This is a genomic window from Micromonospora sp. CPCC 205546 (assembly GCF_036902715.1).
In the GTDB taxonomy this organism is placed as follows: Bacteria; Actinomycetota; Actinomycetes; order Mycobacteriales; family Micromonosporaceae; genus Micromonospora.
Genome location: NZ_JBAKHL010000004.1, coordinates 227288 through 284241, shown reverse-complemented (window position 1 = coordinate 284241; position 56954 = coordinate 227288). Strand labels below are relative to the sequence as shown.

The window sequence follows — 56954 nt, the reverse complement described above, 5'->3', positions numbered from 1 at the left end:
ACAACTGGGCGTACGCCTTCGAGGCGCTGGAGACCGTCCGACAGCGGATGTCCGGCGCGTCAGTCGTCGGCCGTCAGCCCGCGAGCGAAGCGCAGCCCGGGACGCCCGTCGAGTGACACCTCACCGATCGGCGTGAACCCGGTGCGCCGGAGCACCGCACGCGAGCCCGCGTTGTCCAGGGTGGTCGCGGCGGTGAGCCGGCGCAGCCCGTACGCCTGCCGGGCCAGTGCGACGACGCGGCGGACGCCGTCGGTCGCCACCCCGCGCCCGGCGGCCCGCTCGGCCACCCGGTAGCCCAGCTCGGCCTCCCCGTCGGCGACGTCGACCAGGTTGAACCGGCCCAGCACGCCCCCGTCCGGCTCGACCAGGAGGTGGAAGTGGCAGCCGCCGCTCTCCTGCTCGGCGAGCAGTCCCGCGTGCCGGGCGGCGAAGTCGGCGAAGTACGCGTCACCCCGGTCCGGCACCGAGCGCGCGAACCACTCCCGGTTCTCGCGCTCGAAGCGCAGCAGCGCGTCGGCGTGGTGGGCGGCGAGCCGCTGGAGTTCGGACACCACGCCACCCTCGCACCTCAGCGTTCGCCGGCGGAGCGCCGGGTGGAGCGGCGACCGGGCGGGGAGGGCGGCTCCGGCCCCGGGTCGGGCACCTCGGGCATCGGCCGGGTGACCGGCCCGGCCCCGGTGACCCGGAGCGGCTCGCCGTGGTGCCACACCTCGACGCCGGTCTCCGGGTCGGCGTCGGGCAGCTCGTAGCGGGCCTCGTCGCCGGTCAGGGTGACCCGCAGCCGGTGGCCGTGCCAGCGCAGGCAGAAGGAGAGCCGGTCGATCGCCGCCGGCAGGCGGGGGTCGAAGGAGAGCACCCCCCGGTCGTCGCGCATCCCGCCGAAGCCCTGCACGAGCGCCAGCCACGCCCCGGCCAGCGACGCCAGGTGCAGCCCGTCGCCGGTCTTGTCGCCCAGGTCCGCCAGGTCCTGCAGCACCGACTCGGCGAACAGGTCGTACGCGAGGTCGAGGTGCCCGGCCTCGGCGGCGAGCACGGCCTGCGGGGAGGCCGACAGCGACGAGTCCCGCACCGTGCGCGCCTCGTAGTAGGCGAAGTTGCGGGCCTTCTCGTCCGCCGTGAACTCCCCCGGGCAGCGCTGCATGGCGAGCACCAGGTCGGCCTGCTTGACCACCTGCTTGCGGTACAACTCCAGGTAGGGGAAGTGCAGCAGCAGCGGGTAGTCGTCGTCGGAGGTGTGCGCGAAGTCCCACTCCGGCTGCTCGGTGAAGCCGGCCGACTGCTGGTGCACACCGCGCTTGCGGTCGTACGGGATGAACATCGCGTCGGCCGCGGCGCGCCAGGCCGACACCTCGGCCGGGTCGACCCCGAGCCGGGCCGCCGCCTCCGGGTGCCGCTCGGCGGCGTCGGCGGCGCCGCGCAGGTTGCGCCGGGCCATCAGGTTGGTGAAGAGGTTGTCGTCGGCCAGGGCGCTGTACTCGTCGGGGCCGGTCACGCCGTGCAGGTGGAAGGTGCCGGTGTCGGACCAGTGGCCGAAGCCGTGCCAGAGCCGGGCCGTCTCGACCAGCAGTTCCAGCCCCGCCCCGGCGAGGAACTCCTCGTCACCCGTGGCGGCGACGTAGCGCAGCACCGCGTCGGCGATGTCGGCGTTGAGGTGCAGCCCGGCGGTGCCGGCCGGCCAGTAGCCGGAGCACTCCTGCCCGCCGATGGTCCGCCACGGGAAGCTCGCCCCGGTCAGCCGCAGCTCCGCCGCGCGCTCGCGGGCCTCCGGCAGGTGGGCGTGCCGCCAGCGCAGCGCCGAGCGGGCCAGCGGCGGGTCGAGGTAGGTCAGCACGGGCAGCACGTAGCCCTCGGTGTCCCAGAGCACGTGCCCGTCGTAGCCGTTGCCGGTCAGGCCCTTGGCGGGAATGGTCCGGTCGCCGTCGGCCCGGCCCGCCTGGAGCAGGTGGAACACCGAGAACCGGATGGCCTGCTGGAGTTCGTCGTCGCCGTCGAGCTGCACGTCGGCGGTCCGCCAGGCGACGTCCAGCGCCGCGCGCTGGCCGGCGAGCAGGGCGTCGAAGCCCTCCGCGCGGGCCGCGTCGGCCTCCGCGACGACCAGGCGGGCCAGCTCCGCCGGGGGCATGGCGTCCACCGGGGTGCACTCGTACGCGGCGAACTTGGTCAGCTCGATCCGTTCGCCGGGACGCAGGGTCCCGGACAGCGTGAGGCGCAGCCGGTCCGGGGTGCAGTCGACGCCGGAGGCGAAGCCGTCCGGGGCCGCCACCTCGTGCGCGACGGCGACGGCGACGCGCTGCCCACTGTGCCCGGTGCGGTGGACGAGGACGCCGTCGTGCCCGTCGTGGTGGCGGTACTCGGCCGTCAGCGGGTCGGTGAGCACGGAGGCGGCGCGGGGGTCGTCGGCGCGCTCGGGCACCCGCTCGTTGGCGAGCAGGTCGGCGCAGACCCGCACCTCGACCGCCCCGTCCAGCGGCTCGACGGACCACCGGACGGCGGCCACCGGACGGCGGGGCAGGGAGACCAGCCGCACGCTACGGACGCGTACGCCGTGCCCGCCCGGCGACGTCCACTCGGTGTGCCGCTCGACCACCCCGGCGCGCAGGTCGAGCACCCGCTCGTGGGTGCGCAGGGTGCCGGTGCGCACGTCGAGCGGCTCGCCGTCGACCCAGAGCCGGATCAGGGCCGCGTTCGGCGCGCTGATCACCGTGTCGCTGAACTGCGGGAAGGCGTACCCGTCCTCGGGGTAGTCGACCTCACGCCGCTCGTGGAAGCCGTTGAGGTAGGTGCCCGGCATCCCGTAGGGCCTGCCCTCGTCCAGGGTGCCGCGCCAGCCGACCCAGCCGTTGCCCAACGCGAAGATCGACTCGGTCTCGGCGAGGCGGTCCATGTCCGCCTGCGTACGCCGGATCCGCCACGCCTCGTCGTCCCCCGAGGCCTGCGCGGTCGGCGGTCGATCGGCGGTGGGGGTGTCGTGCACTGCGCCTCCAGGGAGTCCGACGTACCGGTTGATCGAAGCAGAGCGGGCTGAGAGGCCGCTGAGACGAAGGTCGGGGTCACCACCCGACCAACGCACACTGCGCCCGGCTTCCAGGTGTTCCATGGTTGTCCGCGTGGTAAACGAGGTATGAACGATAGGTGAGGTGAGTCATGATTGATGCGGACCCGCCGGGCGTCCCGGAGATCAGCGTCGAGTGGTACCAGGACATCGTCGACTTCGCCGCCGACACCCCGCAACCGGTGCAGTGGTTCGCCGAGCACTTCACCGAGGGCGCGATCCTGCTGCTCGGGGCACTGTGGCTGGTCGCGGCCGTCTCCCGGCTGCGGGGCGGGCCGCGCGACCGGGCGTACGCCCTGGTGTCGCCGGCGCCGGTCGTGCTCGCGTACGGGTGCAGCGAACTATTGAAGATCGTGGTGGACCAGGAGCGCCCCTGCCGAGCGCTCGCCACCGAGCTGGCCATCGTCGCCGGCGAGTGCCCGCCGACGGGCGACTGGTCGTTCCCCAGCAACCACTCCACGATCGCGGGCGGCCTGGCGGTGGCGACGCTGCTGCTGTCCCGCCGGGTCGGCCTGGTGGCGCTGCCGCTGGCGGCGCTGGCCGCGTTCTCCCGCACCTTCGTCGGCGTGCACTACCCGCACGACGTGCTCGCCGGTGTCCTGCTCGGCGCCCTGTTCGCGGCGCTGCTCACGCCACTGTTCGCCCGCCCCGCCGCCGGGCTGCTGCACCGCCGCGCCCGCCAGGCCGAGCGCCCCGTCCGCGACCCGGCCACCCCGACGTCCCGCCGCTGACCGCCCACGGGAACGGCGGAACCCGCCCGGGTGTGGAGTTTGCCTGGACCAAGGCCGACCGGGTCAGGTGAGGAGGGCGGCCAGGGCGGCGAGGGTGCCGAGGACGAGGAACGGGCCGAAGGGGAGGTGGTTGCGCCAGCCGACCCGGCGGGCGGCCAGCAGCGCGACGCCGACCAGCCCGGCCAGCAGCAGGGCGAACACCAGCCCGGCGACCAGCGCCGCCCAGCCGTACCAGCCCAGCAGCGCGCCGACGCCGAGCGCCAGCTTGGCGTCGCCGAGACCGAAGCCGCGCCGGCCGAGCAGCAGCGTGGTGGTGGCGAAGAAGAGGGCCAACGCCGTGCCGGCGGCCGTGGCACGCACCCAGGGCTCCGGGCCGGGTCCCGCGACGCCGGCCAGCCCCAGCAGCAGCCAGGTGCCGGCCGCTGCGGGCAGGGTGAGCCGGTCCGGCAGCCGGCGCACGGCCGCGTCGACGAAGACCAGCGGGATCGCCCAGCCCAGCCACCAGGCCGTGGCGGCCAGCACGACGCCGGGCGGCCCGAGCAGCACCAGCGCCCCGACGGCCGCCGCGAGGGCGAGTTCCACCGTGCCGGGCGGCGGGCCGACGCGCGTCCCGCACCGCCCGCACCGTGCGGCCGGGCCGAGCGCGGGCCAGGGTCGGGCCAGCCCGATCGGGGCGCCGCAGGCGTCGCAGCCGGTCCGGGTCGCCGCCCCCGGCGGTACGGCGTGCCGGATCACGGCGAGCCGGAGCGTCGGAGCGAGCGCGAGTACGGCCAGCAGCCGCGCCCCGCGCGCGGCGGCCTTCGGCGCGGCCGGCTCCGCCACCGCGGGCGGCCCGGTCAGCGTCACGATCGCCCCCGGGGGCCGGCGCCGGCGACGACCACGCTGGGTAGTGCGTCCAGTGTCGACCGGTAACGGGCGGAACGGCCCGCACCCCTGCCCCACAAAGCGCGGTATCGCGCGCGGAAATGGCGCATACGCATAGGCGGGAATCCCATTCTGGCGAAATACCGATGCGTCGGCGCGGGGGACGGATCGGACCAGACGCCACGTCCGGGACAACCGCCCGCCACCGCGACGACGCCCTGCCCACCTTGCGCGCTTCCCACGCCGCCGACCCACCGATCCCCGCCGCCCGACCCGTCCGCACCAGCCGACGACACCCGCCACCACCACCTGTCATCACTCATCGTGTTTGCGCGAATTGCCTCTGTTGCATCGGCGAACGTCAGCCTATGCTCGCCCCTTGGGTGTGGTGCAACCCACAGCGAAAAGACGGGACGACGCGGGACATCGCCTTTGTAGAGATCAGCAACGACAAATGCACCGGCGCTTTCCGACAGGTCCGGATGACCCCATTCGGTCGCGCCGTCGCATGCCCGGAGGCCGCCAGACCGGCCCCGGACGGCCACCGAGGAGGCACGACGTGCGCGGACGGCGGTTCAGCCGATGGGCAACCTGCCTGCTCGCCATCGCGGCGCTCGGCGCGGCCCCGGCCTGCGGCGCCGAGCCCACGACGGCCCCCCGGGCGGCGACTGCCCGGGACGCTCCCGCCCCCACCCCGCGGGCCGTCGACGAGCAGGCGGCGAAGAAGGCGGCGCTGGCCGCGTACGCCGGCTATCTCGCCGCCTCCCGCAAGGCGAGCGGGCGCGGCGATCCCCACCATCCGGAGTTGTCCCGGTTCCTCGCCGACCCGCTGCTGACCCGGGTCCGGCTGACCATCCGCGAGGCGAAGGAGCACGGCGCGATGCGTACCGGCACGTTGGTCTCCGACCCGACCGTGACCTCGGTGAGCCTGGATTCGAGCCCGCCAACCGTGGAGATCCAGGACTGCCTGGACGCCACCGGCTACCGGCTGGTCTACGCCCGGGACAAGCGGGTCGTGCCCGGCACCGGCGGTACGCGGCACCTGGCCACCGCCACCGCCACCCGCTACCCGGACGGCCGCTGGCTGATCAGCGCCGGCGCCGCCCACGAGGACCTGCCGTGCTGACGCGGGCGGGACGGGGCACCGGGACGGAACGCGTCCGTACCGCCGACGGTGGCGGCCGGAGCGGGACGGCCCGCCGGTCGCTCGCAGGCGTCGGCCTGGCCCTGCTGCTGACGCTCGCGGCGGCCGTGCCCGCGATCGCCGCGAAACGCGCGGACCCCGGCGCGGAGTGCCCGCCGGGGCAGAGCGACTGCAGCGTCTGGGACGACGATCCCGGCGCCCCGGGCGATCCCGGCGGCGGCGGGGACGACGGCGGGGGTGGCGACCCGGGCGGCGGGGGCGGCGGCGGCAAGTGCCAGTGGAACGGCCGCACCATCAAGTGCTACGACGACGTGCTCGGCTGGTTCAACAACGGCGACGGCTGCTACTACAAGCTCGCCCAACCTCAGCCCGAGGCCCCCGAGGGCCAGCAGTGGTACGTGCGCACCTGCAACGGCGGGGACCTCGGCTCCCAGACCACGGTCCTGCGCGACGCCCCGCCGCCCGGCTTCGGCGCGCCGCCCGACCCGGAGGAACTCGCCCGACGGGCGCTGGCGAAGATCACCATCGCGGCGCCCCGGATCGCGGTCGCCCCCCGCCGCAGCAACGGGCCCGGCCTGGTCGGACTGCCCGTCTGGATGTGGGGCCGCGACGACGACCCCAAGTACTTCGGGCCGACCCAGCGGGCGTCGGAGAGCGAGCGGGGCCTGACCGTGGAGATCACGGCGAGGTTCGACCGGATCGTCTGGAACATGGGCAACGGCAGCACTGTCACCTGCTCCGACGCCGGCACCCCGTACCGGGCCGACGGCCCGCTCGCCGGCCGCCGGTCCCCCGACTGCGGCTACCACAGCGGCTACCCGAAGGCCGGCGACTACCGGGTGCGCGCCACGACGTACTGGACGGTGACCTGGCAGGGCGGCGGGCAGAGCGGCGTCATCCCGGTCAACCGGAGCACGGGGACGGTCCCGGTCCGGATCAACGAACTACAGGTGGTGGCCCAGTGAGCGCGAGGAGTGAGCCGGTCTTGCGAGCCCCGCAGTCGCGAACGGAGATGGCCCGGTGAGTGTGGCGACCCGGAACGGGACCGGCCCGGTGGACGCGCCGGTCGCCCCGCCCAGGGTGGTCCGGCAGCGCCGGATGCGCCCCGGGTTGCTCGGCCTGGCCGTGCTGCTGATCGCCCTCGGTGGCCTCGGGGCCGCGTTCGCGGTCACCTCCGTACGCGCCACCGGCAGCTACCTGGCGGTGGCCCGGCCGGTCGAGGTCGGCCGGCAGGTCAGCGCCGACGACCTGGTCCCGGTGCAGGTGGCCGGCGGTCGGGGGCTGTCCCCCGTGCCGGCGGGCCGGCTCGACGAGGTGATCGGCAAGCGGGCCGCCGTGTCCCTGACCCCCGGCACGCTACTGACGATGGCCCAGCTCACCGACGACCCGCTGCTCGGCCCCGGCCAGCAGCAGCTCGCGCTGGGCCTGGGTCCCGCCGAGGTGCCCGCCCGCAGGCTCCACCCCGGCGACAAGGTCCTGCTGGTGAGCACGCCGGACGACAACGACGACCGTCCCGTCGGCGCCGCCACCCGGTTCGCGGCGACGGTCATCGACGCCGTCACCTCCGACAACGACGACGAGGTGGTGCTCTACCTGGCGCTCGCCGTGCGGGACGTGCCGGCCGTCGTCGCGTTGTCCAGCCAGGAGCGGCTCGCCGTCGTCCTGACCGAGGCGGCCTGAGGATGGCGATCATCGCGCTGGTGTCGGCGAAGGGCTCCCCGGGCGTCACCACCTCCGCCCTGGCCTGCGCCCTGACCTGGCACCGGCGGCTGGTGCTCGCCGAGTGCGACCCGGCCGGCGGGTCGATCCTCGCCGGCTACCTGGGCGGCGCGCTCGACGGACCCCGGGGCATCGGCGAACTGGCGGTCGGCGAGTTGCGCGACGGCAACCTGGATTCGGCGTTCTGGTCGCAGCTGGTCGACCTGGACGCGCCCAGGCGGGAGCGGCTGCTGCTGCCCGGCGTCGTCGACCCCGCCCAGGCCGGCAGCGTCACCCCGCTCTGGCAGCGGTTCGCCGACTTCTTCGGCGGCCTGGAGGGCGGCGACCCGCCGTACGACGTGGTGGTGGACTGCGGGCGGCTGCACGTCGTCGGTCCGCCGTGGCCCATCCTGCGCGCCGCCTCGGTGGTACTGCTGGTCAGCGGCGCCCGGCTGCCCGACCTCTCCGGCACCCGGGCCATGGTCAGGACGATCGAACGGGACTTCGCCGAGCACCGGGTGCCGCCGGGCACCCTGCGGCTGCTGCTGGTCGGCGACGGCCACGGCAGCGGGGAGGTCAGCAGGGCGCTGCGGCTGCCGGTCATCGCCCGGTTGCCGCACGACCCGCGTACGGCCGAGGTGCTCTGCCTGGGCGGCACCGTGCGGGCCGGTCGGCCCCTGATGCGCGCGGCCGGGGCCCTGGAGGTGCCGGTCGGGGCGCTGCTGGAACGCCGGCGCGCCCGGCTGGCCTGGCCCGTGTCGCAGGGGGTGCCGGATGCGGTTTGAGCCGGTCTCCGGCGACCCGCGCCGGCAGCCGTCCGGCGCCACCTCCATCGCGCCGCCGCTGGTCCCGCCCACCGGCCGGCAGCACCCCGTCCCGCTGCCGGTGCCGGTCACCGCGCCGCGCCCGGAGCAGCCGCCGCCTCGGCCCCGCGTCGACTTCCAGGTGGTCCGCGAACTGCGCCGGGAACTCAGTGAACGGCTCGCCCTGTGGCAGCGCGGCCGGGAGTTCACCGTCGACGAGGAGGACACCGAGCGCGCCCGGCTCGCGGTGGCGGTGGTGGCCGAGTACGCCGACGCGGTGCGCCGGGCCGGCACGCCGATGGCCGCCGGCGAGGAGCGCGTCCTGCTCGACCAGGTGACCGCCGAGCTGGCCGGGCTCGGCCGCCTCCAGACGCTGCTGGTCGACGACACCATCGAGGAGGTGCACATCCTCGGCTGCGACCAGGTGCGCGTCACCCGGCACGGCGGCGGGGTCGACTGGGTGGAGCCGATCGCCGACAGCGACGACGAGCTGGTCGAGATCCTCCAGGCGGCGGCACGCCGGGCCGGGGCCACCGAGCGCTCGCTGTCGACCTCCAAGCCCACCCTCGACCTGCAACTGCCCGACGGCAGCCGGCTCGCCGCGGTGTTCCTGGTCAGCCACCGCCCGTACGCGGTGATCCGCAAGCACAACACGCTGGACGTGAGCCTCGACGACCTCGCCGGGAGCCGCGACGACCTGGACGAGATGATCGACCCGCTGGTGCGCGACTTCCTGCGCGCGTCCATGCGCGCCGGGCTGAACATCATGGTGGCCGGCCTCGCGGGCGCCGGGAAGACCACCGTGATCCGGGCGCTGATGGACGAGATCCCAGCCGACGAGCCGTACGTGCTGCTGGAGGAGAGCCGCGAGCTGCTGCCGGCCCGCCGCCGGCTCAAGCACCGGGCGGTGATGAGCTTCGAGGCACGGGAGGGCCACGGCGAACGCGGGGCGGACGGCCGCCCGGCCGGTGAGGTGAGCATCGCCGACCTGATCCCGGTCTCGCTGCGGATGGGCGTGCTGCGGATCATCGTCGGCGAGGTCCGGTCCCGGGAGATCGTCCCGATGCTCCAGGCCATGACGACCAGCCGCGGCTCGATGTGCACCATCCACGCGCGTACGCCCGCCGGGGTGAGCGAGCGGATCATCGAGTTGGCGCTCGCGCACGGCCGGGAGATGACCGTCGACCAGGCGCGCCGGATGGCCGGCAACGCGCTCGACCTGATCGTCTACGTCACCGTCGAGGACGAGACCGCGATCGGCGGGCGCAAGCACCGCTTCGTCTCGCACGTCGAGGAGGTCATCGGGGTCGGCGACGGCAACCGGATCACCACCACCCAGGTGTTCGGGCCCGGACCGGACGGGCGGGCCGTGCCCCGGCACCTGCCCGAGCGGGTACGCGCCCAACTGCTCCGCGTCGGCTACGACGCCCGGTTGCTCAGCCGCTGGATCGAGGCCGGCACGGGCGCGTGGCGCCGCCCCCGGCACACCCGGCTCGGACGGCGGTGACGTCGGTGCCGGACAACGTCGAACTCGTCGCGGTGGTCTCCGGGGCCTCCTGCGTCGCCGGGCTGCTGCTGGCGGTCGTCGCGCTGGTCGGCACCCGCCAGCCGCCGGGCCGGCCCGGCGCGGGCCGGGGCCTGGACCGGCCGTGGAAGGGCCCCAGCGCCAACCCGCGCGAGCAGCGGGCGCACCAGGCGCTGCTGGTCGGCGCCGTGGTCGCGGGCGCGCTGGCCTTCCTGGTCACCGGCCTGCCGGTGGTCGGCCTGCTGGTTGCCGTGGCCGTACCGGGTATCCCGTGGCTCTTCTCCGTCGGCAAGGCCGAGCAACGGGCCATCGCCCGCATCGAGGCCGTCGGCGAGTGGACCCGCCGGCTCAAGGACGTCTCCGCCACCGGCCAGGGGCTCCAGCAGAGCGTCATCGGCACCGTCGGCACCGCACCCGAGGAGATCCAGGAGGAGGTACGGCTGCTCGCCGCCCGCCTCCAGGCCGGCTGGCTGGCCCGCTCCGCGCTGCTCGCGTTCGCCGACGAGATCGGCGACCCGGTCTGCGACCAGGTGGTCGCGGCGCTGATCCTGCACGTGACCGACCGGGGCGAGCGCCTGGGCGACGTGCTCGGCTCGATCGCGCAGGCGGCGGCGGCCGAGGTCGCCACCCGCCGGGAGATCGAGGCGAAGCGTACGCAGCCCCGCTTCGCGGTCCGCTTCCTCACCGGGATGACCGTGGCCACCGTCGCGTACGGGCTGCTCAACAGCGAGTACATCCGCCCGTACGGCACGCCCTTCGGGCAGCTCGTGATGGCGGCGCTCGGCGCAGCCTTCGTCGGCCTGCTGGCCTGGGTGCGGTCGATGAGCCAGCCCCGCCGGCCGGCGCGCTTCCTGCCGGCCCCGGACCCGGAGGAGGTGCTCGCGTGAGCGCGAGGAGTGAGCTTGCGAGCCCCGCAGTCGCGAACGAAAGGCCAGCCCCGTGAGCGCGAGGAGTGAGCTTGCGAGCCCCGCAGTCGCAAACGAAAGGCCGGCCCCGTGAGCGTCGTCATCAACTGGCAGCTCGCGGTGGCCGTCTGCGGCGGGTCGGCGGTCGGGCTGGGCGCCTTCCTGGTGGTCCGCGAGCTGGTGCCGGCCACCCCCGCGCTCGGGCCCGCGCTGCGCCGGCTGCACCAGCCGGGCGGCGTCGGGCAGCTCGGCACGCCGGCCGACCGGCGCCTGGAGTGGCTCACCGAGCTGTCCCGCTGGCTGCGGCCACCGCACCGGCAGCTCGCCCTGATCGACCGGACACCCGAGCAGTACGCCCTGTCGATGCTGCTCTCCGCGCTGATCGGGCTCGCCGCGCCGACGCTTCTCGGCGCCACCCTGTTCGCCGTCGGCGTCCGGCTGCCGGTGGTCGTACCCGTGCTCGGCAGCCTCGGGCTGGCGCTGCTCTGCGCCCTGGTCGCGCACCGGTCGGTGCTGGACCGGGCGGACAGGGCGCGCGACGAGTTCCGCCAGGCGGTCTGCACCTACCTGGACCTGGTCGCCCTGCAGCTCTCCGCCGCGCACGGGCCGGTGCAGTCGCTGGAGCGGGCGGCGGCGGTCTGCGACGGCTGGGTCTTCGACCGCATCTCCGAGTCCCTGCGGATCGCCCAGATGCAGATGCACTCGCCGTGGGACGAGCTGCGCGACCTCGCCGAGCGCATCGGCATCCCGGAGCTGGGCGACGTCGGGGCGATCATGCGGGCCTCCGGCAGCGAGGGCGCGCAGGTGCACGAGACCCTGCGCAGCCGCGCCGACTCGCTGCGCGACCAGATCCGCACCGACAACCTGGCCCGGGCGGAGGGAGTGACGAGCCGGCTCGACATCCCCGGGGCGCTGCTCGTCTTCGTCCTGCTGGGCTTCGCCGTCTATCCGTTCATCGCCCGTCTGTGATCCGACCCGAGAGAAGGAGCACGTCATGTCCGTCATCACCCGCCTGCACGTCGCGATGGCCACACGCCTGGCCGAGCTGCGCGAGGACGGCGAGCGGGGCGACAGCCCCGTACCCACCGCCGTGATCATCTTCGGCCTGGTCGCCGTGGCGATGGCGGTCACCGCCGCCGCCCTCGGCGCCGCCAACGACTGGATGAGCAACATCCCGAAGGCCCCGAAGTAGCACCGGGCCGTGCGCCGAGCAGACTCCGTACCGAGACGCCGGGCGGCCACCACCGCCCGGCGTCCCGTCGTGCCCGCCACCCGGTGCCCCGTCCGGTCAGCAGCCCGATGCGGCCTTCCGGTTGCCGCCCGACGGCTCGTCCCGGCCGCCGCCCGGCGGCTCACGGCCGGCGGGGTCGACCGGGGAGCCAACCCGGTCGAGTTGGCGGTGGCCATGCCGGCGATCCTGCTGCTGCTCTTCGCCTCGATCCAGACCGCGGCCTGGTTCGTCGCCCGTTCCACCGCGCTCAACGCCGCGCAGAGCGGGGTCAACGCGCAGCGGCTGCACCAGGCGCCGTCAGGGGCCGGCGAGGCCCGCGCCGTCCGGTTCCTGCGGGCCTCGGGCGGTTGGCTCGTCGGCTGGGACGATCCGGCACCGAGCTGTCAGAGCACCACGACCGAGGTGACCTGCACCGTGCGCGGGCGGTCCCTGTCGGTCGTGCCCGGGGTCAGCTTCCCGGTGCGCCAGACGGCGCACGGGACCGTGGAACGGTGGACCACGCCGTGAGCCGTACCGCCGAGCGGGGCTCGGTCTCGATCGAGGTGGCGGTGCTCGCCCCGGCGTTCATCGCGCTGATCGTGCTGGCCGGCGTCGCCGGGCGTACCGCCGTGGCGGCCGAGGCGATCGACGCCGCCGCCCATGACGCCGCCCGCGCCGCCTCGATCTCGCGGGACGCCCGCACCGCCCGCGCCGCGGCCCGGGACGCGGCCCGCCGGCAGCTCGACTGGCGCGGCCTGAACTGCGCCGGCACCCCCGAGGTGACGTTCAGCGGCGCGGTACGCGGCGCCCCCACCAGCTTCGACGCGGCGTTCCGCAGCCCGGCCGGGCAGGACGCCTCGGTCACCGTCCGCATCGCGTGCACCGTCTCCTACGGGGACCTGCACCTTTCCGTCCTGCCGTCGATGCCGGCCGGCGACCGCGTGTCGGCGAGCTTCACGTCGCCGCTGGACCGCTACCGGAGCCGGGGATGACCGCCCTCGCCGGCCGGCACGACCACGGCCGGGTGAGCATCTTCCTGGCGGTGGCGATGGTCGGCATCCTCGCCGTCATCGGCATGGCCGTCGACGGTGCGGGTCAGCTGCGCACCCTGCAGCGGGCCGACAACCTCGCCGCCGAGGCCGCCCGCACCGGCGGCCAGGCCATCGACCGGGCCACCGCCATCGCCGGCGGGCCGCCCCGGATCAACCGTCCCCAGGCCCGCCGGGCCGTCGCCGACTACCTGGCCGCCGCCGGCGCCGCCAGCCACACCGTCAGCTTCCCGGTCGTCAACGGGGAGACCCGGGTCCGGGTACGCGTCACCGTCACGCACCGCAGATCGCTGCTCGGCCTGTTCGGCTTCGACGGGACCGTCACCGTCTCCGGCGAGGCGACCGCGCGGCCGCTCACCGGGGCACCGTAGGAAGGGAAGGCAGCCATGGCCGCATCGGGTCGTTCCGCCGTACGGCGGACCGGACGCATCCTGACCGGGTCCGGCGCGCTCGTCGTGCTCTGCGCGGTGCTGGTCGGCGCGCCGGTGGCGCTGCTCGCCCTCGCCGGCAACCCGTTGCCCGACCACCTGCCCACCGTCGCGGAGATTGGCTCGACGCTGACCAGCCGCGACGACGGGCGGCTCTTCCTGCGGGCGCTGGCGCTGGCCGGCTGGTTCGGCTGGGCCACCTTCGCCTTCTCGGTGCTGGTCGAGCTCTGCGCGCAGGCGCTGCGCCGGCCCGCGCCCCGGCTGCCGGGGATCAGTCGCCAGCAGCGGGCCGCCGCCGCGCTGATCGGTTCGGTCGCGCTGATCCTCGCGGCCAGCCCGGCGGCGAGCGCGGCGACGGCGATGACCGGCCCGTACGCCCTGCCGGCCGCAGCGACCACGGCCACGCAGCCGGCTGTCGCGGAGGCCGCCTGGCCGGGCCCGACCGACCCGGGCGACGGCGTGGCCGTCTACCGGGTGGTCCGGGGCGACCACCTGGGCGCCGTCGCCCAGCGCTACCTGGACGGGTTCGCCGACTACCGGGACCTGGCCGAACTGAACCGGCTCGGCGACCCCGACCGGATCCACCCGGGTCAACTGCTGAAGCTTCCCGGGGACGCCGAGGACCGGGGTGCCCGCCGGCACGCCAACGGTCGCCTCGTCGCCCGCCCGACCCCGCCCGCGCCCGCCCGGCCGGCCCCGCAGCCGGTGCCCGGGAAGGTCGCTCCCGAGCGGGCGACGCCGCCACCGGCCGCCGAGGCCCCGGTGCCGCCACCGGCGCAGAAGGGCGCCGGTCAGGCCCCGACGCTGACGGTGGGAGCCGCCCGGGCCGGCGAGCCCGACCGGGTGAACCGGCCCCTCGCGGTCTCCGCGGTCCTGGCGGTGGCGAGCATCGTCGGCGCGCAGATCGGCGCGGTCCTGGGCCTACGCCGCCGACCGGGTTACGTACCGGCCGGGGCGGCACGGGCCACGGCCGCCGCGCGCCGTGGCACCACCGCGCGCCGTGGCACCACGACCGGGCGCGGCGCGGGTCGCCGGGACACCGGCACCACCCCGCGCGGCAGCGCGATCGGAGCCGACCGGAGCGGTACTGACACCGACGACCGGGAACCCGCACACCCGACCGGTCACGGCTCCGCGTCCCCGGGCGGCAACGAGCGCGCGGGCGCGCCCCTCCCCGGCACGGCCCCCGGCACCCACGACGGCGGGCTGGCCGGCCACGACCGGTCACACCCGCACCCGACCCGCGACACCCCGATCGGCCGTCACCGCCGCCTCTGACCACACCCCCGCTCGGGTGATCAAGAGGTTCGGGCACGGCAGGAGATCGAACCCGACCCGAACCTCTTGATCGACAGCGGAAGCCGGGACCGGAGAGCGCCGGGTCGGGGAACGTTGGGTTGGAGCGCGCCCGTCAGGGGAGGCGGGTCTCCAGGACGCCGTCGACGACGCGGGTCGGCAGGACCTGCTGGTCGTTGCCGGACGGGCCGTGCACGACCTCGCCCCCGTTGAGGCGGAACGCGCTGCCGTGCCACGGGCACACCACGCACGCGTGCCCGTCGATCTCCTGCACCTCGCCCTCGCCCAGCGGGCCGCTCTGGTGCGGACAGCGCTCCAGCATGACGGTGACCTCGTCGCCGTGCCGGTAGAGGATCACCGAGACGTCGTCGACCTCCCGCGTGATCAGCTGCCGCTCCGGCAGGGCGGACATGTCGGCGATGGAGTGCCAGCCGTCGCTCATCCGGTGCAGCTCGGAGATGCTCTGGTTGACCTGCGCGCCCTGCTTGTACGCCAGGTGCCCGCCGATGTAGGCCCCCATGCTCGCGGCGCCCAGCCCGAGGAAGCCGAGCGTCCGGCCGAGGTTGTGCCGGCCGGCCATCCGGGCGGCCACCGAGCCGGCGTAGAACGCCAGGCCGACGCTGTTGGACGCGGCGTGCACCAGGCCGACGCGGCGCTGGTCACGGGCCAGGGCCGCCCAGTCGTTGAGGCCGGCGACCGCGGCCGGGAGGGCGCTGACGGTGCCCACCGCGCACAGGGTGGTGGCGGCCCGGCGCTGCCCCGGCATGAGGTCCAGCACCGCCGTGCTGATCCACGCGCCGACCGGCACCTGCACCATCGCCGGATGCAGCGGATGGCCCAGCCAGACGCCGTGCAGCAGGTCGCGGACCCGCTGCGGTCGGAGGGTGGCCTGGACGGCGCGCTGCAACCGGTCGCCGACCCGGTCCAGACCGGATGCCTGCTCGATCTTCGTCAAGAGTGCTCGCACCCGTACCGACTTCCCGGCAGGAGCCGTCGCAAACCGGGCGGCGGTGACGGATCCGCAGCGGTACGTGATCAGGGCCCCGCCGGCCCGTAACGGGACGCCCCGCCGGTCAGCGTGCCGACCAGCGGTCGTGGTGGATCGCGTCGGCCAGTGGGCGTTTCTGCCGCCAGCCGTGCCGGGCCAGGTCCGGTACGGACTCGAAGTGGGTGACCGGCCCGAGGCAGAGCCACGCCACCGGTCGGATCCCGTCGGGGATGCCGAGCAGCTCGGCGAGCCACGGCTCCCGGTAGAACGACACCCAGCCCACCCCGAGCCCCTCGGCGGTCGCGGCGAGCCAGAGGTTCTCGATGGCGAGGCAGGTCGAGTAGAGCCCGGTGTCGGCGATGGCGTGCCGGCCGAGTACGGCGGGGCCGCCCCGGGCCTGGTCGTGGGTGACCACCACCGACAGGGTCGACTCCAGGACCCCGTCGATCTTGATGCGGGCGAACCGCTCGGCCGCCTCCCCGTCGAGCGTCGCCGCGAAGGCGTCCCGCTCGGTGTGGACGTGCTCGTGGAACCGGCGACGCAGCTCCGGGTCGCGCACCACGACGAAGTCCCAGGGCTGCGAGTAGCCGACGCTCGGCGCGGCGTGCGCCGCCGACAGCACCCGGTGCAGCGTCTCCTCCGGCACCGGCGCGCCGGTGAACTGGGCGCGTACGTCCCGGCGGCGGTGGATGACGTCGTACAGATCCAAGGCAGGCTCCCGCTGCGCTCGGCCCACGCCACACCGGACGCGGGCACCGGACGCGAGGCCGGTCTTCGGACTCCCGGATCGACGCCTGGCCGTCCGCCTTCCCGGCCCGGGCGGGCCAGTGGCTGCGCGTACGCGTGGACGGTGGCTCCCCGGTCACCGCGGCGGGCCCGTGCCGGATTCGCACCGGCTTCCCGATTCTCCCCGCTCGCGCGGGGCACCTCACATGATCGTGCCGTCGGGGATGCTAGCGCCGCCCGGCCCGCCCCGGCCCGGCGGGCCGCGCGGCGCGCCCACAGGCAGTGGAAATCCGGTCGCGGGCCGCGCGTTCCGGGACCACTGTGGTCCGGGTGTACGCACTCTCCTCCCGCCCGCTGCCGGCCGGTCGACCGGCGACCCGACTGACCCTCGCGCTGGGGCAGCCCCGGGCCGTGCCGCCCCCGCTGCTGATGCTGCTCGGCATGCTCTCCACCCAGGTCGGGGCGGCCGTCGCCAAGCAGCTCTTCGGCAGCACCAGCGCGGGCGGCACCACCACCCTGCGGCTCGGCTTCGCCGCGCTCGTCCTGCTGGTCCTGGTCCGGCCGGGGCTGCGCCTGGGCTGGCGTACCGCCGGTCTGGTCGGGGCGTTCGGGCTGGCCCTGGCGGTGATGAACCTCGCCTTCTACGCGGCCCTGGAACGGGTGCCGCTCGGCGTCGCGGTCACCATCGGCTTCGCCGGGCCGCTGCTGGTGTCGCTCGCCGGCAGCCGCCGGCCCGCCGACGTGGCGTGGGCGGGGCTGGCCGGCGGCGGGGTGCTGCTGATCAGCGGGCTCGGCGGGACGGGGGTGGACCGGCTGGGGCTGCTGTGCTGCGTGGCCGTCGCGGTCGGCTGGGCCGGCTACGTCCTGCTCGGCAAGGCGGTCAGCGCCCGGGTGCCGGGCAGCCGGGGCCTCGCGCTGGGGATGGCCGTCGCCGCGCTGGCCGTGCTGCCGTTCGGGGTCTCCGGCAGCGGTACGGCCCTGCTCGACCCGTGGACCCTCGCGCTGGGCGCGGCGGTGGCGCTGCTGTCGTCGGTGCTGCCGTACTCGGCGGAGATGGCGGCGCTGCGGCGGATGCCGGCCCGGGTCTTCGCGATCCTGCTCAGCCTGGAGCCGGCGATCGGCGCGCTGGTCGGGCTGGTCCTGCTGGGCGAGCTGCTGGCCTGGACGCAGGCGGCCGGGGTGGCCTGTGTGGTCGGCGCCGCGCTGGGCGCCACCCTGGTCCGCCCGGCCCGACCCGCCGCGCGCTGACGCCCCTGGCGCCGCCGGCACCGCCGGGGGCATGCTGTCGGGATGGGGGTACGCGTCGAACGCGCCGCGGCGGTGACCACGGTGATCCTGGACCGCCCGGCGGCCCGCAACGCGGTCGACGGGCCGACGGCCCGGGCGCTGGCCGACGCCTTCCGCGCCTTCGAGGCCGATCCCGACGCCTGCGTGGCCGTGCTCTGGGGGGCCGGCGGCACGTTCTGCGCCGGGGCCGACCTGAAGGCCATCGGCACCCCGAGCGGCAACCGGGTCGAGGCGCAGGGGGACGGCCCGATGGGTCCGACCCGGATGACGCTGGGCAAGCCGGTGATCGCCGCGATCTCCGGTCACGCGGTGGCCGGCGGGTTGGAGCTGGCGCTCTGGTGCGACCTGCGGGTCGCCGAGTCCGACGCGGTGCTCGGGGTGTTCTGCCGCCGCTGGGGGGTGCCGCTGATCGACGGGGGCACGGTCCGGCTGCCCCGGCTGATCGGCGAGAGCCGGGCGATGGACCTGATCCTCACCGGCCGGCCGGTGCCGGCCGAGGAGGCGTACGCCATGGGGTTGGTCAACCGGCTGGTCGCGCCGGGCGAGTCCCGGGCGGCGGCCGAGCGGCTGGCCGCCGAGATCGCCCGGCACCCGCAGACCTGCCTGCGCAACGACCGGGCGGCGCTGCTCGCCGGCGCCGGCCTGCCCGAGCCTGAGGCGATGGCGGGCGAGCTGGCGTACGGGATGGAGTCGCTGGCCGCCGACGCGGCGGCCGGCGCGGCCCGGTTCGCCGCCGGCGCGGGCCGGCACGGCGCCCCGGCCCACTGACCGGGGCGGAGTCCCGGCCGGCGCGTGGCCCGGCCGACGGGGCCGGCGGGAGGCCCGACGGGCCGGGCGGTGCGGCCACCGGGTGTCCAGTGGCCGCACCGCCCGGGAGACCGGCCGCCGCCCGGGCGACCGGGGTGGGTCAGTTGCGGTTGATGACGAACGTCGAGGTGGTGTTCTGGATGTCCACCGCGTTGTTGCTCAGGCGGAGGTTGTTGAAGGTGACCGACCCGACGGCCGGGCCCTGCCCCGCCTCCGGCATCTGGTTGGCCCAGATGCCGAAGCCGGACTTCGCGTCGTAGGCGTCACCGCTCTTGCGGGCGCCGCTGATGGAGACGTTGGTGAAGACCGTGTCGGTGATCGGGAACTGCGGCTGCCCACCGACGTAGTTGGTCTGGAACATGATGCCGCTGTAGGTCGGGTCGACGATGTCGACGTCGCTGACCCGGATGCCCTGGAACACCTTCGAGGCGGAGAAGACCCAGATCGCCGGGAAGGTCTGCGCGCCCCAGAAGTGCCCGCCGGCCCGCACGATCGAGATGTTCTCGAACCGCGTGGGCGGGCTGGCGCCGAAGCCGTTCATCGGGTAGCCGAAGTCGAGCGAGCTGATGGTGATGCCGGAGTAGACCAGCGTGTCCGCGATGTAGATGTTGCGGAACGTGTTGCCGTAGCCGCCGTAGACGGCCACGCCGGCGGCCCGCCAGGTCAGGGTCGAGGTCAGGTTCTCGTAGACGTTGTCCTTCATGTCCGCGCCGCCCGCGTCGATCGCCGAGAACAGCGCGAAGCTGTCGTCGCCGGTGGCCCGGGCGTCGTTGTTGCTGACCAGGTTGTTGGTGCTCCCGTTGGTCATGTTGATGCCGTCGGCGAACATGTTCCGGATCCGGGAGTTCTTGATGGTCATGTGGTCGGTGTTCGCGCCCCAGTAGAGGCACACCATGTGCTCGTTCCAGATGTTGTCGATCACGATGTTCGACACGTTGGAGAAGTCGAACACCTTGCCCGGCCCGTCGATGCGTGACGTGTAGTTGCCGAAGTAGGCGAAGTTCGCGAACGACGATCCGGCCGCCGAGTTCTCGGCCCGGAAGCCGATGTCGGTGTTGTCCTGGCCGGACGGCGCGTTGAACCGGGTGTACCAGGGTCCGGCGCCGGTCACCCTGACCGCCTTGCCGTACACCTGGAACTTCGAGGCGGTGGTGTAGTTGCCGGCCGGCAGGTACACCCCGACGAGGTTGCCGGTGGTGTCCATCCGCACCCGGTCCAGGGCGTTCTGCACGTCGGAGTGGCCGAAGCCGGTCGGCGTGACGTAGCGCGCCGGGTCAGGGTTCGCGATCGGCGCCACCTGCTCGGTGTTGATGAAGTCGATCGCGTACGTGGTGGTGTTGGCCGGGTCCTTCTGGAGGCGGATCTTGCTGCCCGCCGGCACCGTGCCGTTGAGCATGACGTTGGCCTCGTCGTAGATGTGCCGCGGTCCGCCCGCGCTCGGCGAGTTGCCCGGGCTGGCCTCGTTGCCGTAGAGCCAGGCGTACCGGGACGTCAGGTCGATGACCTTGTGGAAGCTGCCGTTGACGTAGACGTTCAGCGTCGAGTTGATCCCGCCGCCACCCGGGGCGTCCGGGATGGAGAAGCGGGTGACCAGCGTGTTGGTGCTGGCCCGGGTGGTCCACTCGACGTAGCTGCCGGTCGAGTTGAGGGTCACCGCACGCCGGCCGGACGCCTCACCGGCGAGGTCGCCGACGGTCCGGTTCGGCCCGACGACGCTGGCGCCGCCGCCGACCACGCCGTCCTCGGCCTCGTACATGTCGTAGGGCATGTTGGCGCCGCGCCCCACGAAGAGCGCGCGGTCGCTGGTGTTGTTGGCCTGCTTGACCGGCAGCTCGTTGCCGTCGGCCGCGAGCACCACCCGGACGGTGTACTTGCCGTTCGCGGCGGTCCAGGTGCCCAGGTTGACCGGGCCGACCGTGGCCCCGGCGTTGATCACTCCGGAGTACGAGCCGGTCAGGGTACGGACGACCGTGCCCGCCTCGTTGAGCACGGTGAGCGTGACGCCGTGCGCGCCGGACGCGGAGGCGATGCTGCCGGCGTTGCGGATCGACACCGAGAAGCTGACCGTGTTGCCGGCCGCCGGGGTGCCCGGCGACCAGGCGACCGCGGCGGCGACCAGGTCGGAGCTGGCGACGGGGCTGACCACCAGCCGGCTCGGGTTGGTGAAGCTGTTGTTGGTGTCGTCCTGCTCGACGACGGTGTTCGACTCGTCGACCTTCGCGCTCAGCGGGTAGCTGCCCGCGTCCCGGGTGCCGATGTTCGCCGAGACCGTGGCCGAGGCGCCGGCCGCCAGGCCGCCGACCGGCGCGGTGCCGACCCGGTTGGTGCCGAGGTAGAAGTTGACGTTGGTGGCGCCGGAGGCCGCCGAGCCGGCGTTGCGGACCGTGGCCGAGAGCGTCACCGTGCTCGTCTCGACGGGCGCGGACGGGCTGAACGACATGCCGGTCACGGTCAGGTCCGGGTTCGGCGCCGGGGTGCCGATGACCTGGAACTCGGCGACCTGCCCGGCCGGGGCGCCGGTGTTCGAGGCGATGGAGAGCCGCACGTCGGCCGCCGCGCCGGAGACCGGGATGGTCACCGTGTTGCCGCTGGCCGGGTTGAAGCCGTAGTTCGCGGCGCCGACCAGGGTGGTGAAGGTCGAGGAGCCCTGGTCCCGGCCGAGGACGGTGATGTTCTGGGTACGCGCCCCCCAGGCCGAATCCGGGTTCAGCTTCAGCACGACCTGGCTGAGGCTGGCGTTGGCGCCGAGCTGCACGGTCAGCGTGCTCGGGTTGCCGTTGCCCTCCCAGTAGGTGGCCACGTCGTTGTCGTTGGCGTTGCTCGCCACGAACGTGTGCACGTGCCCCGAGGCGGTGATCGGCTTGCCGACCGCCAGGTTGGTGCCGACGGGCGGGTTGCCGGTGCCGGTCCGGGTCACGGTGTTGCTGTTCGCCGACTGGTTGCCGGCGGCGTCCTTGGCCCGGACGTGATAGGAGACCGTGGCCGTGTTCGGCTGGCTGTCGGTGTACGTCAGGGTGGAGCCGTTGACGCTGCCGCGCAGCGCGCCGTTGGCGTACACGTCGTAGCCGGTCACCCCGACGTTGTCCGTGGACGCCGACCAGGTCAGCCGGATCTGCCCGCTGGCGGGCTGGGTGTACGCCAGGTTCCCGGGGACGCTGGGCGCCTGCGTGTCGGGGTTGCCGGCGGCGCCGTACACCTCGACCTCGGAGAGCTGGGCGGCCGGCCAGCCGGTGTTGCCGGTGACCTGCACCCGCACGTACCGGGTGCTGGCCGCGGTGAAGCTGACGGTGACGGTGTTGCCGGTGGCCGGGTTGAAGGTGTGGCCGCCGGACGCCTTCAGGGTGCTGAACGACGTGCCGTTGGTGGAGCCGAGCACCGACAGCGTCTGGGTGCGGGTCTGCCACGCCGACGACGGCGGCAGCTTGAGCACCACCCGGTCGACGCTGACGGTGGCGCCGAGGTCGGCCTGGATCCACTGCGGGAACGCGTTGTTGGCGCTCTCCCAGTAGGTGTCGGCGTTGCCGTCGTTGGCGTTGCCCGCCACGTAGTTCTGGTTGTGGCTGCTGGCGCTCATGGTGGCGGAGAGCCCGGCGAGCAGGGCGGCGCGGGCTGCGGTCGCGGCCGGATCCGCCGGCGGTGCGGCGGCGGCCGGGGTCACGGCGGGGACGGCGGCGAGGAGCAGCCCGGCGAGCGCGCCGGCGAGCAGCCGTCGGCGGGCCGGGCGGGCGGATCGGGGGACGGGACGGGACGCGGTGCCCTGTCTGGTGCCGAGTCTGGACATGGGGTGGCTACACCTCTTTCGGGGGTGGTGTGTGGTGCGTTGCCCGGCGACGGGCACAGGGGTACGCCCGTCGTGCCGCGACAGGTGGGGGACGGTGCGGGACGGGGTCGGGGCGGCGCTGCGCCGGGCCGCCCGGACCGGGATGGCCCCCGCCCGCGACGGGCGGGGGCCACCGGGCTAGCTGGAGTAGACCTCGAACTCGCTGAGCTGGCCGGCGGGCCAGCTGCTGTTGCCGGTGAAGGTCAGCCGCAGGTACCGCTGGCTGGTCGCCGCGAAGGTCACGGTGACCGTGTTTCCGCTGGCCGGGTTGAAGGTGTAGCCGGCGGACGCCTTCAGGGTGCTGAACGACGAGCCGGTGGTGGAGCCGAGCACCGACAGCGTCTGGGTGCGGGTCTGCCACGCCGAGGACGGCGGGAGCTTCAGCACGATCCGGGACACCGTCCGGTTGGCGCCCAGGTCCACCGTCAGCGACTGCGGGAAGGCGTTGTTGGCGCTCTCCCAGTAGGTGTTCGGGTTGCCGTCGACCGCGTTGCCCGCCCCGTACACGTCGGCGTGGCTGGTCGCCGCGGCCGGGCGGCCGAGCGCGAGGTTCCCGGTCGGGGGCGGCGTGGTGGGGGGCGGCGTGGTCGGGGGCGGGGTGGTGGGGCCACCGCCGTAGACCTCGAACTCGGCGAGCTGGGCCGCCGGCCAGCCCGTGTTGCCGGTGACGGTCAGCCGGACGAACCGGCGCTCGCCGGCCGGCACACCGATCGTGACCGCGTTGCCGCCGGCCGGGTCGAAGGTGCGCCCGGCCGACGCGGCGAGGGTCGACCACGAGGAGCCGTCGGTCGAGCCGAGCACCGACAGCGTCTGGGTCCGGCGCTCCCAGCCGGCGGGCAGCTTCAGCACCACCCGGTCGACGGTGCGCGCCGCGCCCAGGTCGACGGTCAGCGACTGCGGGAAGGCGTTGTTGACGCTCTCCCAGTAGCTGCCCGCGTTGCCGTCCACCGCGTTCGCCGCGCCGTAGTTCTGGTTGACGCTGGTCGCGGTCGCCGGTCGGCCCTGCGCCAGGTTCCCGCCGGTCGGGGGCGGGGTGGTCGGCGGGGGCGTGGTGGGCGGCGGGGTGGTCGGGGGCGCGGTCGTCGGGGGCGGGCTGGTGGGCCCGCCGCCCCACTGCGGCTCGGGCCACGGCCCGCAGTACGGCGTCGAGGAGTACCAGCCGGAGTTGCCGGTGCCCTGGGTGATCTGGAACCCGCTGCCGACGCAGTTGTGCATCGGGTTGGGCTGGGCGATCCCGGTGGCCCGCACGTTGGTGAAGGAGACCTGGCTAGGCGCCTGCACCTGGAGGGCGTACGTGCCCGCGCCGTCGATGCGTACGTTGGTGAAGCTGATCCCGCTGCTCTGTCCCTCGATCCAGTGCAGCGCCGCGTACGAGCTGTCCAGGATGTCGGTGTCGGTGACGTTGACCGCCGCGCCCTGGATGGGCTCGTTGAGCGCGGAGAACCAGATCGCGCCGACGCCGAAGCGCCAGTTGTAGTCCGAGTTGCCGTTGCGGATGAGCGTGTTGCGGGCGACGGTGATCGTCCCGGAGACGGCGGTCGGGCCGGTCACGCCCGGGTAGCGGTTGGCGACGTGGATGCCGCCGCCGTTGGTGACCGAGTCGGCCGTGACGTTGTCGGTGATCTTGATGTCCCGCCCGCCGTACGTCACCAGGTGGTTGGCGAGGATCGTCACGCCGATCGTGTTGCGGGTGAAGGAGTTGTTCACGTTCGGCACGCTCTGCGCCCACATGGCGAGGGCGTCGTCGCCCGTGTTGCGTACGAACGTGTTGGTCACCGTGGAGTTGGTGACGCCCCAGTGGAAGTTCACCCCGTCGGCGGTCTGGTCGAGGATCCGGCTGTTGCGGATGGTGAAGTTGTCCATCGGGCCGTCCATCCAGGCCCCGACCTTGGTGTGCTGCATCCAGACGTTGTCGACCACGGAGTTCGACATCGCCCCGCCGATGGCGTTGACCTGGTCCTCGTCGACCCGCTCCCGGATGTCGCCGATGATGGCGAAGTCGCGCAGCGTGACGTTGCGGCTGGGCCCGCCGGCCTCGTGCGGCCGGATCTCGCCGCTGTAGCCGCCGCCGGGGACGTACTTGCCGTAGATGCCGGCAGCCCGCTTGCGGTCGGTCGGGTGCCGCCCGCCGAGCACCGAGTACCACGGCCCCGCCCCACGCAGGGTCACCCCGTCCACGACGACGTGGTCGAAGAGGGTGAACGTGCCGGTCGGGATCCAGACGGCCCGCCCCTGGGCCCGGCCGGCGTCCACCGCCGCCTGGAACCTGGCGGTCGAGTCGGTCGCGCCGGTCGGGTCGGCCCCGAAGTCGGTGACCACGTCGAGCACGCCGGCCGGCTTGGCGATGGGCGCGCCGACCAGCTCGAAGTCGGCCAGGTCGATGGTGAACGTCGGCGACTGGGCGGTCGAGGAGACCTGGAGCCGGATCTTCGTGCCGGCCGGGTGGGTGGTCCCGAACATGGTCCGGGTCTCGTCGTAGAAGTGGTGCGGGTTGGTGTCGCCCGGGTTGTTGTTGAACGGGTATCCGCCGTAGTACCAGCCGTACCGCGAGGTGACCGGCACCGCCTTGACCAGCGTGCCGTTCGCCCGCAGGTCGATGCTGGCGTCCCGGCCGGTGCCGGCGGCGTTGTCCGGCAGGCTGTAGCGGAAGGTCACCGCGTTGGCGGGCGCGGTGAGGGTGAACTCGACGTACTCGCCGACGGCGTCGAGGGTGACCGCCTCCCGGCCGGACGCCTCGGACGGCAGCGTGCCGTAGCGCCGGTCGGGGCCGATCCTCGTGCCGGTGTGCGCGACCTCCTCCGCCTCCTGCTCGACGAACGGGACGGTGGCGCCCCGCCCCGGGATGTCGAACGGCGAGAGGCCCGCGGCGCGGGCCGGCGTCGCGGTGGTGGTCAGCGCGACGACGGAGATCGAGGCGGCGGCGAGGGCGGTGCCTGCGAGGGCGGCGAGCCCCGCGCGGATGCGGTGTCTTCGCAGGTGGTGCGCGGTGGTGTGGTCGGCCATGAGCGGCGCTCCCTTTCCTTGGATGGCCAGGTCCCCCGTGTCGTGCGTGCGGTGCGCGTACCTCCCTGTCGGCCTCGGCCGGCGCGGGCCGGCGGGGTGGGCGGTGCCGGCGGCCGGGACGGGCCGCCGGCGACCGTCGGTCAGGCCGGCGCGGGCCGCGTGTCCGTCGCGGCCGTCGGGGCGGGTGTCGCCTCGGCGGTACGCAGCCAGACGGCGGTGTCCGGGGGCAACCGGTCGTGGTCGAGCGGCCCGCTGGCCAGCAGCCGGTCGGTGTGGGGCGGCAGTGGCACCGCCGCGTCCGAGAGGTTGACGAGGCAGGCGAAGCCGGGTGCCCGCCGGAAGGCGAGCACCCCCGCGGGGGCGGGCAGCCAGCTCAGCTCGCCGTCGCCGAGCGCCGCCTCGGTGCGGCGGATGGCGATGGCCGCCCGGTACAGCTCCAGCATCGAGTGGGCGTCGCCGGTCTGGGCGCTGGCGGTGCGGTCCTTCCAGTCGGCCGGCTGGGGCAGCCAGGGCGCGGCCGTCGCGGCGTCGGGGCTGAAGCCGAACGGCGGCGTCTCGCCGGACCACGGGATCGGCACGCGGCAGCCGTCCCGGCCGGGATCGACCCCGCCGGAGCGGACGTGCATGGGGTCCTGCCGCAGCTCACGGGGGATGTCCTCGACCTCCCAGAGGCCCAGCTCCTCGCCCTGGTAGACGTAGGCGGCCCCGGGCAGCGACAGCGACAGCAGCGCGGCGGCCCGGGCCCGGCGGGTGCCCAGCTCCAGGTCGGTGGGGATCCCCTCGCGCTTGGCGGCGAAGCTGAACGTGGTGTCCGCCCGGCCGTAGCGGGTGACGTGCCGGGTGACGTCGTGGTTGGAGAGCACCCAGGTGGCGGGGGCGCCGACCAGCGCGTGCGCGCTCAGCGTCCCGTCGATGCTCTCGCGCAGCGCCGAGGCGTCCCAGGCGCAGCCGAGGAAGTCGAAGTTGAACGCCGCGTGCAGCTCGTCGGGCCGCAGGTAGTTGGCGAACCGCTGCCGGTCCGGCATCCACACCTCGCCGATCAGTGCCCGGTCGCCGGGGTACTCGTCGGCGATGCGCCGCCAGTCGCGGTAGATCTCGTGCACCCCGTCGAGGTCGCGGAACGGGTGCGGCCGGTCCGGCAGGGTCTCCGGCAGCGTCCCGTCCTTGACCAGCAGTCCGGCCGAGTCGATGCGGATGCCGTCGACCCCACGGTCGAACCAGAACCGCAGGATGTCCTCGAACTCCGCCCGCACCCGGGGGTGCTCCCAGTTGAAGTCCGGCTGCTCGGGGGCGAACAGGTGCAGGTACCAGTCCCCGGGAGTGCCGTCCGGGTCGGTGGTCCGGGTCCACGTCTCGCCGCCGAACTCACCGACCCAGTCGGTGGGCCGCCGGTCGCCGTTCGGGCCCCGGCCGGGGCGGAACCAGAACAGCTCCCGCTCGGGTGCGCCCGGCCCCCCGGCGAGTGCCGCCTGGAACCAGGGGTGCCGGTCGGAGCAGTGGTTCGGCACCACGTCGACGATGGTCCTGATGCCCACGGCGTGCGCCTCCGCGATCAGCGCCTCCGCCTCGGCCAGCGTGCCGAAGACCGGGTCGATGTCGCGGTAGTCGGCCACGTCGTAGCCGGCGTCGGCCATCGGGGAGGGATACCAGGGGCTGAACCAGATCGCGTCGACGCCGAGCGCGGACAGGTGGTCCAGCCGGGACCGGATGCCGGCGATGTCGCCGATGCCGTCGCCGTCGCCGTCGGCGAAGCTCCGTGGGTACACCTGGTAGATCACCGCTCCACGCCACCACGGACCTTTGTCTGCTGTGGACACGAGCACCTGCTTTCTGCGTCAGTGCGTCGGCGGGTTCGCCGGACCTTGATGTGGCCCCGGGTGGACGGTCGTTGTCCGCCGCGGGAGATTGCGCCGGGGTCATCCCTTGAGGCTGCCCGTGGTGAGGCCGGACATGATGTTGCGCTGGAAGACCAGGAAGATGACGACGGTCGGGATGGCGGCGATGACCGACGCGGCGATCACCACGTTCATGGGCGTACCGCCGGAGAAGGCGTAGATGCCGACGCTGACCGTCCGCGTCTCGGGCGACGGCATGACCAGCTTCGGCCAGAGGAAGTCCTTCCAGACCGCCGTCACGGCGAAGATCGAGACCACGCCGAGGATGGGGCGCGACATCGGCAGGACGATCGACCAGAGCGTGCGCAGCGGGGTCGCCCCGTCCATCAGCGCCGCCGCCATCAGGTCCTCCGGGATGGAGTCGAAGAACCGCTTCAGGAGGAAGATGTTGAACGCGTTCGCGACCAGGGGAAGCCAGATCGCGAACGGCGAGTCGAGCAGGTTGACGCGCAGGATCGGCAGGTCGATCACGGTCACGTACTGCGGGACGATGAGGACCATCGCCGGGATCATCAGCGTCGCCAGCATCAGGCCGAGGATCATTTTGCCGAAGATCGGCCGCAGCTTCGACAGGGAGTACGCCGCGGCGGTGTCGAGGACGAGTTGGAACAGCACCGCGCCGGTCGCGTAGTAGAACGTGTTGAACAGCAGCTTGGCGAGGTCGAGGTTGTGCCACGCGTCGGCGTAGTTCTGCCACTGGGGGTCCTGCGGGAACAGCGACGGCGGGGTCTGCGCGATCTCCTGGCCGGACTTGAGCGCGCCGGTGACCATCCAGTAGAGCGGCCCGAGGAAGACGAGCGTGAATCCCGCGACGACGACGGCCAGCAGCGCCCAGTAGACGATCCTGCCGCGCCCCCGCCTGAGCTGGGCGTGGGAGACGAGTGTCCGGGTTCCGGAGTCCTGTGCCATTCCTCGTCCGTCCTAGTCCTGTTTCGCGGTCAGCCGCACGTAGACGGCGGAGAAGCCGGCCAGCACCACGAGCATGATCACGCCGAGCGCGGCGGCGCCGTTGAGATCGTTCTGGAAGAACCCGTGCTGGTAGATGAGGTACGCGACGGAGGTCGCCGAGTCCTCCGCGCCCGCGCCGTTGGCGAGGATCAGCGGCTCGATGAAGAGCTGCATGGTGGCGACGATCTGCAGCATCGCCAGGAGCGCGAGGATCAGCCGGGTCTGCGGGACGGTCACGTGCAGGATCCGCCGCCAGAGCCCGGCGCCGTCGAGCTCGGCGGCCTCGTAGAGCTCGCCGGGGATGTTCTGCAGCGCCGCCAGGTAGATCAGCACCGCGCTGCCCATGTTCATCCACGTCGACGCGAGCACCATGGCGGGCATCGTCATCTCGGGGGACTGCATCCACTGCGACGTCGGCAGGTGCAGCGCCTTGAGGATCGCGTTGAAGAGCCCCGCGTCGCTGGGGTCGTACGCGTAGAACTTGAACAGGAACAGCGCCGAGGCCGGCGGCAGCATCACCGGCAGGTAGACCAGGATCCGCAGGTAGCCCTTGGCGTGGCGGAACTCGTTGAGCAGGATCGCCACGAAGAACGGCACCACGTAGCCGAGGACGAGCGCGAGAACCGTGAAGGAGAAGGTGTTCTTCCAGGCGGTCCAGAAACTCGGGTCGTCGATGATGCGGGTGTAGTTGTCCCAGCCCACCCAGGTGGTCTCGCCGCGTCGGGTGCGCTGGAAGCTCATCACGACGCCGCGGATCATGGGATACCAGGAGAACATCGTGAAGCAGAGCACCGCCCCGACGAGGAACGCGTGGCCGGTGAGGTTGTCCCGCACCTTGCGGCCGAGGCTCGTACGCCCCGGTCCCGCCGGCGGCGGCGCCGCGGGACGACCCGTGTCTGAGGTGGTGGTCCCCGGGGCGGAGAGGATCGCCAAGGCAACTCCTGGTGAATCGGTGACCGGACGTGTGCCGCCGAGGGGGTGGGGGCCGGCGCACCGGCCCCCACGCCCGTCGGGTCAGCTCTCGGCGGCGAGGAGCTTGTTGACCTTCTCCTCGGCCGTCTTCAGCAGCGCGTCGATGTCGGCGTTCGGGTTGGTGAGGACCCCGGACATCGCCGCGTCGAGCACGGCGTAGATCGCCTGCGCGTTACGGGGCTCGCCCTTGATCGGGACCGGGCCGGCCTCGAAGATCGCGAAGTTCGCGGTGTCGACGTTCGCGTTCGCCTTGCGCAGGTCGAGTTCCTGCTTCTGTGCGTCGCTGCCGTTCGCGAAGAGCAGCGGCTGGGGCAGACCGACCGGGTAGTTCTGCGGCTTGGCCCGCACGTAGTCGAACTGGCCCTTGCCGGGCGTCAGCTTCTGGTACGCGATCCACTTCAGGCCGGCCTTGACCTGCTCCGGGGAGAGGCCCTTCTTGAAGTAGTAGCCCTCGCCGCCACCGAGCGTCGCCTTCGCCGGGCCGTCCTGGCCGGGCAGGGGGGCCATCGCCCAGTCCTGGAACTTGCCCTGGAACTGGCTGACGATCGCCTGGGTGGCGTCCGGTGCGCCGACGAACATGCCCACCTTGCCGGCGGCGGCGTTGGTCAGCAGGTCGCCCCACTGCAGCAGCTGGCGGCTGCCCATGCTGTTGTCGCCGTACCGCATGTCCTTGAGGTTCTGCAGGACCTGCCTGCCCATCGCGTTGTTGAAGTCGGCCTTCTTGCCGTCCGCGGTCAGCACCTGGCCGCCCTGCGAGTAGAGCAGGGACGTGAAGTGCCAGCCGCCGGTGTTGCCGGCGCTGTACTCCGAGTAGCCGGCGATGCCGTTGCCGAGGGCGGAGATCTTCTTGGCGGCCGCCCGCACCTCGGGCCACGTCTTGGGCGGGGCGTTCGGGTCGAGCCCCGCCTGCTGGAACAGCACCTTGTTGTAGACCAGGCCCATCGAGTAGTTCTTCGTGGGGACGGCGTAGAGCTTGCCGCCGTCGCTGAAGACCTCCTTGAGCGCCGGGTCGACGCTGTCCCAGGTGGGGATCGTGTCCTTGTTGGCGTACTCGGTGACGTCCATCGCCTGGCCGGAGTCCAGCACCTGCTGGAGGTCGGTCATGTACCCGTAGAACAGGTCGGTGACGGTGCCGCCGGCCAGGCGGGCGGTGAAGTCCGGCGGGTTGTTGCACTGCTCGCCGACGCTCACGCTCTTGACGACGATGTCGGGGTTCTGCCGCTGGAACTCGGCGACGTCGTCGTTCCAGTTCTTCAGCAGCTCTTTCTGGGAGCCGACCGGCTGACAGTCGACGGTGATGGTGACCTTGCCACCGGCCTCGCTCGCCGCGTCGTCGCTCTTGGTGGAGCAAGCCGCAAGGGTGAGCCCCAGGCCGGCCGCGAGCGCCAAGGCCGCTGCCTTCCGGTACTGCGGTACGGACATCTGTCCATCCCTTCGGGAACGGGTGTCTCCATGACGCGCGCCGAGCCGAGGTGGTCGCCACCCGGGCCGAGCGCCGTCATTGATCTGCGTCTGCCATGCGACCCGCCCCCGCCAGGTGCGTCGGGGCCAGGTGTGAGTGGAGCCACTGTAGCTATGTGGACTGATTCCAGCAAGGTTCCAACCTCAGATTGAAAAGAGGCGACACTGCCACGTCAGATTCAAACAGGATCTTGGAACGCGGCCGAATCGAGGGCCTTTCATCCCTTTGATCCGGGCCCGAGCCTGGTGCGGGTCGGCGCGAAACGGCCGCCGGGATACGCGAAACCGGCCGCCGGGATACGCGAAACCGACCCCGGCGACGCGAAACGGCCGCCGACCGCGAGCAGCGGTCGACGGCCGGAGCGTCGTCAGATGGCCGGGCGGGCAGCCCGCGACCGGAGGGGCCGGTCGGCGTTCAGGGGGATCGGTCGGTGGCGGGAGACGGCGGCCGGTGACCGGCCGGGCGGATCCGGCTCAGCGACCCGGGGCGGGCGCGGTGGAGCCGCGTACGACGAGTTCGGGCTCGAACAGCAACTCGTCGTGCAGCACGCCGGCGCCCTCGATCTGGGTGACCAGGAGGTCCACCGCGGCCTGCCCCATCGTCTCGATCGGCTGCCGCACCGTGGTCAGCGGCGGGTCGGTGCAGGTCATGAACGCGGAGTCGTCGAAGCCCACCACCGACACGTCGGTCGGCACCACCCGACCGAGCCGCCGGGCGGCGCGGATGGCGCCCAGGGCCAGCACGTCGCTGGCGCAGATGATGCCGGTCACGCCGCGCTCGACGAGCTTGCCGGCGGCGACGCGCGCCCCCTCCATGGAGAAGCTGGAGCGCTCGACGTACGCCGTGTCGTCGTCCCAGCCCGCCGCCTGGGCCATCGCGTCCAGCTTGCGCCGGGACGGCACGTGGCCCTCCGGGCCGAGCACCATCCCGATGCGCTCGTGCCCGAGCGAGCGCAGGTGCCCGTACGCCTGCTCCACCGCCACCGCGTCGTCCGTGGAGACCCGGGGGAAGCCCAGCTCGTCCACGCCCGCGTTGACCAGCACCACCGGCAGGCCCCGGTCGGTCAGTCGGCGGTAGTGGTCGTGCCGGGCGTCGGCGAGCGCGTACGAGCCACCGGCGAAGATCACCCCGGAGACCTGGTGGTCGAGGAGCATCTCCACGTAGTCCATCTCGGAGACGCCGCCGATGGTGCGGGCGCAGAGCGCCGGGGTGAACCCGCGTTGGGCGAGCGAGCCGGTGACCACCTCGGCGAGCGCCGGGAAGATCGGGTTCTGCAACTCGGGCAGCACCAGCCCGACCAGCCGGGCCCGCTCGCCGCGCAGCTTGGTGGGCCGCTCGTAGCCGAGCACGTCCAGCGCGGTCAGCACCGCCGTCCGGGTCGCCTCGGAGACCCCGTCCCGGCCGTTGAGCACCCGGCTGACGGTGGCCTCGCTGACGCCCGCCTTCTTGGCAACTTCGGTCAACCGTTTCGTCACGGCCGCAATCGTACGTCACGCGGATGAAAGAAATGGGCAGCCATCTGTCGCGTGATTGCCTTCCACTGCCGCGCGTTGCCCGTCATCCGGCATCCGACGTGCGGCACCGGTCGTCAGGACAGCTCGCGCAGCGCGTCCTCGATCGCCCGGTGGAAGGTCGGATACGCGTAGATCATCTGCCGGAGCCGGGCGAGGGGGACGGCCGCGTGCACCGCCACCACCAGCGCGGAGAGCGACTCGCCGCCGGCCGGCCCCACCGAGGTGGCGCCGATCAGCACGCCCCGGTCGGCGTCCGCGACCAGCTTGACGAAGCCCTCGTTGCCGGCCTTGTGGATCCAGCCCCGGGCCGACGACGGCAACCGAGCGAGGCCGACCTGCACGTTGACGCCCCGCTCGCGGGCCTGCCGCTCGGTGAGGCCGACCGCGCCCACCTCCGGGTCGGTGAAGGTGACCCGGGGCAGCGCGCGGTAGTCGGCGCGCGGCACGGCACGGTCGGAACCGCCCGCCCCGGTGGCACCCGCCGCGCCTCCCGTCGCGCTCGCGGTGCCGCTGGGGTCGGTCCCGCCGTCGGCGCGCCGGACGTGGTCGAGCACGTCGGCGACGACGATTCCCGCCTGGTACATCGCGACGTGCGTGAACGCCCCCTCCCCGGTGACGTCGCCGACCGCCCAGATCCCCTCGGTGACGCCCAACCGGTCGTCCACGGCCAGGTAGCGCTGGCCGGCGTCCACCCCGACGGTGTCCAGGCCCAGCTCGTCCAGGTGCGCCCGGCGACCGGTCACCACCAGCAGGCGCCCGGCGGTGAACTCCGCCCCACCCGCGGCGTGCAGGGTGAAGGCGCGCCCGTCGTGGCCGACCCGCTCCGCCCGCACCCCGGTCCGGATCTCCACCCCGTCGGCGCGCAGCGCGGCGGCGGCCACCTCGGACGCCTCGGGCTCCTCGACGGCGAGCACCCGGTCCAGCGCCTCGACCACGGTGACCCGTACGCCGAACCGGGCGAAGACCTGCGCCAACTCCAGCCCGATCGCGCCGCCGCCCAGCACCAGCAGCGATTCCGGCAGCTCCTCGACCTCGATCGCCTGCCGGTTGGTCCAGTACGGCGTGCCGGCCAGCCCGTCGACGGGCGGCACGGACGGCCTGGTGCCGGTGCCGAGCACGATCCCGTGCCGGGCCTGGAAGACCCGCTCGCCGACGCGGACCCGGCCGGGGCCGTCGAGCCGGGCGGTGCCCCGGACGAACCGCCCGCCCTTGCCGGTGAACCGCCGCACCGCGACCGTGTCGTCCCAGGTGTCGGTGGCCTCCTCGCGGATCCGCCTCGCCACCGGCGCCCAGTCGGGCCGCACCTCGACGGTGCCCGCGAGCCCGTCCACCCGGCGGGCCTCAGCGATCGCGTTGGCCGCGCGGATCATCATCTTGCTCGGCACGCACCCCCAGTAGGGACACTCCCCGCCGACCAGGTCGCGCTCCACGCCGACGACGCTCAGCCCCGCCTCGGCGAGCCGCCCGGCCACCTCCTCGCCGCCGACCCCGAGCCCGATCACGACCACGTCCACCAGTTCCGGATCAGCCATGCCGTCAGCATCGCGCACCGCCCGGCGGCCGGCCAGCGGGTCGCGCCGCAAATCCGCTGCCCGTCGGCGTCCCGAACTCCTACCGTGGCCGGATGCGCACCCGCTTCTCCGCCGTCCACGACCGCTTCGCCGAACTGCTCGCCGAGGGCCGGGAGAGCGGGGCCGGCCTGGCGATCTGGTACGACGGCGAGCCGGTGGTCGACGTCGTCGGCGGCGAGCGGTCACCGGGGCGGCCGTGGCTGCCGGACACGCTGGTGAACGTGTACTCCGTCGCCAAGCCGGTCGCCGCCCTGTGCCTGCTCGCGCTGGTCGACCGGGGCCGGCTCGACCTGGACGACCCCGTCGCCGAGCACTGGCCCGGCTTCCGCGCGCCGGCCACCGTCCGCCAGGTGTTGGCGCACACCGCCGGGCTGCCCGTCTTCCCGGTGCCCCGGCCGGCCGCCGCCGTCGCCGACTGGGACCTGCTCTGCGCCGACCTCGCCGCCGCCGATCCGGAGTGGCCGCCCGGGTCCGTCGCGGGCGAGCACGCCTGGACGTACGGGCACCTGGTGGGCGAGCTGGTGCGGCGGATCGACGGGCGGCCGGTGGGCCGCTTCCTGGCCGAGGAGATCGCCGGTCCGTGGCGGCTGGACCTCGGCTTCGGTCTCGGCGAGGCGGACCAGCGGCGCTGCGCCGAGCTGCGGTACGGCGATCCGGGGTGGCCGGACCGGGTGGCCGGCGAGCCGGGTTCGCTCTGGGCGCGGGCGCTGGACAATCCGCCCGGCGGCCGGGACCTGTCGGTGGTGAACAGCCCGCTCTGGCGCGGCGCGCAGGTGCCGGCCGTCAACCTGCACTCGACCGCGGGGGCCCTGGCCCGCCTCTACGCGGGCCTGCTCGCCGGCGGCGTCCTCGACGGCGTGCGGCTGTTCAGCCGGGAACTGGTGGCCGAGGCGACCCGGGTCCAGTACGACGGCGACGACCTGCTGCTCGGCCGGCGGACCCGGTGGACGCTGGGCATGCAGCGGGAGGAGGACGGCAGCTGGGGCATGGGCGGGATCGGCGGCAGCTCCGCCTGGGCCGACCCCGGGCGCGGCTACACCTTCGCCTACGCCACCTCCCACCTGGCCGACCACGACCGGGTCGACGCCCTGGTGGACGCCCTGCACTCCTGCCTCTGACCGCCGCCGACCGCCGGCCACCGCCGACCGCCCCGACCCCGCCGGCCCGGGATGGGCGCGCGCGGGGCGAACGGTCAGCGGCGGGAGGCCGTCACGGGGCCGGCACGGCCAGCGGACCGGGCACCAGGGCGGGTCCGGGGATCACCACCGGCGTGCCGACGGAGGTGAGCAGGGCGCGGGCGGCCACCGCCATCCGGCGGCGCTGCGGCACCAGCGCACGGCCGGCGAAGACGTCGTAGTCGCGCGCGGCCACCTCGTCCAGGATCCCGCCGTACAGCGCGTACGCGGTGCGCATGCAGGCCTGCGAGGCGGGCGCGAGCAGGGTGATTCCGGGGGCCGCGGCGGCGTAGTGCGCCTGGGCGCGGGTGACCTCGTACGCGATCAGCTCCCGGATCCGCGGCGTGGCGCGCCCCCGGGCGCGCGCCTCGGCCAACTCGTCGCGGGTGACGCCGAACAGGGCCATGTCGTCGTCGGGCAGGTAGGTGCGCCCCCGGTCGAGGTCCTCGGCGACGTCCCGGATGAAGTTGGTGAGCTGGAAGGCGAAGCCGAGCTGGCGGGCCGGCTCCCGGGCCGCCGGCGCGTCCGCGCTGCCCAGGATCGGCAGCATCATGGTGCCGATCACCGCCGCCGAGCCCTCCATGTAGTCGAGCAGGTGGTCGTAGGTGCGGTACGAGGTCACCGTCAGGTCCATCGCCATGCTCTTCAGGAACGACGCGAAGTCGTCCCGGTCGAGATCGAAGACCGCGATCGTGTGCAGGACGGCGGGCAGCAGCGGGTCGTCCACCGGTTCGCCGTGCAGACCGGCGACGAAGCGACCGGCCCAGTCGTCGAGCCGAGCGGCGCGCTCGGCGGGGGGCAACTCCTCGGTGCGGTCGACGATCTCGTCGGCGTAGCGCGTGAATCCGTACAACGCATGCACATGACGTCGTTTCCAAGCGGGTAGTAGCCGGGTGGCGAGATAGTAGGTGCGACCGTGCCGTTTGTGCAGCTCACGGCAGCGGCCATAGGCCTCGGTGAGATCGGTTTCCACCGGCCCTCCTCAAATATCGACGCACAAATCGACGCAACTCGTAAGCCTAGGGTACGCTCGGTCACATGGCCAACGACGCAGTTGCGGGCAACTCGCTCCGCGTCGTTCCCGCCGGTCCGGCCGACGGGGACGATCCGGTTCGCGCGGTCCTGGCCGCGTACACGAAGGACCTGGTCACGGCGGTGGAGGGCACCCTCGCCGACTTCCTGGCCACCGAGGTCGCCGCGCTGGCCGAGATCGACGCGGCGATGGGCGGATTCGCCGCGACGGCCCGCGACTGCGTGCTGGCCGGCGGCAAGCGGGTGCGCCCCACGTTCGCCTACTGGGGATGGCGCGGCGTGCCGGGCGGCACGGGGCCGCTGCCGTCGGTGCTGCCCGCGTTCGCCGCCCTGGAGCTGCTGCACACCTTCGCCCTCGTGCAGGACGACGTGATGGACGCCTCCGCGACCCGCCGCGGCCAGCCGAGCGTGCACGCCGCGCTGGCCGCCCGGCACGTCGCCGCCGGCCACCGGGGTGACCCGCGTCGGTTCGGCGAGGCGGTCGCCGTCCTGGTCGGCGACCTCTGCATGGTCTGGGCCGACCGGCTGCTCGCCCACGCGGCGCTGCCGCCGGCCCGCCTGCTCGACGTGCGTCGCTGCTACGACCAGATGCGCGTGGAGACGATCGCCGGGCAGTACCTCGACGTGCTCGGCGAGAGCGACGCGGCCAACTGGTCGGCCGACCGGGCGCTGCGGGTCGCCCGCTACAAGACCGCGAGCTACACGGTGCAGCGGCCACTGCTCTTCGGCGCCCGCCTGGCCGGCGTCGGGGACGACGCCCCGCTGACCGCCGCTTACACCCGCTACGGGCTCGCCGTCGGCGAGGCGTTCCAGCTCTGCGACGACCTCCTCGGTGTCTACGGCGACCCGGCGGCCACCGGCAAGCCGGCCGGCGACGACCTGCGCACCGGCAAGCCGACCGTGCTGCTCATGCTGGCCCGGCAGCTCGCCACGGCGACCCAGCGACGCGCGCTGGACGGCCTCGGCGCCGACGCGGGCGACGCGGAGATCGCCCGCCTCGCCGAACTGGTCGCCGACACCGGGGCCGTCGGCCGCGTCGAGCGCATGATCTCCGACCGGGTCGACGAGGCGCTGACCGCGCTCGGCACCGCGTCGATCGACGAGACGGCGCGCACCGCGCTGACCGGTCTCGCCACCGCCGCCACCAACCGGCGGGCATGATGGGCAACTTCGCACAAGGAGGTGGTCGCGTGCGCACCGTTGACGGGCGTACGGACCGGGTGGTCGTCGTCGGCGCCGGGCTGGGCGGGCTGGCCTGTGCGCTGCACCTGGCGGGCAGCGGTCGGCAGGTGACCGTGCTGGAGCGCGAGCCGGTGCCGGGCGGCCGCGCCGGCCGGCTGAGCGCGGACGGCTACGAGTTCGACACCGGGCCCACCGTGCTCACCATGCCCGACCTGATCGCCGAGGCGCTCGGCGCGGTCGGCGAGGAGCTGGACGACTGGCTGGACCTCACCCCGCTCGACCCGGCCTACCGGGCGTACTACCCCGACGGATCGACGCTGGACGTCATCACCGACACCACCCGGATGGCCGCCGAGATCGCCCGGGTGTGCGGCCCCCGCGAGGCCGACGGCTACCTGCGCTTCGTCGACTACGCGCGCAAGCTCTGGCAGTGGGAACGCGCCGACTTCATCGAACGCAACCTGGACGCGCCCACCGACCTGCTCACCGGCAACCTGGTCAGACTGCTGGCCGGCGGCGCGTTCCGCAGACTCCAGACGAAGATCAACCAGTTCTTCCGGGACCCGCGTACCCAGCGGATCTTCTCCTTCCAGGCGATGTACGCCGGCCTCGCGCCGCACGACGCGCTGGCCATCTACGCGGTCATCGCGTACCTCGACTCGGTGGCCGGGGTCTACTTCCCGCGCGGCGGCATCCACGCGGTCTCCCGCGGCATGGCCGGTGCGGCCGAGAAGCACGGCGTCGAGATCCGCTACGACACCACGGTGACCCGGGTGGAGACCGCGCACGGCCGGGCCACCGGCGTGCTGACCGCCGACGGCGAGCTGATCCCGGCCGACGTGGTCGTGCTCAATCCCGACCTCCCGGTCGCCTACCGCGACCTGCTGCCGCCGAGCCGGCCACGCAGGCTCACCTACTCCCCTTCCTGCGTGGTCCTGCACGTCGGTTCGACGCAGGGGTATGGGAAGATCGCCCACCACAACATCCACTTCGGACGGTCGTGGAAGGGCACCTTCGATGAGGTCATCCGGCGGGGCGAGCTGATGAGCGACCCGTCCCTGCTGGTCACCAACCCGAGCCGGACCGACCCGTCGGTGGCGCCCGCCGGGCGGCACACCTACTACGTGCTCGCCCCGGTGCCCAACCTCGACCGGGCGCCCTTCGACTGGCGGGGCGACCTCACCGAGCGCTACGCCGACCAGCTCGTCGGGACCCTGGAGGAGCGCGGCTACGTCGGCTTCGGCGCCGGCGTCGAGGTGCTGCGGGCCGTGACCCCGGCCGAGTGGGCGGAGCAGGGCATGGCCGCCGGGACCCCGTTCGCCGCCGCGCACAGCCTCTTCCAGACCGGCCCGTTCCGCCCGTCGAACCTGCACCGGACGCTGTCGAACGTCGTCTTCGTCGGCTCGGGCACCCAGCCCGGCGTCGGCGTGCCCATGGTGCTCATCTCCGGCAAGCTCGCCGCCGGCCGCATCACCGGGGGCCTCTGATGGCCTTCCCTCGCAACCGGGAGACACCTGCCGTGACCACCCGCGAAGAGCACCTCGTCGAGCTCGTCGACGACGCCGGGCGTCCGCGGGGCGAGACCACCGTGTCGGCCGCCCACCAGCCCCCCGGCCGGCTCCACCGCGCCTTCTCCGTGCTGCTCGTCGACCCCGACGGCCGGGTGCTGCTGCAACGGCGGGCACCGGTGAAGACCCGCTTCCCGCTGCGCTGGGCCAACGCGTGCTGCGGCCACCCCGCGCCGGGCGAGTCCCTCGTCGAGGCCGCCAACCGCCGGCTGCGCGAGGAGCTCGGCGCCGGCCCGGTCGAGCTGACCGAGGTCGGGGTGTACCTCTACTACGCCGAGGACCCGGCCACCGGGCGGGTCGAGTACGAGTACGACCACGTCCTGCGGGGCGAGTTCCGACCGGGCGACCCGCTGCTGCCCGACCCCGACGAGGTGGCCGAGCTGCGCTGGGTCGACCCCGTCGCGCTGGTGGCCGACCTCGACGCCGACCCCCGCGCGTACGCACCGTGGCTGGGCGGGGTGGTGAACCGGCTGCCCGCCCCCTCGGGGCCGGCCGCCGGCCCGCCCGGTCCGGCCGCCACCGTGCCCGGGCCACCGGCGAACGACGCGTCGGAGCGGTCGGGTGGCCGATGAGGCGCTGAGCGCGGGGGCGGTCGCCCGGCGGCTGGGCGTCGCCGTGACCACCCTGCGCACCTGGCACCAGCGCTACGGCCTCGGGCCAAGCGAGCACGTACCCGGGCACCACCGGCGCTACACGCCGGCCGACCTCGCACGCCTGGAGATCATGCGTCGGCTCACCACCCAGGGGGTCACCCCCGCGGAGGCGGCCCGCTGGGCCCGCCGGGCGCCGGATGCCGTGCCCGCCGACGCCGGCGTACGCCCACGGGCGCGCACCTTCGGTGGTCGGGACGGCGGCGGGTCGACGATTCCGGTCGGCCGGGCCGGGCCGGTGGCCCGCGGACTGGCCCGCGCCGCCATGCGGCTGGACTCGGTGGCGATCGGCGAGACGATCGCCCGGGCTCTCCAGGCGGACGGTGTGATCGCCACCTGGGACGGGTTGCTGCGTCCGGTGCTCTCCGGCATCGGGGAGCGGCACGCCGCCACCGGCGCCCTGATCGAGGTCGAGCACCTGATGTCGCGCTGCGTCTCGGAGGCGCTCGCGGTGGCCGCCCGGGCCGCCGCGCCCACCGGCCCGGCGCGCATCGTGCTCTCCTGCGCCGACGAGGAGCAGCACACCCTGCCGTTGGAGGCGCTCGCCGCCGCGCTCGCCGAGGCCGGGGTCGGCTACCGGATGCTCGGCGCCCGGATGCCGCTGCCCGCGCTGCTGGAGGCCGTCAACCGGACGGGACCGGCCGCGGCGGTGATCTGGTCGCACACCCGGGCCACGGCCGACCCGGCCCAGCTCAACGCCCTGCTCGCCGCGCCCCGCCGGCCGCTGCTGGTGCTCGCCGCCGGGCCGGGCTGGCTGGCGGACTCGCTGCCCGCCGGGGTGGTCCGGCCGGTCGACCTCACCGAGGCGGTCTCGCTGGCGCTCGCGCTGCGCGACTCGCTGGACCAGGCATCGGCAGACTGACCGGGGGTCCCGGGGCGCGACGTCGTCCACTAGCGTCGTGAGGTCCGCCGACCCCGATCCCTCCGGGAGCGAACGATGCGCCCACGCGCCGTGCTGGCCACCGGTCTGGCCCTGCTCCTCCTCCTCGGCGGCTGTGGCGACGGCACCGCGGTCGGCCGGCGGGCCGCCGGTCCCGACCCCGTCGCCTCGGCCCCGCTGCCGGCCGAGCCGGCGCCGTCGGCCAGCCCGCGACCGACCCGCACCACCCCGCCCAGGCGCCTGGTCCGCCCGCTGCCGACCAAACTGCCCGCGGGGCTACGACGCACGACCGGCGGGCGGACAGTGGCGTTGACCTTCGACGACGGGCCCGATCCGAGCTGGACTCCGCAGGTCCTCGACCGCCTCCGCGCGGCCCGGGTCACCGCCACGTTCTGCGTGGTGGGCACCCAGGCCCGGCGCCACCCCGAACTGGTCAGGCGGATCGTGCGGGAGGGTCACCAGCTCTGCAACCACAGCTGGAACCACGACCTGGACCTCGCCCGACGGCCGGCCACCGAGATCCGGCGGGACCTCACCCGCACCAACGCGGCCATCCGTGCGGCCGTGCCGGGTGCCCAGGTGCCGTTCTACCGGCAGCCGGGCGGCCGGTGGACGAGCGAGGTGGTGACGGTCGCCAGGCAGCTCGGCATGCGGTCGCTGCACTGGAACGTCGACCCGCAGGACTGGGGCAAGCCGACCGCCGCGACGATCACCAAGCGGGTACGCGCCGCGGCCCGGCCCGGTTCCGTCGTGCTGCTGCACGACGGGGGCGGCGATCGGAAGGCCACGCTGGCCGCCTGCCCACACCTGATCACCGACCTGAAGCGCCGCTTCGGCATCGCCCGGCTCCGCTAGAGCCCCTCTGACCTGCGGTTATGTGGAACCTTGCGGCTGGGGCCATACCGGTTTGGTCGAGGGGCCGATCATCACGTAAGCTATCCAAGCCTCCGGCGGGGCCGGATGGGAGCAAGTCCGCTTGAAGTTGCGAGTGTGCAATGATGGCGGGGCCGCCCTCATCGTCTAGCGGCCCAGGACGCCGCCCTTTCAAGGCGGTAGCACGGGTTCGAATCCCGTTGGGGGCACGGTCCGGCTTCGGCCGGAGGCAACAAAGCTAGGTCCTGTGGAGCAGTTGGAGTGCTCGCCGCCCTGTCAAGGCGGAGGTCGCGGGTTCAAGTCCCGTCAGGACCGCCAGCGGAGAACGCCGCGCCCAGCGCGGCGTTCTGCGTATCGGGGCACGCGACCCTCCCGGCGGAGAACCCGCCGTGCGGGTAGCATGAACCGAGCAACACGGCCAGGTAGCTCAGTTGGTACGAGCGTCCGACTGAAAATCGGAAGGTCGGCGGTTCGACCCCGCCCCTGGCCACATAGCCTTTCGCCGGGCTACTGAAGCGCCGACCAGCGGAAACGCCGGTCGGCGCTTCTGCGTGCAGGGTGCGTCCGCGACGCGCGGTCGCGCACAGGTCACCCCCGGGGCCGCGCCTCCGGCAGCCCCCGATGCGACGGCCCTCCCTGCTACGTTGCGTCTTTCTGGGGCGGCCGGGGTCCCGGCGCCCGGGACGAGGACCAGGCCGGGGAGGAGCGCGGTGCCCACCGTCGACATGCCCGCACTGCACGAGCGGATCGTCGCGAACATCTGCGCGACGATCGGCCCGACGCTCAAGCGACGCGCATCGGAGAAGCTGTACGCGGTGGCGCTCACCACGGACAGCGACGTCATCACCGTGAACCTGGTGACGCACACCGAAGAGGCCCTCGACGTACTCACCAAGGCCGACGACGCGTACGCCGACGGCTACCGCTGGTGGCCCGACGAGTGGGCTGTCGCGGACGACCACGGGGCGCCCGAGCACGGCGTCGAGTCGATGACCCACATCAGCCGGGACATGTACGACACCCACCTCGCCCTCGGCGACGACCACGAGGCTCACGGCGAATGGTGCGTCCGGGCCCGCGCGACGCTGGAGGACGCCCTGGGCGACCCGCGCGTCCGGGCGAGCATCGCCGACGTCAACCCCGCATGGCACCCGGTGCTGTTCGTCACGGACACGGATGGCAACGCACACCTCACGGTCCGCAGCATCGACCTCCTCAACGACGGCCACCCGAACCCCGACCTCGTCGCTTCCGCCCGCGACTTCTTCGACGAGACGGACGGCGGCTGACGACCGCCGGAAGGTGGGTGCGCGCCGTCAAGCGCCGGCCCGACCCGATCCCGGCCGCCGATCACCGCCCTGTTCGCTCGTCGGCCGGATCGCCGGGACCCCACGGGGCCGGGCCGCCCGCGACACCTCCCCGCAACCGATCGCCACATCTGGCTATCATCGTGCAATGGCGATTGGTTGCACTCCCGGGCTGGCTCCTGCCGTGGCGCTGTTCCGGTCCCTCGGTGATCCCACGCGGCTGGCCATCCTGCGCCGGATCGCGACCGGAGAGGCACGGGTGGTGGACCTGACCAACGAGCTGGGCCTGGCGCAGTCGACGGTGTCGAAGCACCTGGCGTGTCTCCGGGACTGCGGCCTCGTCGACTACCGGGTGGAGGGCCGCCAGTCGTTCTACGCCCTGACGCGGCCGGAGTTGCTGGATCTGCTGCGCTCGGCGGAACAGGTTCTGGCTGCCACGGGCGAGGCGGTCGCCCTGTGCCCGGTCTACGGCACACCGACCGGTGCGGCGGAGGCGACCGCGTGAGCGTGTCACTGCTGACCCCGCAGCGTCGGGCGGTGCTGTCGCGACGCAGCCTGTGGCTGGCCTACGCCACGGCCGGCTACAACCTGCTGGAGGGCCTGGTCGCGATCGCCGCCGGGGCCGCCGCCTCGTCCACCGCGCTGGTCGGCTTCGGCCTGGACTCGTTCGTCGAGGTGTCCAGCGCGGCCGTGCTGATCTGGCAGTTCCGCTCGCGGGTGCCCGAGGACCGGGAGCGGCTGGCGCTGCGGCTGATCGCCGTGTCGTTCTTCGTCCTGGCCGCCTGGGTGACGTTCGACGCCGTCCGCTCGCTGTCGACCGGCGGGGACGCCGACGCCAGCCCGGTGGGTATCGGTCTTGCTGTCGCGTCGCTGATCGTGATGCCGCTGCTCGTCCGGGCCAAGCGGCGCACCGGGCGGGAACTCGGCTCGGCGACGGTCCTGGCCGACTCGACGCAGACCATGCTGTGCACGTACCTGTCCGCGGTGCTGCTGGTCGGTCTGCTCCTCAACGCGGCCTGGGGCTGGTCGTGGGCGGATCCGATCGCCGCGCTCGTGATCGCCGGGGTCGCGGTGAAGGAAGGCCTCGAAGCCTGGCGCGGTGAGCACTGTGACGACTGCGCGCCCCTGCCCTCAGCCGACCGGGGATCGGACTGCGCGGACGCCTGCCGCACCGACGGCAAGGCGTGACGCCGGGCGACTCGTGGCCCCCGCCACCATCCTGGCGGCGGGCGGCCCCTCCCCGACGCCTCCTCGCACCTGGCGGCGAAGGTGCGTGCGGCTCAGGTCGCCGAGCGCGCGTGTCTAGCGCCGGAGCAGGACGAACCACCCGGACGTCAAGGCCGCAAGCGTCGTCGTCGCGACGCTCCGCCGGCTCCCGCCGCGACTGTCGGAGGTGGGCAGTACGGTCCCGCCATGGCAGCCAGGATCAGCCTCACCCTCGACTGCGAGGACGCGAAGCGCCTCGGTGAGTTCTGGAAGACGGCGCTGGGTTACGTCGACGAGCCCCCGCCCGCTCCCTTCCGCACCCGCGAGGAGTGGCACGCGAGTCTCGACCTGCCGGACGACGACCCGGTGGACGACGCGGCATGGCTGTGCGATCCCGACGGCGTCGGGCCTGCGCTCTCCATCCTCCGGGTTCCCGAGCCGAAGACGGCGAAGAACCGGTTGCACATCGACGTCCGGGTGCCGGGACATGGCACCCCGGCTGAGCGGTGGGCCCGGATCAGGGCCGAGGCCGAGCGGCTGGTGCGGGCGGGCGGGACCGTCCTGGAGGACTTCACGGGGCACCACGTCGTCATGGCCGACCCGGAGGGCAACGAGTTCTGTGTCGCCGCGACCTCCGCGTGACGGCGGGTCCGTACGCCCACCCCCGACGGACGGATTCGGGACAGCGGGGCACCGCCCGCCCGTGCCACGCTGACCACCGACCCGCCCGCCTGACCCGGACGGCGGGCCGGCACGACGGGGGAGACGACGTGGCCGAGCAGTCGACCGCACGGTTGGCACCGACGGCACGACGGGTGGCCAACCCGGGGCGCCTGACGGTGGGGCAGATGGCCGTGGTGGGCACTGCGGCCGCCCTGTTCCTGCGCGGGACCACCAGCGGGCCGTGGGTGCTGTTCGCCCTCTTCGTGGGCGTGCACGCCGTGCTGCTCGCCGGCGTGGCGGCGCTGCTTACCGTGACCTACCTGCTCGGCACGCTCACCCGGCACGGGTCGCGGCTGACCGAGAGCCCCGGCATCCGTTGCGGCTGGACCCTGCTCGTCTGGGCCGGTGGCGCCGCGCTGGTCGGCTACGGGCGCGCCGCCCTCGGTCACCTCGGCTTCGATCCCGACCAGCACCCCGAGGCCGGCCACTGGCTGCTGGGCCTGGGTGCGGCACTGGTCGTGGGCGTCTTCGGCCGGTCCCGACAGGTGCGGATCGTCTCCGGCGCGCTGATCGCGCTCTTCGTCGTCGTCACGGCCGCGCTGCGAGCCCTCGACTGACCGCCGTGGTCGGCTGACAAAAGCGGTTGCGCGGGACACCCGGGCTGCGATTGTGTGCGGTCATGCCAACGCAGCGTGTCAACTCGTACTTCGTCTGCGGCACCCCGCGCACCGGCAGTTCCCTCCTGCTCGGGTTGCTGGAATCCACCGGTGTCGCCGGTCGCCCTCAGGCATACTTCCGGTCGCCCGACGAGTCGCTGTGGGCCGACCGGTGGCAGCTCCCCCGCACGGCGGACGGCGGCTTCGATTACGCGGACTTCCTACGGGCCGCGCTCGCCGCGGGCCGGACCGACAACGGCGTGTTCGGCGCGAAGCTCATGTGGGGGACGCTGGAGGAACTCGTCGCGAAGCTCGCGACGGTCCACCCGGCCCTCGACGGCAACGACGTCGCGCTGTTGGAGGAAGCGTTCGGACGGACCGGTTTCGTCTTCCTGCGACGCGACGACGTGGTGGCGCAGGCGGTGTCGCGGCTGCGCGCCGAGCAGACCGGCAGGTGGTTCGTCGGCGGCAGCGGGGAGATCAGCGGTGACGCCGGCAACGGGCAGGCGCCCCGGTTCGACGCGAACGGGATCAGCCACTACCTGGAGGAGACCGGCGAGCACAACGCGGCCTGGGAGGCCTGGTTCGCCTCGTACGGAATCCGGCCGCACGTCGTGCGCTACGAGGAACTGACCGACGACATGGCCGCCACCACGCGCGGCATCCTCGACTTCCTGGGGCTCCAGGTGCCCCGCGACCAATTCGCCGTCGTTCCCCGTCACCGGCGCCAGGCCGACGAACTCAACCGGCAGTGGATCGAGCGGTACCGGGCAGAGGTCGCCGACGCCTGATCCGTCGCACCGCCGGCCCTGCCCGTCGCGGGACGGTCCCCCCGGGGGCGCCGGCGACGCGTCGCGTCACCGCCTCTGCTGGCGGTGCTGGGCCACCCCGCCCTGGATCGCCTCCCACACGCTCCGACCCGCCTGCCTCAGCGTCTCCCCCGCCTGTTCGGCAAGCTGGGCCGCGCTCTGCGCACCGCCACCGCCGGGGGTCTCGGGCCGTCCGCCCGCCCCGCCCTCGGACGGACCACCCGCCGGCTCACGCGGCCCGGCCTCCCGCCCACCGCCGGGTCCGCCGGGAGCGCCACGTCCGCCGGGGCCGCCGGGAGCGCCAGGTCCGCCAGGAGCGCCGGCGCCACGATCCGCGCCGGGCTCACCGGCCGTACCGCCCCCGGGTCCGCCGACCCTCTCACCGCCCGGCTGCTGCGCGCTCTGCTCCTCGCGCCCCGGCCGCTGCGCGTCCTGTGGCGGACCATCCTGCGGCTGCTCACCGCCCGGCTGCTGCCCGCCACGCTCCTCGCCACCCGGCCGCTGCCCGCCGCGATCCGGGGCTCCCTGGCCGTGCTCCCGCTCCTCGGGTCCGCCCGGCTGCCGGCGGGCCGCCTCGTCGCCCGTCTGCTCGCGCTCCGCCTGCTCGCGGGCGCGCTGCGCCTGGCCCTCCTCGCCGCCGCCCCCCGAACCACTGGCGAGGCCACCGCCCCGACGGTCCTGCGCCTCCTGACCGGGGCCACCCGGTTCCCGCCGGGACGAGGGCTCCCCGCCCTGACCGGGGCCACCCGGTTCCCGCCGGGGCCGATCGGCGACCGCGCCGATCGCGCCCACCTGCTGGCCAAGATCGTCGGTCGCCCCGCCCCGCTCCAGCGGGCGCTGCTCCCCCGGGCCGGCAAGCTGCTCAGCCCGGCCGCCGCCCGGGCGCACCGGGCCGGTGAGCTGCCCGCCCAGGTCGGTCACCCGTTGCGTCGCCCGGTTCACGTCATCGAGCGAGGCCGCCGCCGTACCCGACAATGCCTGGATGACCTGCGGGTTGCGGTCGATGGTGGTCAGCGCCCGGTCGAGGATCGCCACCAGCTTCTCCAGCCGCACCTTGAGCAGCGCCTCGGCATGCACCCCGGTGATGTCCAGCTCGACGCCCTCCAGGTGCACCCGCACCCCGGCGTCGAGCTCGAGGAGGTTGGCCAGGCGGGTCCGCAGCGACACGTCGGCGTCCAGCCCGTCCACCGCCAGCCGGATCGAGTCGACCGACACCTCCGATATGTCCAGCAGGACGTCGGGCTCGGCCTCCCCGCCCCGGCGGGCGGGCTCCGCCGCCCTGTCCCGGCGGCCGGGATCGGCCTCCCCGTCGCGCCGGTTCGATCGACCGCCGAGCCGGTCCGGATCCCGCTGCTGCGCGTTCTCGCTCATACTCCCCGCTCCGCCTCCTCCGGCCACACCGGCCGGGACCGTCTGGCGCGGGTACCCGCTATCCGGTCGACCATCCGCCGGGGGCGGCCGCGCGGCCCGGCTCCTGCCCGTTGGCCGGGACGTTGACGCCCCCGAGGCCCTCGGGAGGGGGAGTCCCGGGAGGGCACGTACGAAGCTGCGCACCCGGGCATCAGCCGGTATGGTCCGGGCCTATGGGACAGGGGATGGCTGACCCGGCCGGCATCCGGCAGGAGTCCGAACGGTTCGTGCTGCGCAACGCCCTCCTCGTCCCCGCCGACGCGCAGCGGGCGTTCGAGGTGTTCACCGACGCCCTGGCGCAGTGGTGGGTGGTGGAATACACCTGGTCCGGGCCGGAGCACCTCGCCGACCTGGGCATGGAGCCGCGCGCCGGCGGCATGCTCTACGAGATCGGTCCGCACGGTTTCCGCTGCGACTGGGGCCGGGTGCTGACCTGGGATCCGCCCGAGCGGCTGGTCTTCACCTGGCAGATCGGGGCGGACCGGGCACCGGTGCCCGACCCCGCGAAGGCGAGCGAGGTGGAGGTGCTCTTCCACCCGGACGGGCCGGAGCGGACCCGGGTACAGGTCGAGCACCGGCACTTCGACCGGCACGGCGAGGCAGCGGAGGGCTACCGGCAGGCCCTGACCGCCGGCTGGCACGAGCTGCTCACCCGCTACGCCGAGAGGGTGGCCGACCGCGACGCGGGCTGACCGCGCCGGTCAGCGGCCGAGGCCGGGACGTGCGTCCGGCGCGGTGGCGACACCCCGCCCACCGAGGTCGGCGCGGCGCCCCGCCTCGGCGCCCGAGCCGAACCCGCCACCGGCCAGCCGGCGCGGCGCGGCGGTACGCAGTCGCGGGTACACCTCGGCCACGCGGTGCCGGACCCGGTCCGACCGGTCGGCCAGGACCAGCGCCACCGAGGGCGTGCCCGCCTCGGCGACGGCCCCGGCCTCCGCCGCCCGGAGCCGTACGGTGATCACCTGGGCGAACCCGGCCAGCCACGAGCGCCGGAAGGCGGCGACGTGCGCGCCGACCGGCGTCTCGGCCCCGGCCAGCCCGTGCGCGGCCTGCACCAGCAGCGACGTGAAGAGCAACTCGACGCGTTCCAGGTCGCTGGCGAAGCCGAACAGGTGCATGACGAAGCCGGCACCCTCACGGCGGCGGACGCAACGGCAGCGCAGCGGGTCGGCGACCGCGGCGAGCAGGCCGGCCTTGTCCCGGGCGTACGGGGCGACCACCTCGACCACCCGGTCGCCCACCGGGTCCGTGGCCGGGTCCCGGGCGGCCAGCAGCGCCCGGTCCACGCCGTAGCGGGCGATCAGCTCGGTCGCCTTGGCCGTGAACGCGGCCGACTCGGCGGGGGTGCAGGCCGGGTCCTCGGCCTGGGCCAGCAGCTTGCGCACCTTGCTGAGCATGGCGTCGGACATGCCCCTCAGCCTGTCACGCCGGCCCGACCTCGCCGCGGCACGACCGACCGGCGGCCGTCGGACACCCGGCGGCCCGGGTCGGTCGGGTGTCCGACGGCCGACACGGCCGGATCAGTCGGCCCGGCTACGCAGCGTGGCCACGGTCGAGCCGGCGAGCGTGAGCAGGCACTCCGGCAGCAGCCCGTCGGCCGCCGCCGCGCCGAACAGAGCCTCGCCGGTGTCGGCGTCGGCGTTGGCGTACGCGCTGACGAAGCGCGCCACCCAGCGGGTGTCGTAGCCCGCCTCCTCGATGCCGGGGAAGTCCAGCGCGCACGTGCCCGGCGGCACCGGCTCGCCGACCATCGTCGCGGCTAGATGCCAGGCCACCCCGTACGCGCCGGCCAGGCCGGACCGGTCGACGACCGCGTCGAACGCCCCCGTCACGGCGTCGCCGTCCCCGGCCAGCGCCGAGCGGAGCACGGCGGTCGCGTCGTCGAGCGTCTGCTGTGGTGAGTCCGTCACCCACAGCACGATAGGAGGGAGGGTCAAGCCTCCCACCGACGGTCACTTTCCGTAGTCAGGGCGGGCGACCTGCGGATTGAGCCGCCTCCGTGGTCCCGCCGCACGCCGCAGCACGCTAATGTGCGCAACGGACCTTCGCCGGAGGAAGGACGACCATGTTCAAGTCACGCGCCTCGCGGGCGGCCATCCTGGCTGCCTGCGCGACGTTCCTGCTCGCCACGAGCGCCTGCGGGACCGAAGAGCCCAAGGAGGCGGTCACCCATCAGGTGCGCCTCTACGGCACCGACGGCAACATGCTGAACTCGTATCCTGCCGAGCTGAAGGATCGCGCCAGCCTGGTCGACGGCATGAAGGGCACCACGCCGCTGACGCCCCTGCCCGAGGACTTCAAGAACCGGCTCCGGTCCATCGATGCGAAGCTGGGCGACTTCCTCTACTCCGCCGAGGCGTACGACGCGGTGGTGATCAGCGCCATCGCCGCACAGCTCGCGGGCACGACGGATCCGGCCGCCATCGCGAAGCAGATCGTCGGGGTCACCAACGGCGGGCAGCGCTGCGAGCGGGTGGCCGACTGCCTGGCCCTGGCCCGCGCGGGTCAGGACGTGGAGTACCGCAGCGTCTCGCTGACCCGGGCCGGCTTCACCGACGCCGGCGAGCCCTCCACCGCGAGCTACGGCACGCTGCACTTCGACGGCCAGCGGCTCAACGACGGCAAGACGGAGTTCGTCGGGGCCGGGGACGAGTCGGCGGCGAGCACCAAGACCCCGCCGAGGGCGAAGAAGCAGCGCGGCGGGCGCACCGACCGCAGCGACGGCTCGCCGCTGGTCATGGGCGGCCTGCTGCCGCAGTCCGGTGACCTGGCCATCGCGTACCCGCCGATCTCCGCCGGCACCAAGCTGGCGATCAAGGAGATCAACGCGGGGGGCGGGGTGCTCGGCGAGCCGGTGGTCTGGATCGACGGCGACGACGGCACCAACCCGGCGGTCGCCAAGGCCACCGTGGCCCGGCACGTCGCGCGCAACGTCCACGTCATCATCGGCGCCGGCGCCTCCGGCATCTCCCGCGCGGTGCTGCCCGACGTGGTTCGGGCCGGCAAGGTGCTGTTCGCCCCGTCGAACACCGACGCCAGCCTCACGGAGCTGGAGGACAACGGCCTCTACTTCCGCACCGCCCCGCCGGACAGCCTCCAGGGCCGGGCGCTGGCCGACGTGATCCTCCGCGACGGCCCGCAGAAGATCGCCATCGTCGCCCGTAAGGACTCCTACGGCGAGGGCCTGCAGGGCACCGTCCGGGCCGAGCTGGAGCGGGCCGGCGTCGGCGGCGACCGGCTCAAGCTGCTGACCTACGACCCGCCGGAGGACGCCAAGGCGAACCCGATCGACTTCGTCGCGGGCGCGAAGGAGATCAAGGACTTCGGCGCGGAGGCCGTGCTGATCATCGGCTTCGCCGAGTCCGCGCAGGTGATCCGGGCGCTGGCGGACGCCGGGGTGCAGATCGGGCACTGAGCCCCCCCCCGCCGGACAGGGACGGCCGCACCGGTGACCGGTGCGCCCGTCGTCGTCCGGGGCCTCAGCGGGGGCGTCGACGCTCCAGGAACTCCGTCATCCGCCGGTGCTTCTCCTCGTCCTCGAAGAGCACCGCCTGGCTGACGAGGTCGAGGTGCGGGTGCGCGGCGGCCGGCGCGTCGACCGCCAGCTTGGTCAGCCGCAGCGCCAGCGCCGACCCCTTCGCCATCTCGTCGAGCAGCCCCTGCGCCGCAGGCAGCAGCTCGCCGGGCTCGGCCACCACCCGGTTGACCAGCCCGATCCGCAGCGCCTCCTCGGCGTCCACCCGCCGACCGGTGAAGAGCAGCTCCTTGGCCCGGGCCTCCCCGATGAGCGCCGGCAGCCGGTGGGTCGCGCCCGCACCGGCCAGAATGCCCAACCGGACCTCCGGCTGGCCGAACACCGCCCGTGCCGTGCAGACCCGCAGATCGCAGGCGTACGCCAGCTCGGCGCCCCCGCCCAGCGCGGGCCCGTCCACGGCCGCCACGGTCGGCATCGGCAGCGCCCGGATCCGGGCGAAGGCCGCCGAGTTGATCGCCGCGAGGGCGTCCAGCCGACCCCGCTCCCGCAGCTGCCCGATGTCCGCCCCACCGGCGAAGATCCCCTCGGTGCCGCCGGTGAGCAGCAGCAGGCGGGGCCGCGCCTCCAGGTCCGCGCAGACCTGGTGCAGCTCGGCGATCAGGTCGGCGTCGATGGCGTTGCGCTTCTCCGGCCGGTCGAGCGTCACCACCAGCCGGTCCGGGTGCTCCTCGATCCGCAGCCCGCTCACGCGGCGCCCCTTCCGTTCGTGGCGGTGGGGCTCGCGAGCTCGCTTCTTCCGCTCACGAGCGCACGCCGCCTTCCCAGCGGTAGAAGCCCTCACCGGACTTCTTGCCCAGGCGGCCGGCGGCCACCATCTCCTCCAGCAGCGGCGGCGGGGCGAACCGGTCCCCGTACGCGGCCTGGAGGGTGCGCGCGATGTCCAGCCGCACGTCCAGCCCGACGATGTCGGTCAGCTCCAGCGGGCCGACCGGGTGCCGGTAGCCGAGCACCATCGCCTTGTCGATGTCGGCCGGGCTGGCCACCCCGTCGGCGACCATCCGGATCGCCTCCAGCCCGAGGGTGACCCCGAGCCGAGAGGTGGCGAAGCCGGGCATGTCGCGTACGACGACGGGGTCCTTGCCCAGCCGGCCGGCGAGCGCGACCGCCTCGGCGGTGGTCTCCGCCGCGGTGGCCGGGCCGACGACGACCTCGAGCAGGGCCATCGCCCAGACCGGGTTGAAGAAGTGCAGCCCGAGGAAGCGTTCCGGCCTCGCCAGCCCCTCGGCCAGCGCGGCGATCGGGATGCTGGAGGTGTTGCTGCCCAGCAGCGCCGGCCGCAGCGTCTCGGCCTCGCGCAGCACCGCCCGCTTCAGGTCCGGCCGCTCCGGTACGGCCTCGACCACCACGGCCGGCTCCTCGGCGACCTCGGCGAGCCCCGCCCGCAGCGTCACCCGTCCCCGGTTCGTCGCGGCCCGGTCGGCGTCGAGCTTGCCGCGCGCCACCGCCCTGTCCCACAGCTCCCCGAGCCGGTCGAGGGCCGCCGCGCCCCGGGCCCGGTCGACCTCGACCAGCTCGACGGCGTGGCCGGCCCCGGCCGCCACGTACGCGATGCCGAGCCCCATCGTGCCGGCCCCGACCACGACAAAGCGGTCGCTCATGACGCCTCCCTGTCTCCGGTGACGGGACGGGGTCGACCCGTGCCCCGCCGCCCGCTCCACTCGCTCATGGGCCGACCCTATGCAGCGGCGATCTCCACGGCATGCGTGGGGGCGCGGCGGATCGGGTACCACGGCAGCCAACCGAGGGAAGGACGGGCCAGATGAGCCAGGCACCGGAGACCGCGCACGCCACCGACGCGGCGGAGACCGTGGAGACCCGCGGGGACGAGCGGGTCGACCTGCTGCGCGCCGACACCAACAACGACGGCCGCACCGACGTCTGGGTGGTCGACACCGACGGGGACGGCAAGCCCGACCTGTTCCAGTTCGACACCGACGGGGACGGCAAGGTGGACATCACGATGGTCGACCTCGACGAGGACGGCACCCCGGACGAGGTGGTCGACGGCGACGGCGGCTTGCCGCCCGAGCAGCTCCCCCCGACCGTCCAGGTCTGACGCCCGCGCCCGGGTTCCCGCGACCGGCGGGAATCCGGCGCCGGCGACGGCCTGCCGCCGGAGCCCGGACGTCAGCCGGCGAGGCGCAGGGTGGCCAGGTAGTACGGCGCGTCCCGGTCGTCCACGTCGGTCAGTCGCCAGCCGCTGCCCCGGACCAGTTCGGCGAGCTCGTCCGGAGCGCAGACCAGGTAGTCGAACCACTCGGTGCCCAGCTCCCGGTAGCGCAGCCGCAGCCGGAGCTGCCCGCCGAGGCGTCCCCGGCGCCGGTTGCGCTCGTGGTAGCCCGTGTGCACCGGGTCACGGGTGCCGTACGGGTCGGTGCCCTGGGCGATGACCTGTGCTCCCGGCCGGGCCAGCGCGGCGAGCGCGGCCAGCAGGGCCGGTGCCCGTTCCCGCCCCTCCAGCAGACCCACGTTGTTGCCGAGCAGCAGGAACGTGTCGTAGCGGCGGCCGTCGGCGACGTGCGCGTCGACCGTGCCGTGCACCAGGTCGCGTACGCCCCGGTGGCGGCAGACGGCCAGCGCCCCGGCCGAGGTGTCCAGCCCGGTGACGGGCACGCCCCGTTCCTGCAGCAGCAGCGCGATCCGGCCCGCCCCCACGCCGACGTCCAGGGTCGTGCCCCGGACCCGGTCCACGGCCCGGTGGTCGTACGGCTGCCAGTCCGCCGGCCCGTCGAGGTAGTGCGCGGCGGGCGCGCCGTTGATGAGCCCGTCGTCCCGCTCGATGATCTCGATGACCGGTCGCGGCAGCCGCCCGCCGGCCAGCGGCCGGGGGCCGATCCCGGTGGCCACGGCGTACGCGTCGCGCAGCATCTCTCCGAACACGTCACCGATGCGTGGCTGTGCCGTCACGGCTTCACGCTATCCGGCCGGTCAGTCAGCCGCACCGGTCGTATCCTGGCGGGGTGACCACCCTGGACCGCCTCGGCGCGGAGAAATACATCCTGCTCACGACATTTCGCAAGGACGGTCGGGCGGTGCCGACCCCGGTGTGGGCGGTGCGCGACGGTGACGCGCTCTGGGTGTGGTCGGCCGCGGACGCCGGCAAGGTGAAGCGGATCAGGCGCAGCGGCGACGCCACGGTGGCGCCGTGCGATGTCCGGGGCCGCCCGCACGGTGAGGCGGTCGCGGCCCACGCGACGCTCTGCGACGCGGCCGGCACCCGACGGGTACGTGAGCTGATCAAGCAGAAGTACCGGATGATCGGCCGGCTCAGTCTGCTGGGCAGCCGCCTGCGTCGCGGCGGGAGCGGCACGGTCGGCATCCGGGTCGTCCTCGCGGACCGGCCGCCGGCCGGCGCCTGATCCGCGCCCGCCGTCGCGTACGCGGGGCGGGGTCCGGACACGACGGAGGGCGGCGGACCATGTCCGCCGCCCTCCGTTCACACCTCTTCAAACTCCCGGTCGGTCAGTCCCCCTGGCGCTGCTGGGGGATCTGCCCCTGCAGCAGTGCCCTGACCTCCGACTCCCGGTACCGACGGTGGCCCCCCAGGGTGCGGATGGCGCTGAGCTTGCCCGCCTTGGCCCACCGGGTCACCGTCTTCGGGTCGACACGGAACATCGACGCCACCTCGGCCGGTGTGAGTAGCGGCTCTGGTTCGTGCGTTCGCGATGCCATCGGTCACTCCTCCACATGTATAGACATCGGCCGGGGTCCCGCCGGCCGACGCGTCTCCCATGGTCCGGCTAGTCCCCGATGTCCGACATGGGCCGAACGGCCGAACGTCCCTAGACGGACGGATGAACCATGCCCGATTTATGCGACTTTTACACGGCAGAAACCACCTTATTCGGACTCATGATCACGCATCGTGATGCGTCGACTACGAACTCGCCTCGATTTGGGAGCGCTCCCTGGGCGGTTTCGTCTCAGTTGCACCGTTCCAGCAACTGGACCGCCCGCCAGCGCGCGACCAGCCTGTCGTACGCCTCCGAGGCCTCCTCGGCCTCGCCCCGGGACAGTCCGGCCAGCCCGGTCGCCACCAGCTCGGGTGAGTCGTCGGCGGCCAGCGTCTCGTCCGACAGCAGCTCGACCAGGCCGCCGTAGTCCAGCTCCACCATCGACCGGGGGTGGAACTCCTCCAGCCAGCGGGCGGCCTCCTCGACCGCCTCCGTGATCGGCGCGTCACCGATCGACTTGCGCAGCACCGACAGGGCGCGCGACGAGCGACGCCGCGCCTTGGAGATCTCCGTGCGATAGCGCAGCGCTCGCCGGCCGGGGTGGGTCACGTGGTGCCGCTCCTGCGGGTCGAAGAGCACGAACCACCGCAGCGGCACACCCCACGTGGCGATCTGCTCGTGCACCCGCGGCACGCCGTGCTCCAGCACCCGGGCGCCGCTGCGCCAGTCCTCCACCACCGCCTTGGCCTGACCTGCCAGCACCGGCGGGACGAAGGCGTCGGCCAACACCGGCGGCACCCCCTCGCGCGCGCTCAGCGCGGCCTCGGCCACCCGGATACGCAGGTTCCACGGGCAGACCAGCAGGGTCTCGTCGGTCTCCAGGACGTACGCCTCGTCCGGCAGGTCGGGCAGCCGGGTCCAGCCGGCGCCGAGCGCCTCCAGCACCGACGTCCGTTGTCGGCCCGGCCCCTCCACCGGCGCCACCGCCCGCCCCTGCTCGACGTAGCGCCGCCAGTACGACTGGCGGTCCCGGTCGAAGGCGGTCAGCGGCTCGTACACGCGCAGGTATGAAGCGAAGAGCGACGGCACGGCGCGATCCTCCCACGAATTGGAACCCGGCCGGCGTCGCGGCACGATCACGCACGCCATGGGCGGCCGGACGGCGTCGGCCGATACTAGGCTCAGCGGCACCGGCAGCATCCCGCCGGCGGTCCACCGGTCCGCGTTCCACAAGGACGCATCCCCCACACCAGGAGCGAGTCATGGGCGTATTCGCCACCACCGAAGACCCGGGGTCCAGCGGTCACGAACAGGTCGTGTTCTGCCAGGACAAGAAGAGCGGCCTCAAGGCGATCATCGGCATCTACTCCACCGCGCTCGGCCCCGCGCTCGGTGGGACCCGGTTCTACCCGTACGCCAGCGAGTCCGAAGCCCTCGCCGACGTGCTGGACCTCTCCCGGGGCATGGCCTACAAGAACGCGCTGGCCGGGCTGGACCTGGGCGGCGGCAAGGCGGTCATCTGGGGTGACCCCGAGCGGATCAAGAGCGAGGCGCTGCTGCGCGCGTACGGCCGCTTCGTGGAGTCCCTCGCCGGGCGCTACTACACCGCCTGCGACGTCGGCACCTACGTCGCCGACATGGACGTGATCGCGCGTGAGACCTCGTACGTCACCGGCCGCAGCGTCGAGCACGGCGGCGCGGGCGACTCCTCGATCCTCACCGCCTGGGGCGTGTTCCAGGGCATGCGGGCCACGGCCGAGCACGTCTGGGGCGTCCCGACCCTCGCCGGGCGGCGGGTCGGCGTCGCCGGCCTGGGCAAGGTCGGCAAGTACCTGGTCGGCCACCTGATCGACGACGGCGCCGAGGTCGTGGCGACGGACGTCAACCCGAAGGCCCTGGAGTGGGCGCGCGCCACCCACCCGCAGGTCACGCTGGTCGACGACGCCGCCGCGCTGGTCGCCGCCGACATCGACGTCTACGCCCCGTGCGCGCTCGGCGGGGCGCTCAACGACGACACGGTGCCGGTGCTGCGCGCCAAGGTGGTCGCGGGCGCGGCCAACAACCAGCTCGCCCACTCCGGCATCGAGAAGCTCCTCGCCGACCGCGGCATCCTCTACGCCCCGGACTACGTCGTGAACGCCGGTGGCGTGATCCAGGTGGCGGACGAGATCGACGGCTTCAACTTCGAGCGGGCGAAGCTGCGTGCCACCCGGATCTACGACACCACCCGGGAGATCCTCCGACTGGCGGACGCCGAGGGTGTGCCGCCGGCGGTGGCGGCGGACCGGCTGGCGGAGCGGCGGATGGCCGACGTCGGCCGACTGCGCACGATCCACCTGCGCTGAGCGCCCCGGGGGCGGAGCGTCCGGTTCCGCCCCCGGCCCGCCGGGCGACCCGTCCGGTTAAGCTGGTTTCGCAGCGATCTGACCGGTGTCACGGGCGCTCCCAGCGCCGCTCCTTACCGGGTACACTCGGTGACGTCCGGATGACCGCGACGCGCGGTGTCGGTCGACGGTAACCCGAGGTGCCGAACGTTGGCATCCCCATGTACCGTAAGAGCCACGAGAGATGCCTGACGTCATCGGGGCCCGCCTTCGGGCTGCCCCGCATTCTGTGCGAGGGGGTCGAGCCATGGG

General features: G+C 73.9%; 55 protein-coding genes, 3 tRNA genes, 1 pseudogene and 1 riboswitch (2 of these 60 running past the window's edge). Of the genes and pseudogenes, 37 read left to right on the top strand and 22 right to left on the bottom strand.

Translation table 11 applies throughout. The annotated features are described in order from the left end of the window. Window positions 1-116: the 3' end of a hypothetical protein gene (locus V6U77_RS03385; RefSeq protein ID WP_334604655.1), read on the top strand. Its footprint begins 391 nt before the window's first position; the window shows 116 of its 507 coding nt (coding positions 392-507); its start codon lies beyond the left edge, outside the window; it ends in the stop codon at window positions 114-116. Here the strand turns inward: V6U77_RS03385 and V6U77_RS03380 are convergent. Next, window positions 60-551 carry a GNAT family N-acetyltransferase gene (locus V6U77_RS03380; RefSeq protein ID WP_334604654.1) on the bottom strand — a complete coding sequence of 164 codons (492 nt, stop codon included), beginning with the start codon at window positions 549-551 and terminating at the stop codon, window positions 60-62. The two genes, V6U77_RS03385 and V6U77_RS03380, sit on opposite strands and share 57 nt — an antisense overlap. Window positions 552-568: 17 nt before the next feature. Continuing rightward, window positions 569-2884 carry a glycoside hydrolase family 65 protein gene (locus V6U77_RS03375; protein ID WP_442934367.1) on the bottom strand — a complete coding sequence of 772 codons (2316 nt, stop codon included), beginning with the start codon at window positions 2882-2884 and terminating at the stop codon, window positions 569-571. Between the two features lie 260 nt (window positions 2885-3144). Here V6U77_RS03375 and V6U77_RS03370 point away from each other — a divergent pair, with 260 nt between their 5' ends. Continuing rightward, window positions 3145-3783: a phosphatase PAP2 family protein gene (locus tag V6U77_RS03370; protein WP_334604652.1), complete on the top strand. Its 639-nt coding sequence runs from the start codon at window positions 3145-3147 to the stop codon at window positions 3781-3783. Between the two features lie 63 nt (window positions 3784-3846). Here V6U77_RS03370 and V6U77_RS03365 read toward each other — a convergent pair whose 3' ends face one another. Further along, window positions 3847-4605, bottom strand: coding sequence for a prepilin peptidase (locus V6U77_RS03365; RefSeq protein WP_334604743.1), 759 nt, complete (start codon window positions 4603-4605; stop codon window positions 3847-3849). A gap of 601 nt (window positions 4606-5206) precedes the next feature. Here V6U77_RS03365 and V6U77_RS03360 point away from each other — a divergent pair. The 12 genes and pseudogenes from V6U77_RS03360 to V6U77_RS03305 all read left to right on the top strand — a co-directional run. Beyond that, window positions 5207-5773 (top strand): hypothetical protein, encoded by a 567-nt coding sequence (locus tag V6U77_RS03360; protein WP_334604651.1) that lies wholly within the window; start codon window positions 5207-5209, stop codon window positions 5771-5773. Beyond that, window positions 5770-6756 (top strand): hypothetical protein, encoded by a 987-nt coding sequence (locus tag V6U77_RS03355; protein WP_442934366.1) that lies wholly within the window; start codon window positions 5770-5772, stop codon window positions 6754-6756. Before V6U77_RS03360 ends, V6U77_RS03355 begins: the two co-directional genes overlap by 4 nt. 55 nt (window positions 6757-6811) lie before the next feature. Continuing rightward, window positions 6812-7471: an SAF domain-containing protein gene (locus V6U77_RS03350; protein WP_334604650.1), complete on the top strand. Its 660-nt coding sequence runs from the start codon at window positions 6812-6814 to the stop codon at window positions 7469-7471. A 2-nt stretch (window positions 7472-7473) separates the two neighbouring features. Next, entirely contained in the window at window positions 7474-8274 is an 801-nt protein-coding gene (locus V6U77_RS03345; RefSeq protein WP_334604649.1) for a ParA family protein, read from the top strand. Further along, window positions 8264-9799 (top strand): CpaF family protein, encoded by a 1536-nt coding sequence (locus tag V6U77_RS03340; protein ID WP_334604648.1) that lies wholly within the window; start codon window positions 8264-8266, stop codon window positions 9797-9799. The genes V6U77_RS03345 and V6U77_RS03340 overlap by 11 nt, the downstream gene beginning before the upstream one ends. Beyond that, window positions 9760-10704, top strand: coding sequence for a type II secretion system F family protein (locus V6U77_RS03335; RefSeq protein WP_334604647.1), 945 nt, complete (start codon window positions 9760-9762; stop codon window positions 10702-10704). The genes V6U77_RS03340 and V6U77_RS03335 overlap by 40 nt, the downstream gene beginning before the upstream one ends. A 108-nt stretch (window positions 10705-10812) precedes the next feature. Further along, complete coding sequence (locus V6U77_RS03330) at window positions 10813-11691, top strand: type II secretion system F family protein (protein ID WP_334604646.1); 879 nt, start codon at window positions 10813-10815, stop codon at window positions 11689-11691. 25 nt (window positions 11692-11716) lie between these two features. Next, window positions 11717-11914, top strand: a complete 198-nt coding sequence (locus V6U77_RS03325) for a hypothetical protein (RefSeq protein ID WP_334604644.1) — start codon at window positions 11717-11719, stop codon at window positions 11912-11914. A 69-nt stretch (window positions 11915-11983) separates the two neighbouring features. Then, window positions 11984-12460 carry a TadE/TadG family type IV pilus assembly protein gene (locus tag V6U77_RS03320; protein ID WP_442934360.1) on the top strand — a complete coding sequence of 159 codons (477 nt, stop codon included), beginning with the start codon at window positions 11984-11986 and terminating at the stop codon, window positions 12458-12460. Further along, the gene (locus tag V6U77_RS03315; protein WP_334604643.1) at window positions 12445-12924 is read left to right on the top strand and encodes a TadE/TadG family type IV pilus assembly protein; all 480 of its coding nucleotides are present in this window, start codon (window positions 12445-12447) and stop codon (window positions 12922-12924) included. The genes V6U77_RS03320 and V6U77_RS03315 overlap by 16 nt, the downstream gene beginning before the upstream one ends. Then, window positions 12921-13352: a pilus assembly protein TadG-related protein gene (locus tag V6U77_RS03310; RefSeq protein ID WP_334604642.1), complete on the top strand. Its 432-nt coding sequence runs from the start codon at window positions 12921-12923 to the stop codon at window positions 13350-13352. Before V6U77_RS03315 ends, V6U77_RS03310 begins: the two co-directional genes overlap by 4 nt. Window positions 13353-13367: 15 nt before the next feature. After that, window positions 13368-14372 (top strand): annotated as a pseudogene (locus tag V6U77_RS03305) (LysM peptidoglycan-binding domain-containing protein); the annotation flags it as partial. A 448-nt stretch (window positions 14373-14820) separates the two neighbouring features. Here V6U77_RS03305 and V6U77_RS03300 read toward each other — a convergent pair. Beyond that, window positions 14821-15672 (bottom strand): Rieske 2Fe-2S domain-containing protein, encoded by an 852-nt coding sequence (locus V6U77_RS03300; protein WP_334604641.1) that lies wholly within the window; start codon window positions 15670-15672, stop codon window positions 14821-14823. Between the two features lie 106 nt (window positions 15673-15778). Beyond that, the gene (bluB, locus tag V6U77_RS03295) at window positions 15779-16402 is read right to left on the bottom strand and encodes a 5,6-dimethylbenzimidazole synthase (RefSeq protein ID WP_334604640.1); all 624 of its coding nucleotides are present in this window, start codon (window positions 16400-16402) and stop codon (window positions 15779-15781) included. Window positions 16403-16452: 50 nt separating this feature from the next. Further along, window positions 16453-16627, bottom strand: a riboswitch (cobalamin riboswitch). A gap of 122 nt (window positions 16628-16749) precedes the next feature. On the opposite strand from bluB, the gene V6U77_RS03290 reads away from it, so the two are divergent. Further along, a complete protein-coding gene (locus V6U77_RS03290; protein WP_334604638.1) occupies window positions 16750-17667 on the top strand; it encodes an EamA family transporter in 918 nt (305 codons plus the stop codon). Between the two features lie 42 nt (window positions 17668-17709). Further along, window positions 17710-18474, top strand: coding sequence for a crotonase/enoyl-CoA hydratase family protein (locus tag V6U77_RS03285; RefSeq protein ID WP_334604637.1), 765 nt, complete (start codon window positions 17710-17712; stop codon window positions 18472-18474). 139 nt (window positions 18475-18613) lie between these two features. On the opposite strand, the gene V6U77_RS03280 is transcribed toward V6U77_RS03285, so the two are convergent. From V6U77_RS03280 to V6U77_RS03245, 8 genes are all read right to left on the bottom strand, one after another. Beyond that, window positions 18614-22294 (bottom strand): discoidin domain-containing protein, encoded by a 3681-nt coding sequence (locus V6U77_RS03280; protein ID WP_334604635.1) that lies wholly within the window; start codon window positions 22292-22294, stop codon window positions 18614-18616. 177 nt (window positions 22295-22471) lie between these two features. Beyond that, the gene (locus tag V6U77_RS03275) at window positions 22472-25336 is read right to left on the bottom strand and encodes a galactose-binding domain-containing protein (RefSeq protein WP_334604634.1); all 2865 of its coding nucleotides are present in this window, start codon (window positions 25334-25336) and stop codon (window positions 22472-22474) included. Window positions 25337-25476: 140 nt separating this feature from the next. Continuing rightward, the gene (locus tag V6U77_RS03270) at window positions 25477-27114 is read right to left on the bottom strand and encodes a glycoside hydrolase family 13 protein (protein ID WP_334604633.1); all 1638 of its coding nucleotides are present in this window, start codon (window positions 27112-27114) and stop codon (window positions 25477-25479) included. Window positions 27115-27252: 138 nt separating this feature from the next. Further along, window positions 27253-28140: a carbohydrate ABC transporter permease gene (locus V6U77_RS03265; RefSeq protein ID WP_334604632.1), complete on the bottom strand. Its 888-nt coding sequence runs from the start codon at window positions 28138-28140 to the stop codon at window positions 27253-27255. 12 nt (window positions 28141-28152) lie between these two features. Further along, the gene (locus V6U77_RS03260; protein ID WP_334604631.1) at window positions 28153-29112 is read right to left on the bottom strand and encodes a carbohydrate ABC transporter permease; all 960 of its coding nucleotides are present in this window, start codon (window positions 29110-29112) and stop codon (window positions 28153-28155) included. Between the two features lie 81 nt (window positions 29113-29193). Further along, a complete protein-coding gene (locus V6U77_RS03255) occupies window positions 29194-30573 on the bottom strand; it encodes an ABC transporter substrate-binding protein (protein ID WP_334604630.1) in 1380 nt (459 codons plus the stop codon). Window positions 30574-31086: 513 nt separating this feature from the next. Beyond that, complete coding sequence (locus V6U77_RS03250) at window positions 31087-32088, bottom strand: LacI family DNA-binding transcriptional regulator (RefSeq protein WP_334604628.1); 1002 nt, start codon at window positions 32086-32088, stop codon at window positions 31087-31089. 113 nt (window positions 32089-32201) lie between these two features. Continuing rightward, a complete protein-coding gene (locus tag V6U77_RS03245; protein WP_334604626.1) occupies window positions 32202-33659 on the bottom strand; it encodes a dihydrolipoyl dehydrogenase family protein in 1458 nt (485 codons plus the stop codon). Between the two features lie 92 nt (window positions 33660-33751). Here V6U77_RS03245 and V6U77_RS03240 point away from each other — a divergent pair, with 92 nt between their 5' ends. Continuing rightward, entirely contained in the window at window positions 33752-34816 is a 1065-nt protein-coding gene (locus tag V6U77_RS03240) for a serine hydrolase domain-containing protein (protein ID WP_334604625.1), read from the top strand. A 91-nt stretch (window positions 34817-34907) separates the two neighbouring features. Here the strand turns inward: V6U77_RS03240 and V6U77_RS03235 are convergent, their stop codons facing one another. After that, window positions 34908-35846 (bottom strand): phytoene/squalene synthase family protein, encoded by a 939-nt coding sequence (locus V6U77_RS03235; protein WP_334604624.1) that lies wholly within the window; start codon window positions 35844-35846, stop codon window positions 34908-34910. A gap of 65 nt (window positions 35847-35911) precedes the next feature. On the opposite strand from V6U77_RS03235, the gene V6U77_RS03230 reads away from it, so the two are divergent. The 14 genes from V6U77_RS03230 to V6U77_RS03165 all read left to right on the top strand — a co-directional run bounded on the left by V6U77_RS03230 (window position 35912) and on the right by V6U77_RS03165 (window position 45681). Beyond that, entirely contained in the window at window positions 35912-37066 is a 1155-nt protein-coding gene (locus V6U77_RS03230; RefSeq protein ID WP_334604623.1) for a polyprenyl synthetase family protein, read from the top strand. Then, entirely contained in the window at window positions 37066-38574 is a 1509-nt protein-coding gene (gene crtI, locus V6U77_RS03225; protein WP_334604740.1) for a phytoene desaturase family protein, read from the top strand. The genes V6U77_RS03230 and crtI overlap by 1 nt, the downstream gene beginning before the upstream one ends. Before the next feature lie 32 nt (window positions 38575-38606). Further along, window positions 38607-39227 carry an isopentenyl-diphosphate Delta-isomerase gene (gene idi / locus V6U77_RS03220; RefSeq protein WP_334604622.1) on the top strand — a complete coding sequence of 207 codons (621 nt, stop codon included), beginning with the start codon at window positions 38607-38609 and terminating at the stop codon, window positions 39225-39227. Further along, window positions 39217-40167: a MerR family transcriptional regulator gene (locus V6U77_RS03215; protein ID WP_334604620.1), complete on the top strand. Its 951-nt coding sequence runs from the start codon at window positions 39217-39219 to the stop codon at window positions 40165-40167. Before idi ends, V6U77_RS03215 begins: the two co-directional genes overlap by 11 nt. A gap of 75 nt (window positions 40168-40242) precedes the next feature. Beyond that, window positions 40243-41040: a polysaccharide deacetylase family protein gene (locus tag V6U77_RS03210; protein WP_334604618.1), complete on the top strand. Its 798-nt coding sequence runs from the start codon at window positions 40243-40245 to the stop codon at window positions 41038-41040. Window positions 41041-41194: 154 nt separating this feature from the next. After that, window positions 41195-41267, top strand: a tRNA-Glu gene (locus V6U77_RS03205). Between the two features lie 32 nt (window positions 41268-41299). Next, window positions 41300-41376: transfer RNA gene (locus V6U77_RS03200), tRNA-Asp, on the top strand. Between the two features lie 98 nt (window positions 41377-41474). Beyond that, window positions 41475-41548, top strand: a tRNA-Phe gene (locus tag V6U77_RS03195). A gap of 220 nt (window positions 41549-41768) precedes the next feature. Then, a complete protein-coding gene (locus V6U77_RS03190; RefSeq protein WP_334604617.1) occupies window positions 41769-42347 on the top strand; it encodes a DUF4303 domain-containing protein in 579 nt (192 codons plus the stop codon). Window positions 42348-42513: 166 nt separating this feature from the next. Beyond that, entirely contained in the window at window positions 42514-42870 is a 357-nt protein-coding gene (locus V6U77_RS03185; RefSeq protein WP_334604616.1) for an ArsR/SmtB family transcription factor, read from the top strand. Then, window positions 42867-43553 (top strand): cation diffusion facilitator family transporter, encoded by a 687-nt coding sequence (locus V6U77_RS03180; protein ID WP_334604614.1) that lies wholly within the window; start codon window positions 42867-42869, stop codon window positions 43551-43553. The genes V6U77_RS03185 and V6U77_RS03180 overlap by 4 nt, the downstream gene beginning before the upstream one ends. 225 nt (window positions 43554-43778) lie before the next feature. Further along, a complete protein-coding gene (locus tag V6U77_RS03175; RefSeq protein ID WP_334604613.1) occupies window positions 43779-44213 on the top strand; it encodes a VOC family protein in 435 nt (144 codons plus the stop codon). A gap of 128 nt (window positions 44214-44341) precedes the next feature. Further along, window positions 44342-44851 carry a hypothetical protein gene (locus V6U77_RS03170; protein WP_334604612.1) on the top strand — a complete coding sequence of 170 codons (510 nt, stop codon included), beginning with the start codon at window positions 44342-44344 and terminating at the stop codon, window positions 44849-44851. 62 nt (window positions 44852-44913) lie between these two features. Further along, window positions 44914-45681, top strand: a complete 768-nt coding sequence (locus tag V6U77_RS03165; protein ID WP_334604611.1) for a Stf0 family sulfotransferase — start codon at window positions 44914-44916, stop codon at window positions 45679-45681. A 66-nt stretch (window positions 45682-45747) separates the two neighbouring features. Here V6U77_RS03165 and V6U77_RS03160 read toward each other — a convergent pair whose 3' ends face one another. Further along, entirely contained in the window at window positions 45748-47070 is a 1323-nt protein-coding gene (locus V6U77_RS03160; protein WP_334604610.1) for a hypothetical protein, read from the bottom strand. Between the two features lie 212 nt (window positions 47071-47282). Between V6U77_RS03160 and V6U77_RS03155 the strand changes: the two genes are divergently transcribed. Continuing rightward, window positions 47283-47801, top strand: coding sequence for an SRPBCC family protein (locus tag V6U77_RS03155; RefSeq protein WP_334604609.1), 519 nt, complete (start codon window positions 47283-47285; stop codon window positions 47799-47801). 9 nt (window positions 47802-47810) lie between these two features. Here the strand turns inward: V6U77_RS03155 and V6U77_RS03150 are convergent, their stop codons facing one another. Both V6U77_RS03150 and V6U77_RS03145 read right to left on the bottom strand, forming a co-directional pair. Next, window positions 47811-48518 carry a DUF2786 domain-containing protein gene (locus V6U77_RS03150; RefSeq protein ID WP_334604607.1) on the bottom strand — a complete coding sequence of 236 codons (708 nt, stop codon included), beginning with the start codon at window positions 48516-48518 and terminating at the stop codon, window positions 47811-47813. Between the two features lie 111 nt (window positions 48519-48629). Beyond that, window positions 48630-49019: a hypothetical protein gene (locus tag V6U77_RS03145; RefSeq protein WP_334604606.1), complete on the bottom strand. Its 390-nt coding sequence runs from the start codon at window positions 49017-49019 to the stop codon at window positions 48630-48632. Window positions 49020-49174: 155 nt separating this feature from the next. Between V6U77_RS03145 and V6U77_RS03140 the strand changes: the two genes are divergently transcribed. Further along, window positions 49175-50524: an ABC transporter substrate-binding protein gene (locus V6U77_RS03140; protein WP_334604605.1), complete on the top strand. Its 1350-nt coding sequence runs from the start codon at window positions 49175-49177 to the stop codon at window positions 50522-50524. Window positions 50525-50588: 64 nt separating this feature from the next. Here the strand turns inward: V6U77_RS03140 and V6U77_RS03135 are convergent, their stop codons facing one another. Then, window positions 50589-51332, bottom strand: coding sequence for an enoyl-CoA hydratase/isomerase family protein (locus V6U77_RS03135; RefSeq protein ID WP_334604604.1), 744 nt, complete (start codon window positions 51330-51332; stop codon window positions 50589-50591). 52 nt (window positions 51333-51384) lie between these two features. Next, entirely contained in the window at window positions 51385-52242 is an 858-nt protein-coding gene (locus tag V6U77_RS03130) for a 3-hydroxyacyl-CoA dehydrogenase family protein (protein WP_334604603.1), read from the bottom strand. Between the two features lie 161 nt (window positions 52243-52403). On the opposite strand from V6U77_RS03130, the gene V6U77_RS03125 reads away from it, so the two are divergent. Next, window positions 52404-52700 carry a hypothetical protein gene (locus V6U77_RS03125; RefSeq protein ID WP_334604602.1) on the top strand — a complete coding sequence of 99 codons (297 nt, stop codon included), beginning with the start codon at window positions 52404-52406 and terminating at the stop codon, window positions 52698-52700. Between the two features lie 71 nt (window positions 52701-52771). On the opposite strand, the gene V6U77_RS03120 is transcribed toward V6U77_RS03125, so the two are convergent. Further along, window positions 52772-53551, bottom strand: coding sequence for a class I SAM-dependent methyltransferase (locus tag V6U77_RS03120; protein ID WP_334604601.1), 780 nt, complete (start codon window positions 53549-53551; stop codon window positions 52772-52774). Window positions 53552-53604: 53 nt separating this feature from the next. On the opposite strand from V6U77_RS03120, the gene V6U77_RS03115 reads away from it, so the two are divergent. Continuing rightward, entirely contained in the window at window positions 53605-54003 is a 399-nt protein-coding gene (locus tag V6U77_RS03115) for a PPOX class F420-dependent oxidoreductase (protein WP_334604600.1), read from the top strand. Between the two features lie 103 nt (window positions 54004-54106). On the opposite strand, the gene V6U77_RS03110 is transcribed toward V6U77_RS03115, so the two are convergent. Continuing rightward, a complete protein-coding gene (locus V6U77_RS03110) occupies window positions 54107-54316 on the bottom strand; it encodes a BldC family transcriptional regulator (RefSeq protein WP_007073996.1) in 210 nt (69 codons plus the stop codon). 251 nt (window positions 54317-54567) lie between these two features. Next, complete coding sequence (locus V6U77_RS03105; RefSeq protein WP_334604599.1) at window positions 54568-55407, bottom strand: hypothetical protein; 840 nt, start codon at window positions 55405-55407, stop codon at window positions 54568-54570. Window positions 55408-55580: 173 nt separating this feature from the next. Here V6U77_RS03105 and V6U77_RS03100 point away from each other — a divergent pair, with 173 nt between their 5' ends. Together V6U77_RS03100 and V6U77_RS03095 are read left to right on the top strand one after the other, a co-directional pair. Continuing rightward, complete coding sequence (locus V6U77_RS03100; protein ID WP_334604598.1) at window positions 55581-56663, top strand: Glu/Leu/Phe/Val family dehydrogenase; 1083 nt, start codon at window positions 55581-55583, stop codon at window positions 56661-56663. Window positions 56664-56949: 286 nt separating this feature from the next. Next, window positions 56950-56954, top strand: partial view of a DUF3073 domain-containing protein gene (locus V6U77_RS03095; RefSeq protein WP_089002617.1) — the 5' end (the start) only. It continues 211 nt past the right edge of the window; the window shows 5 of its 216 coding nt (coding positions 1-5); the start codon lies at window positions 56950-56952; its stop codon lies off the right edge, out of view.

Bases quoted from the DNA above. Each gene is read 5' to 3' on its own strand.
- V6U77_RS03310 (WP_334604642.1), top strand. From the start codon at position 12,921: ATGACCGCCCTCGCCGGCCGGCACGACCACGGCCGGGTGAGCATCTTC.
- V6U77_RS03375 (WP_442934367.1), bottom strand. From the start codon at position 2,884: ATGGACCGCCTCGCCGAGACCGAGTCGATCTTCGCGTTGGGCAACGGC.
- V6U77_RS03265 (WP_334604632.1), bottom strand. From the start codon at position 28,140: ATGGCACAGGACTCCGGAACCCGGACACTCGTCTCCCACGCCCAGCTC.
- V6U77_RS03125 (WP_334604602.1), top strand. From the start codon at position 52,404: ATGAGCCAGGCACCGGAGACCGCGCACGCCACCGACGCGGCGGAGACC.
- V6U77_RS03285 (WP_334604637.1), top strand. From the start codon at position 17,710: ATGGGGGTACGCGTCGAACGCGCCGCGGCGGTGACCACGGTGATCCTG.
- V6U77_RS03185 (WP_334604616.1), top strand. From the start codon at position 42,514: ATGGCGATTGGTTGCACTCCCGGGCTGGCTCCTGCCGTGGCGCTGTTC.
- V6U77_RS03150 (WP_334604607.1), bottom strand. From the start codon at position 48,518: ATGTCCGACGCCATGCTCAGCAAGGTGCGCAAGCTGCTGGCCCAGGCC.
- V6U77_RS03240 (WP_334604625.1), top strand. From the start codon at position 33,752: ATGCGCACCCGCTTCTCCGCCGTCCACGACCGCTTCGCCGAACTGCTC.
- V6U77_RS03160 (WP_334604610.1), bottom strand. From the start codon at position 47,070: ATGAGCGAGAACGCGCAGCAGCGGGATCCGGACCGGCTCGGCGGTCGA.
- V6U77_RS03245 (WP_334604626.1), bottom strand. From the start codon at position 33,659: ATGGCTGATCCGGAACTGGTGGACGTGGTCGTGATCGGGCTCGGGGTC.
- V6U77_RS03140 (WP_334604605.1), top strand. From the start codon at position 49,175: ATGTTCAAGTCACGCGCCTCGCGGGCGGCCATCCTGGCTGCCTGCGCG.
- crtI (WP_334604740.1), top strand. From the start codon at position 37,066: ATGGGCAACTTCGCACAAGGAGGTGGTCGCGTGCGCACCGTTGACGGG.
- V6U77_RS03255 (WP_334604630.1), bottom strand. From the start codon at position 30,573: ATGTCCGTACCGCAGTACCGGAAGGCAGCGGCCTTGGCGCTCGCGGCC.
- V6U77_RS03210 (WP_334604618.1), top strand. From the start codon at position 40,243: ATGCGCCCACGCGCCGTGCTGGCCACCGGTCTGGCCCTGCTCCTCCTC.
- V6U77_RS03370 (WP_334604652.1), top strand. From the start codon at position 3,145: ATGATTGATGCGGACCCGCCGGGCGTCCCGGAGATCAGCGTCGAGTGG.
- V6U77_RS03155 (WP_334604609.1), top strand. From the start codon at position 47,283: ATGGGACAGGGGATGGCTGACCCGGCCGGCATCCGGCAGGAGTCCGAA.
- V6U77_RS03345 (WP_334604649.1), top strand. From the start codon at position 7,474: ATGGCGATCATCGCGCTGGTGTCGGCGAAGGGCTCCCCGGGCGTCACC.
- V6U77_RS03275 (WP_334604634.1), bottom strand. From the start codon at position 25,336: ATGGCCGACCACACCACCGCGCACCACCTGCGAAGACACCGCATCCGC.
- V6U77_RS03280 (WP_334604635.1), bottom strand. From the start codon at position 22,294: ATGTCCAGACTCGGCACCAGACAGGGCACCGCGTCCCGTCCCGTCCCC.
- V6U77_RS03110 (WP_007073996.1), bottom strand. From the start codon at position 54,316: ATGGCATCGCGAACGCACGAACCAGAGCCGCTACTCACACCGGCCGAG.
- V6U77_RS03230 (WP_334604623.1), top strand. From the start codon at position 35,912: ATGGCCAACGACGCAGTTGCGGGCAACTCGCTCCGCGTCGTTCCCGCC.
- V6U77_RS03130 (WP_334604603.1), bottom strand. From the start codon at position 52,242: ATGAGCGACCGCTTTGTCGTGGTCGGGGCCGGCACGATGGGGCTCGGC.
- V6U77_RS03165 (WP_334604611.1), top strand. From the start codon at position 44,914: ATGCCAACGCAGCGTGTCAACTCGTACTTCGTCTGCGGCACCCCGCGC.
- V6U77_RS03340 (WP_334604648.1), top strand. From the start codon at position 8,264: ATGCGGTTTGAGCCGGTCTCCGGCGACCCGCGCCGGCAGCCGTCCGGC.
- V6U77_RS03100 (WP_334604598.1), top strand. From the start codon at position 55,581: ATGGGCGTATTCGCCACCACCGAAGACCCGGGGTCCAGCGGTCACGAA.
- V6U77_RS03175 (WP_334604613.1), top strand. From the start codon at position 43,779: ATGGCAGCCAGGATCAGCCTCACCCTCGACTGCGAGGACGCGAAGCGC.
- V6U77_RS03325 (WP_334604644.1), top strand. From the start codon at position 11,717: ATGTCCGTCATCACCCGCCTGCACGTCGCGATGGCCACACGCCTGGCC.